Genomic DNA, 56,476 nt, shown 5'->3' on the forward strand with positions numbered 1-56,476 from the left:
CGTCAGGGCCCCACTGCTTTAACCACCACACCACACCGGCCAGCACCGGCGAGCACGGCGCCGTACCTAAGGCCGGCGACAAGGTCCGCCCCGCCGCAACTAAGGAAGCGTCGCCCGGGACGCTGCAAGGAACTGCGAGAGGGTCGCCCGGAAGGCTGCAGGAACTGAGAGAGCGTCGCCCGGAAGGCTGCAGGAACTGCGAGAGCGTCGCCGGGAAGGCTGCAGAAAACACGCCGCGCTCCAGGCGGCCCGGCGGCACCTAGAGGCGGACACGAGGTGGGACCTCGGGAAGCCCCGCAGGGTCTGCGCTTGATGCCGGGAAAGCTTCAAAACCCTCAAGAATCTGGTGATTAACCTCAAAAAGTCGCGGAAACACGGGGAATTTGCGGACCAGGACGGCCCAAGCTGGTAAGTTTTCGAACAGTGGCTTGTACGCACGCCGCGTGCAGGCTCCAGAAAATCATGACCGTCCAGGAGGACATCAATGGCTAAGAACCGTAGTGAACTTGTTTCAGAGGTAGCAGGCAAGGCCGGCACCAGCCAGGCAGCCGTCAACTCCGTCCTCGACGCACTGTTCGAGGTTTTCGAGACTTCCGTTGCCGCCGGCGAGAAGATCACCATTCCGGGCTGGCTCGCCGTCGAGCGCACTGACCGCGCAGCACGCACGGGCCGCAACCCGCAGACCGGTGAGACCATCCAGATCGCCGCCGGCCACAGCGTCAAGCTGACCGCCGGCTCCAAGCTGAAGGCTGCGGTCTCCAACAAGAAGTAGAGCTTCTTCCTCCCGGGATCACACCGGGGTGGACCAGGGGCGGCAACCACCGGTTGCCGCCCCTTTTGGGCTTCTAAGCCGATTCGCGGCCCGGGCAAGGGTAGCGGACAATGGATAAGTGCCTTCTGCCGCAAAACCCCAAACCACAGCAACCCAGACAGCTCCCGATAGGGGAGCCTCTGGGCAAGCCGGCGGCGCCCTCGGCGTCTCAAAGGCGTGGCAGCTGGCAGGACTGGCGGCACTCTTCCTCGGACTTGTCGCGGCACTCGTCTTTTCCGGCGCGGCCGCTGCCCGTGAGGTCTCAGATCCAGGCGCCCTGGTCCGCTGGGGCCTGCCCGTCAGCAAGGCCGTCCACAACGCGGCGGTGGCTACGGCCATCGGCGGCCTCATCTTCGCCGTAGGCATCCTGCCCAGGAGCCTGGGGCTCCGCAGCCGGGAGCGTGCGGCAGACGCAGGAGACGCAGAGCATCCCGCCTTCACCCGCGCCCTTGCAGTTGCAGCCGTTGCCGGCGCCGTCTGGACCTTGTCCGCCATTGCCGTCCTGGTGCTTACCTATTCCGATGTAGCCGGCCAGGGCATTTCAGGCGACGCCGAATTCACCCAGGCGCTGGTCTACTTCATGACCGACATTGAGACGGGGCGGGCCTGGCTAGCCGTCACCATCATTGCCGCCGTGGTGACTACTGCCCTGTTCGGCGTCCGGTCCCTGGGCGGGCTGGCCCTGACCCTGATCCTGGCACTCATCGGTCTGGTGCCCACGGCCCTGATCGGGCACTCCTCGAGTTCCTCCGACCACGAAGGAGCCATCAACTCCCTTGGCCTTCACCTGGTGGGTGTCAGTACCTGGGTGGGCGGCATCATCATGCTGGCGCTCCTTTCCGGAATCCTGACCGGTCCCAAAGCAGGCGCTGCGGGCGACATTACCGAGGCGGCACTCAAAAGGTTCTCCTCGCTGGCCGGCTTCGCCTTCGTGCTGGTCTTCGCCTCCGGTGTCATCAATGCAAGTATCCGGATTACCAACTGGGGTGACCTCTTCGGTTCCTCTTACGGCCAGCTGATCCTGGCCAAGTCCGCCGCGACGCTGGTACTGGGTGGAGTGGGCCTTATGCACCGTCAGTGGGTGATTCCGCAGCTGAGCCGCAAGGGCTCCACCATGTCCTCGCGGAGGGTCCTCTGGCAGCTGGTCCTGGCTGAATTCCTGGTCATGGGGGCCACCTCCGGTGTGGCCGTGGCCCTGGGCCGATCTGCCCCTCCGCAGTCCACCACGTATGCACCCGACGCCTCACCCGCTTTCATCCTCACCGGCTACGAACTTCCGCCGGAGCTGACGCCTGTCCGCTGGCTCACCGAGTGGCGGCTGGACTGGCTGTGGATAGCAGTGGCGTTGTTCGGGCTGGTTTCCTACTTCATGGGCGTAGCCAGGATCAACGGCCGGGGCGACAAGTGGCAGTGGTTCCGTTCCGTGAACTGGGTGATTGGCCTGCTGGTGCTCACCTACATCACCTCGGGCCCGCCGTCGGTCTACGGCCGTGTCCTGTTCTCCGCGCACATGGTGGACCATATGGCACTCACCATGGTGGCCCCCATCTTCCTGGTCCTCGGCGCCCCCGTGACCCTCGCCCTGCGCGCCCTGCCTCCCCGCGGAGACGGTTCGCGCGGCCCCAGGGAATGGCTGCTGGTGTTCGTGCACTCCAAGTTCTCCCAGGTGGTCACGCACCCGCTTTTCGCGGCCGCCAACTTCGCCGGTTCAATCGTGCTGTTCTACTACTCCGACCTGTTCGGGTTCGCAATGCGTGAGCACGTGGGCCACGAACTGATGATCGTGCACTTCCTGCTCACCGGGTACATCTTCGTCCTGAGCATGATTGGCTCCGACCCGCTGCCGCGCCGGGCGCCGTACCCCATGCGGCTGCTGCTGCTCCTGGCCACCATGGGCTTCCACGCCTTCTTCGGCGTGGCCATTATGGGCGGAACCAACCTGCTGGCCGCCGACTATTTCGGCAACCTCGGCCGTGCCTGGGGGCAGTCGGCGCTGCTGGATCAGCAGACCGGCGGCGCCGTGGCTTGGGGCATCGGCGAAGTGCCCACCCTTCTGGTGGCCATCGGTGTGGCCATCATGTGGTCCCGGTCCGACCAGCGGGAGACCAAACGCGTGGACCGGGCGGCGGACAGGAATAACGACGCCGATCTCACCGCTTACAACGATATGTTTGCCAAATTGGCTGAACGCGACGCCAAGCTGGCTGAACGAAACAAGCTGGAAGGACGCTCATGAGCGAAACCGTACGCACCCACCTTCGGGTCCGGGCCTCCGAACTGGTGGGCCGTAACTGGTTGAACACCGGCGGCAAGTCGCTGGACCTCGAAGCCCTTCGCGGCAAAATCGTACTGCTGGACTTCTGGACCTTCTGCTGCATCAACTGCCTTCACGTCCTGGACGAGCTGCGGCCGCTGGAGGAACAGTACTCCGACGTCCTGGTCACGGTGGGTGTCCACTCGCCCAAATTCGAGCACGAGGCGGATCCCGTGGCGCTGGCCGCCGCCGTCGAACGTTACGAGATCCACCACCCCGTCCTGGACGATCCCGAGCTGGATACCTGGAAGGCCTACACGGCGCGGGCCTGGCCCACCCTGGTGGTCATCGACCCCGAGGGCTACATCGTTGCGCACCTCTCCGGTGAAGGCCACGCCGACGGACTCGCGGTCCTGATCCCCGAGCTCATTGCCGAACACGAGGCCAAGGGGACGCTGCACCGCGGCTCCGGCCCCTACGTGGCCCCTGAGCCCACCTCCGGCACGCTCCGCTTCCCCGGCAAGGCGCTCTTCCTGCCCGCCGGGCGCGGTTCGGCTGAGTCGCGGGAAACGTCCGACGGCGGTGCCGCGGCAGGCGCCGCAGTGCAGGGTTCCTGGCTGGTCACCGACACAGGCCATCACCGCCTGGTTGAACTGGGCACCGACTTCCACACCGTTCTGGGCACCTACGGCTCCGGCACCAAAGGCTTCGCTGACGGACCCGCCGCCGGCGACACTGCCACGGCCCAGTTCAACGAGCCCCAGGGCCTGGTCCTGTTGCCTGAAGACGTGGCCGCCAAGGCAGGTTACGACGTCGTAATTGCAGACTCCGTGAACCACAGGCTCCGCGGCCTTTCGCTCGAGGACGGGAAGGTGACCACCCTCGCCGGCAACGGCATCCAGCGCCTGCTCGAAACCGGCCCTGCCCGCGTGGACGAGGATGCCGCCGGATTCACCGGCCGGCTCAGCGAACACCCGCTGGAGGTCTCCCTGAGCTCGCCATGGGACCTGGTCTGGTCCAGCAAGCTTAACGCCGTGGTGATCGCCATGGCCGGAACGCACCAGATCTTCAGCTTCGACCCGCTGACCGGTGCCGTGGCCATCGCCGCCGGCAATGGCCTGGAAGGCCTGCTGGACGGCCCGGCCCACGAGGCCTGGTTCGCCCAGCCCTCCGGCCTGGCCGAGGACGCGGCCGGCAACATCTGGGTTGCCGACTCCGAGACGTCCGCCCTCCGCAAGCTCGTTATCGACGACGACGGCGCCATCACCGTGGAGTCCGCTGTCGGCAAGGGCCTGTTCGACTTCGGCTTCCGGGACGGTGCTGCCGTTGAAGCCCGGCTCCAGCATCCGCTCGGCGTCACGGTGCTGCCGGACGGTTCAGTGGCCATCGCCGATACCTATAACGGCGCCGTCCGCCGCTACGACCTCGCTGCGGGAACGGTCACCACGCTGGCGCGCGGACTGCTCGAGCCCTCGGACGTCATTGTGGACCACACGCAGTCGGCAGGTTCCGAGCCGCTGCTGGTGGTGGTGGAGGCAAACCAGCACCAGCTGGTGTACGTCCCCATCCCTAAGGAAGCCCAGCAGGTGGATGAGGGCGCGTCCCAGACCCATCGGCCCAAGAGCCCTGTTGCACCCGGCCCGCTGGAGCTGACGGTCCGTTTCACCGCCCCCACCGGGCAGAAGCTGGATGACCGCTGGGGCGATCCCACGCAACTGAAAATTTCTTCCACTCCGCCCGAGCTTCTGGTGTCCGGCGGAGGAACGTCCGTGGGGCTGCTCCGGACCCTTGAGCTGTCCGCAGACGTGCCCGAAGGCGTCCTGCACATCACCGCCCGTGCCGCGGCCTGTGACGGTCCGGAAACGGAGGACGGCGAGATCCCTGACCATGCAGCCTGCCACCTTTACCAGCAGGACTGGGGCATCCCTGTACTGCTGCAAAGCGACGGGGACACCGAGCTGGTGCTGGACCTGCGCGGCCTGGACTGACGCGCCGCCGTCGTAGAGAAAAAGATAGGCTGCCGCCAGTGACACACCCGTCACAGGCGGCAGCCTTATGACGTCCGGCACGTAGCGGCTGGCCGCTTCAGAGCCTGGCCTAGAAGCTGAGCAGCGGCGTGACCTTGATAGTGTCCCCGGCGACGTCCAGGCGGGTAGTGAAGCTGAAGTCCACTTCCTCATCCAGCGGGTACCAGGCGCCGGTAAACAGGTTCTGCTGGAGCGCCTCCACCTTGGCCTTGCCGTCAAGGGGCGCCACAACCCAGCGCCCGTCAAAGGGCTCGATGGCCACGTTGGGATATTCGGTCACGGTCCATTTGATGCTGCCGTCCTGGACCCGGTTGTTGCTGGCGTAGTAGAAGGGGCAGTCAGGCTGGAGCTTCTGCTCCTGGACGGCCTGGGCCGCGCAGCCGTCCAGGAATTCCCGAACCTTGGCCGCCACGTCCGTCTTCAGGCCGTCAGTGGCCTGCGTCAGCAGGTTCAGTGGCGCCACCGGGACGTCGCGGGCGGTGACCGTGGCACGGGTTGGGGGCGCAGAAAAGTATTCGCCGTTCACCGTGGCCTCGTATTCGCCGGGGTAGAAAACGGCGAAGGAGTTCCGGCCGTTGGGCATGTTGACGTCCACGCCGTTCACGGTGGCCTCGCTTGAGTTGACCACCGTGACATCAACGGTGGGCAGCCGGGACGGAACAAAGGCCCAGTTGTTGAAGAAGATCCAGTCGGTTCCAGTCTTCTGCAGCGCGAACTCCGTGCGCAGCCGGCTGCCGTCGATGGTGTATTCCATCGGCACCATCACCTGGCCGCCCGGGCGCTCCTCGGCGTCTCCGATGTTGACGTTCGTAAAGCGGGACGTGGCGGTCTGCAGGGCAGTGCCGTCGAGCATGGCAGCGTTGCTGGGCGGCACTGTTGCCCGGAGGAGTCCCAGCGCCTTGCCGCCGTCGCCGCTCTGCACCGCGTCCAGATACTCCCGGACCGGCTGCTGGGGGCTGGCCACGGTGTTGTTCACGAGGTTGACGGCAACGATGGCGGCGGCCACAGCAAGCATGAGGCCCAGCAGCCATCCGGCTGCTATCCTCACCAACGCTTGACTCATCTGCACGTTCCATACGTTACCTGCCCTGCGCCCGACGGCGGCAGTTGAGTCAGCGCACTGCGGCGCCTGGTCAGCGGCGGCGCCGGGACGACGTGCCGAACACGCCGCGGAGCAGTTCGCGGCCCAGCTGGGTTCCCATGGACCGGGCCATGCTCTTCAGCCCGCCGCCCAGGGCCCCGCCGAGGATGCCCCCGAGGTCACCCATCCCTCCATCCTCCGGCTCCTGGCGGGTGGTCCGCGGTGCTTCAATGCGGGTGCGCCTTTGCCCGGTGCGAGCGGGCCTGCTGCTTGGCCGGCCCAGAATTTCCTCTTCAATCCGCCGTGCCTCGGCGTCGACGTCGTAACCGCCGGGGGTTTCGCTGCCCGGGCCGCCATTACGCTCACCGCCACCGCCGGGAACAGGCGGTTGGCCCTCGGCGGCGGGGCCGGTGGCAGCGGTAGCTTTGCCCGACAGCTTCTCGTAGGCGGAGGGGTTGTCCACCGCTGTTCCATACTTGCCCAGCAGCGCTGATCCGGCCACGGTGCTGCGGACCAGGGCCTCCTCGCTTGGCCCCATCACGGATTCCGGGGCGCGCAGCCGGGTAAGGGCCACGGGCGTGGGTGCGCCGTTCTCGTTCATCACGGTGACCACCGCCTCACCGATTCCGGCCGACGTGAGCGTCTCTTCGAGGTTGTAGTCGCTCATGGGGAACGTGGATACAGTCGCTTTAAGCGCCTTCGCATCCTCCGGAGTGAACGCGCGGAGGGCATGCTGCACCCGGTTGGCGAGCTGGCCGAGGACTTCGGCCGGCACGTCTTTGGGGGTCTGGGTGACGAAGAAAATCCCGACGCCCTTGGAACGGATGAGCCGCACAGTGGTGGTGATGGCCTCAAGAAATGCCTTGGAAGCGTCGTTGAAGAGCAGATGCGCCTCGTCAAGGAAGAACACCAGTTTGGGTTTGTCCAGGTCGCCGGCCTCGGGCAGGTCCTCGAACAGGTCGGCCAGCAGCCACATCAGGAAGGTGGAAAACAGCATGGGCTTGGTCTGCAGGGCGGGCAGTTCCAGGCATGTCACCACTCCACGACCGTCCCGGGCAGTCCGCAGCAGCTCAGCGGTATCGAACTCCGGTTCACCGAAGAACCTCTCCAGCCCCTGGGCCTCGAGGCTCACCAGCTCGCGGAGGATCACGCCCGCGGTCGCCTTGGACAACCCGCCCAGCTCCGCGAGCTGGTCCTTGCCCTCGGCGGAAGTCAGGAATTGGATGACCGCGCGGAGATCCTTCAGGTCAATGAGCTCCAGGCCGTTTTTATCGGCAAAATAGAACACGAGCTGCAGGCTGGATTCCTGCGTGTCGTTCAGCTCCATGATCCGCGAGAGCAGGATGGGGCCAAACGACGTGACAGTGGCCCTGACCGGGACGCCGTTGCCTTCCCCGCCCAATGCCAGGAACTCGACGGGGAACGTCCTGCCCTGCCACGCCTGGCCGATGCCTTCGGTCCGGGCAAGGAGTTTTTCGCTTCCGGCGGCTGCAGTGGCCAGGCCGGAGAGATCGCCCTTGATATCAGCCAGGAAGACCGGAACACCGGCGGCGGAGAGCTGTTCGGCCATCATGTGCAGCGTGACGGTTTTGCCGGTGCCGGTGGCTCCTGCCACCAGGCCGTGCCGGTTCATCATTGCCAGCGGCAGGCGTACCTGCGCCTCCTTGTGGACTTCACCGTCCACGATCGCTGCCCCCAGTTCGATGGCGGGCCCGTCCAGCGTGTACCCCTTCTGAATGGTGGCAAGCTTCTCTGCTGTGGTTTTGTTGGCCATGCCGCTAGCTTAGCGGCGGCCACGCCCGGCACGTGGGGTGCGAAACGTCAGTTCGGCGGAAGCTTTGACAGCTCTTTGGTGAACGCCAGGAACTTCAGCGTCTCCGGGTCGGCGTCCAGGTCGAACTGGGGCTGGTAGCCGGTGGTGAGGTACAGGTGCTTTGCCTCCGGCTGGCGGGGACCGGTAGTGAGGTAGAGCCTGGTGTACCCGCGGCGGACGGCCAGGGTTTCCAGCTCGGCCATCACCAGTTTTGCCAGTCCGCGGCGGCGGTGGCCCGAGTGGGTCCAGATCCGTTTGAGCTCGGCGGTGTTGGCGTCGTAGCGGCGGAAGGCGCCGCCCGCGATGGATTCGCCGTTTTCCTGGACCACCAGGAGCGCACCGCCCGGTCCCTCGAATTCATCAGCCGGGTAGCGGTTCAGTTCCTCCGCCGCCGCGCTCCTGCCGAAAAGGTCCCCATAGCGGGTGTCGTATTCGACGGCGAGTTCGTCCAGCAGTGGCCGGACGCGCGGATCGTGCATGGGGAGATTGAGGACTGTCAGCACGGCCGCGTCCAGTGGCCGGCGGACAGCACCAAGGGGCTGGCGGTCAGCATCGGCTGGCTGGGAGGCAGCACCAAGGGGCTGGCGGACGAGGCCGGTTTCTGCGGTCACGGTTCAGTTCTTTCCGACGGCGGCTGGTTCTGTGGAGATCACGGCGGAGGTCCGTGCGGCGGTGCCACGGACGGCAGTGAGAATGTTCCGGGCCAAAGCATCATTTTCGCGGAACGGCGCGGCGTTGGTGCCGGGACGGGCAAAGGCACCCGCGCCCCACCCGGAGGTGCCGGGGCCCACACCGAAAAGCGTAGGCTGCGGCGTCCCCTCAGCGCTCACCAGTTCGTGCCGGCTGGAGATGAGCAGCTTGCCTGTGGAGTGGATCCCGTCGGCGGTCAGCAGCTGCTGTTCCGCGCCGAGGCCTGTCCGGTGCAAGGAACCGAGTACCGGGTTGAGTGAGCGGGCCACGGTGGGGGAGGGGAGGCGGGCTTCGATTAATGCCTTCGCCGCCACGAAGGTCCCGGACCGTGGAGAGCCGGCATGGAACAGGCCAGTGGATTCCTCCGCTTCCACTTGGAGGTCCGGGCCGAGGAACCGCAGGAGCCCGGCGCGGTGCAGTGCCAGCATCTGGCGGAGGCGGTTGGGCGGCGGTCCGGAATCCACGAAGCTGAAGAACCCGTGCCACCAGCCGTGGACCACCTGCTGGGAGCGGGCGTTGAGCCGTTCCGGCGGAACCACCCGCCCCACTTCCATGTACACGTGCAGCAATGCCAGGAAAAGGGCGAGGGTTTCCGGGTGGTCGGGGCTGTCCCGGAGGGCGAGATCATGCTCGATGTACTCCACCACCGCGTCCTGCACGTCCTGGTGCCCGGCGAAGCGGCGGCCGGTGAAGGGCCGGTCCAGCCGCTCGAGGTCGAGGTGGAGGGCGGAGTCAGGTATGGCTGCAGCCACAAGTTCTTCACGGGCGGGGCTGTACCAGTCCAGGTCCGAGTAGCGGGCCGCGAACTCTTCCCAGGCCATGGTGGCCAGGCCGGGGTTGCCGGTCAGCAGTTCCCGGTAGTAGCCGTAGCCGGCCTCCTTGGCGATCAGGGGCCACAGGTCCCGGCGGAAATCGAGCTCCCCTCGCCGTTCCAGCAGGGCAGCCACCGCCGCAGCGGTCAGGAAGAGCAGCGGCCCGGGCGGGTCCCCCCGGAGCGTTGCGGAAATTTTGGAGTGGTACGGCACTCCCCGCCGCGAACCTGCCCACAGCTTCGGTTCCCTGCCCGACGCACGGTACTGCAGACCGCCGTCGGGAGTTTCAACGAACCGTCCACCGCGGCCCTCCATCAGAAGGACCAGGAGGTCGACGAAGGCAAGGCCCATGCCGGAAACGATGACGTCCTGCCCCGGAGCGATGGGGGAATAGTCGACGTCGGTGGTGTAACTGGGTGCCGCATGAAAGCCGCCGTGCCGCCGGGCGAAGTCGGCCCAGGCCTCGGAGGCGGCATCGGGACGGGAATCGGTGTGGCCCAGCGCGGTGACCACTATGTCGGCCTGCAGCGTCCGGCCATTCGCCAGTTCGACGAGGTGCTTGCCCGTGGCCACGGTGCCGGGGGCGGGATCGGCGGGGGAAGCTTTGTAGCCTATTCGCCTGACCGCTACAGCCGTGGTCCGGTGGACTGTGACGTCCCGGCCGAGGGACCTGGCTGCGCGGCGGAAGAACCACTCCAGGTACTGGCTTTGCAGCTGGCGGGTGGGGAACGAGGCGCCGGTGAGGGACCGGAGCTGCTCCCGCAGGGTCTGCGGAAAGTCCGGAACATCGGTGATGGACCCGTCCACCACGCCCGCCGCCCATTCGGCCAGGCTTGGTCCTGGGCCGGCCGGCCCTTCGCAGGCTACGGACGCGTCCGTGAACATGGTGATATCCGCCGCGGTGGAATTCAGCAGGAGGCCCGGATGCTGGTCGTAGCGCCAGATACGGCCGGAACCGGGCACATGCGGCTCCACGACGTGTATCTCCATCGCGTCACTGAAGAGCTCCGGACGGTTTGCGGCCAACCGTTCAAGGACGCCGGCCGTGCGGGGTCCGCCGCCCACGAAGACGACGGCCGGGATGTGCGCTGGCATGGGTGCTCCTGTGGCGGCAGTAGGGGTGGCTGGAGTGCCATGCTAGGCAGCGTTTCCGACGGCGGTCGAGCAGCCGGTCACGCCCGTTAACTGCGCGTCACATCCCGTCAAAAGAGGCAAAAAACCGACGCATGACGCTGTGCGAACTCCGGTGAAGTTATGCAACCTGCCGCCTTGCTGCCTGCTTCGGGCCAGACCTAGATTTGCAGCCAGCAACCGGGGCAACCAGCTCCGGCCCAACCATGGAAGCGGGGTGGCGCATGAGTTCAGCAGCAACGAAGGTGGCGCAGTCAGCACAGCCGGCAGAGTCAGCACAGCAGGCTGCCGGGCCGGCGCCGGATGCCATTGCTGCAGCGCCGGCTGCTTCCGGGGCGGGCGGGGTCCCGCCGGAAGCCGGGGCGCCCCGGGTGGCCACCGACTATTCGGCGTACCGGGTGGTGGCCGCCAAGCATCCGTGGCGCTGGGTGGGCACCGCCGTGGTGGCCCTGGGTGTCCTCGCGGTGGCCTGGTCCCTTGCCACCAACCCCCGCTGGGAGTGGGGTGTAGTAGCGCAGTGGTTCACCGCCCAGTCCGTCATCAGCGGGCTGATCGAGACACTGAAGCTGACCGCGATCTCCGGCGTCCTCGGCTTCGTGCTGGGCTTCATCCTGGCGCTGATGCGGCTGTCCGCCTCGCCGCTGCTGGTCTCCGTGTCCTGGACGTTCTCATGGATCTTCCGGTCCACCCCGCTTCTGGTCCAGATGCTGCTCTGGTACAACCTGGGCTACCTGTACGAAAAGATCAGCCTGGGCATCCCCTTCACCGACGTCCGGTTCTTTGAGGTGCAGACCACCACGCTGATCAGCCAGTTCGCGGCAGCAGTGCTGGGTTTGACCCTGAACCAGGCAGCGTACTCCGCCGAAATCATCCGCGGCGGCATCCTCTCCGTGGACCAGGGCCAGCTGGAAGCCGCTGCCGCCCTGGGCATCCCGGCCTGGCGAAGGTCCACGCGCATTGTCCTGCCCCAGGCCATGCGGGCTATCCTGCCTACCGCATTCAACGAGATCATCGGCCTGGTCAAGGGCACCTCCATCGTGTACGTCCTGGCCTACTCCGAGCTGTTCTACACCGTGCAGGTTATTTACAACCGCACCCAGCAGGTCCTCCCGCTGCTGTTGGTGGCAACCCTCTGGTACGTGGTGATCACGTCCGTGCTCAGCGTTTTCCAGTACTACATCGAACGGCACTACTCCAAGGGCGCTGTGCGCAACCTGCCGCTGACGCCCCTGCAGAAGGCCCGCAAATTCTTCGCCACCCACGCCGTGGCGAACAACCGGGCAAGGAGCCTTTGATGACCACCGCTGCAACCGCCGACGCCACCCGAGGCCTGGTGGAAATCACCCAAGTCCGTAAATCCTTTGGTGCCACCGAGGTCCTCAAGGGCGTCAGCCTCACCGTTGAGCCCGGCGGTGTCGCCGTGATCGTGGGTCCTTCCGGATCGGGCAAGTCCACACTGTTGCGCACCATCAACCACCTGGAAAAGGTGGACGGCGGCTTCATCTCCATCGACGGCAGGCTGGTGGGCTACGAAATCCGAGGGCAGCGGCTGCTTGAGCTGCGCGAGAAGGAGATCCTGAAACAGCGCACCGAAATTGGCATGGTGTTCCAAAACTTCAACCTGTTCCCGCACCTCACCGCACTCGAAAACGTGGCCGAAGCACCCGTCGTGGCGCAAGGACGTACAAAGGAAGAGGCGCAGCGGCGCGGTCTGGAACTGCTGGACCGGGTGGGGCTCAAGGACCGCGCCGGCGCCTACCCCCGCCAGCTCTCCGGCGGCCAGCAGCAGCGGGTGGCCATCGCCCGGGCCCTTGCCCTGGACCCCAAAATCCTGCTGTTTGACGAACCCACCTCCGCTCTGGACCCGGAGCTGGTCAACGAAGTGCTGGATGTCATCCGTGAACTCGCGAAATCCGGCACCACCCTGATCATCGTCACGCACGAAATGGGCTTTGCCCGCGACGTAGCGGACACCGTGGTGTTCATGGACGAGGGGCAGATCGTGGAACAGGGCAGCCCGGAACAAATTTTCACCAACCCGCAGGAACCGCGCACCCGCAGCTTCTTCTCCAAAGTGCTCGAACCGGCTTTCAACATCTAAAGGACTTCCCCATGTCACTTGCCACACACCCTTCCCGCCGCTTCGGCCGTGCCGGCACCCTGGCCGCACTGCCCGCCGTCGTACTTCTTGGAACTGCTGCGCTCGCCGGGTGCGCTGATCCCGGCGCATCAGCCGCAGGTTCCGCCGGCGGCGAGGCCGAAACGACGACGGCCCGCAACGGCGTGGTCTACAACACCGCTCCTGACCAACAGCGCATCCGCGCAGAGAAGGACGCGGCGCTCGCCGCCAAAGTTCCCGAACTGATCGGCAAGGACGGCAAGCTGACCATCGCCACCACTGCCGGGTCCATCCCGCTGTCCTTCCATGCAACGGATGACAAGACTCCGATCGGTTCCGAGCTGGACATCGCGCAGCTCGTGGCGGACAAGCTGGGCCTGGAACTCGATGTCCAGGTCACGTCCTGGGAAAACTGGCCGCTGAAGACGCAGTCCGGCGACTTCGAGGCCGTGTTCTCCAATGTGGGCGTCAACAAGGACCGGGTGAAGCTGTTCGATTTCGCCTCCTACCGTGCCGCCTTCATGGGCTTTGAAGCGAAAAAGTCAGCCACCTATGACATCAAGGGGGCGGACGACATCTCCGGACTGAAGGTATCGGTGGGGTCCGGAACGAACCAGGAGAAGATCCTGCTTGCCTGGAACAAGGAGCTTGAAGGCAATGGCAAGCCTCCGGCCACCTTGCAGTACTACTCCTCGGACGCCGACACCATCCTGGCGCTGTCCTCCGGACGCACCGATCTGAACATCGCGCCCTACCCGTCCACCGTGTACCGGGAAAACACCCGGGATGACCTGAAGGTGGTGGGCAAAGTCAACGCCGGCTGGCCGTCCGAAACCCTCGTGGCTGCCACCACGCTCAGGGGCAACGGCCTGGCGCCGGTGGTCACCGAGGCCCTGAACTCCGCGATCGAGGATGGGTCCTATGGCAAAGTGCTCGAGCGCTGGGGCCTTTCCGAAGAAGCGCTCCCCGAGTCCAAAACCATCAACGAAGAAAACTTTTCGGCCAGCCAGACAGGACAAGGCAAATGACCACTTCCGCCGGCACCCTTGAGTCCTTCACCACTGACTGGGCGGAGTGGCACGCCGCCCATGAACGCCACCGCGCCCACCCCCATGGCTTCCTCGCCGTCACCCACCTGCACTGGCTGGGCTCCGAGCCTGCCGACCTGGACGGTGTACCCGGAACCTGGAGCGCCGCCAACGACGTTGTTACGGTGGTCCTGGAGCCCGGCCAGCTCCTGGAACTGGAACGGCAACCCCTGCCGGCAGGGGAAACGGTCATTGGCCCCATCGCCGAGCGCGGCGGCCTGAACCTCACGTCCGGGGACTCTGTCATCGAGCTGGCCAAGCGCGGCGGTGAGTACATTGTGCGCCCCAGGAACCCGGAGAACGCTTTGCTGCGCGGGTACCAGGGCACACCCGTGTACACGCCCAACCCGGACTTCGCGGTCCCCGGGACGTTCGTTCCCTTCGAGGCTCCCCGCCCCACCACGGTGGGTGCCGCCGTCGAAGGCATCCAGCACGTTTACGAGGCGCCCGGCGAGATCCGCTTCAAGCTGGCAGGCCAGGAGCTGACACTGACGGCCTTCAACGGACACACGCCCGGTTCGCTCCTGGTGCTGTTCACTGACCAGACCTCCGGCAGGACCACCTATGCCGCCAACCGTTCACTGTCGGTGGTCCCTGCGGCAGATGGGTCAGTAGAGCTGGACTTCAACCGGGCTGTCAACCTGCCCTGCGCCTACACCGACCTCGCTACCTGCCCACTCCCGCCTGCCGAAAACCGGCTGCCGGTGGCCATCGAAGCCGGCGAAAAGACCCCCTACGAACGTCAGGACCAGCAGTGAGCACAACAGAAGGAAACGCCACCCACGTGGGACGCGCCGGGTTCCTGGCGATCGAGCTGGACAGCGCCGGCTGGAACGGCGGGGATATCGCGAGCCTCGCCGAGGCGGTGCTGGCCGCAGAATCGGCAGGCTTCCACGTGGCCACGTTCGCCGACGAACCGGCGCCGGGCCGCACCAACGCCCTGCAACGCGCCGCCTACGCCGGGCCCGTCACCCGGACCATCGCCCTGGTTCCCGAGGTGGACACCGTCTACACCGAGCCGTTCCACGTCTCCACCCAGCTCGCCACCCTTGACTACGTCTCCGGCGGACGTGCCGGGTGGATCGCCACCGCTGCCGAATCACCGGAAGCGGCCGCCGCCGTTGGACGCAGCAACGTCAGCGGTGCCGCCCTTGCCCAGGAAGCCGCCGCGTCAATTGAGGTGTCCCGCCGTTTGTGGGACTCCTGGGAAGACGACGCCGTCATCCGCGATGTTGAGACCGGCCGCTACATCGACGTGGACAAACTCCACTACGCAGATTATGAAACGCCGGCGGAGTTTGCCGGCCGTGCCTACTCGGTCAAGGGCCCGTCCATCATTCCCAGGCCGCTCCAGGGCCAGCTGCCGGTGCTCGCTGCGGCGTCGCTCGTAGGCGGGGGGCAGGTCTCGGCGGACTCCGTTGACGCCGTGCTGGTCACAGCGCCGACACCCGAACTGCTCACCGCAGAAATCCGGGACCTCCGAAGCCGGCTGGGAGCATCGGTGGCAGTGATTGCCGGGCTCGACGTCGTCCTCGAGTCCCGGGGGCAGGCAGCTGCCGGGCGCGCGCCGGTCAGTAACAGCGGCCGCGCACGCTTCGCCGGCACTGCCGCCGGCCTGACGGACCTTCTTGAGCAGCTTCTTAAGGAGGCCGACGGCGTCCGCCTCCACCCGGCGTCGCTCGCCATCGAACTGGACGAGCTTTCACGGCTGGTTCTGCCGGAACTAAGGCGCCGCGGGGCGCTGCGGCCCCCGGTTCAGGACGGCACCTTCCGCGACCTGCTGGGATTAGCGCGCCCGGACAGCCGTTTTGCAAAATCGTCCGCGGCCGCTGCCGCCGGGAACTAAGGGGAAGACCATGACACAGCACAGCAGTGCTAAATCCAAAACATTTACGCCGTCCGGCAGGATCCAGTTCGGCGTCTTCTTCCAGGGCGTCAATTCCGGCACCGTCTGGAAGGCGCCGGAATCCGGCTCGCAGACCGACTTCGAATCGTTCCGCCGGATTGCGCAAACAGCCGAGCGCGGACTGTTTGCTGCGTTCTTCCTGGGGGAGGGGCTCCGCCTGCGCGAACACCTGGGCCGGCCGCACGCCCTGGATGTTGTGGGCCGGCCGGATGCCCAGACCATGCTTGCCGCCCTGGCATCGGTCACCAGGAACATCGGCCTGGTGGCCACCCAGAACACCACGTACAACGATCCAGCGGACCTGGCGCACCGGCTCTCATCCCTGGACCTGATCTCCGGTGGCCGGGCCGCCTGGAACATCGTGACCACGGACAACGCCTGGACCGGTGCCAACTTCCGGCGCGGGGGCTACCTAAACCATTCCGACCGGTACAAACACGCGGAAGCATTCGTGGAGACGGCCAAACGGATCTGGGATTCGTGGGAAACCGCACAGGGGCCCGCCCGCCGGGTCCTTCACGAAGGCCCGCACTACACCGTGGATGTGACACCCCGGCTGCCGCGAAGCGCACAGTACCGGCCCGTGCTGTTCCAGGCCGGTGATTCGCCGGAAGGCCGCGATTTCGCTGCCCGCCAGGCGGACGTCATCTTTTCGGCCCATCCGAAGTTCGAAGCCGCGGTCGAGTTCCGCAAGGACCTCGTGGCGCGTTCACTGAAGGCGGGCCGCGGTGCCAACGCCGTGCAGATTATGCCGGCCAGTGAATTCATCCTGGCACCCACGGCTGAAGAGGCTTTGGAGAAGAAGGAATGGGTGCGCAGCCTGCAGATCGGCCCTCAGCAGGCAGTGGCCTACCTGGAACAGTTCTGGGGCCGCGAGCTGTCCGAATATGATCCTGACGGGCCGCTTCCGGAGATCGATCCGGTGGTGGAGGAAACCTCCGAAACCCGCGGCAGCGGTTTCCACGGTGCCAAGGCCCGCCAGCTGGCGGACCAGTGGCGGGCAGAGGCTAAGGACAAGGGCCTCTCCATCCGGCAGTTCGTCACGTCCAGGACGGCGCGGGTCGACGCCACCTTCACGGGTTCGTACTCCGCGGTGGCGGACCAGTTGGCCGAGTACGCGCGGGTGGGCGCGGTGGACGGCTTCAACATTTCGCCGTGGCTGATTCCCACCGGCCTCGACGACGTCGTGAACCACCTGGTGCCGGAACTGCAGGCACGCGGCGTCTACCCCACGGAGTACAAAGGCAGCACCCTGCGGGAGAACCTGGGGCTCGAGGCCCCGGTCCGTTCGGCCACTCAAAATGCTGCCGCGGTGGGCGTCTGATGCACCCGGCTGGTTTTATGGGAAGGGCCGGCGAAGACGCTGGGGAGAGCGCCGTCGTCGACCCTTCGCCGGGGAGTATCAGGTTGCAGCTGACGGTTTGGGAACAGCGGCTCTAGGATACTTAGGCCTCCGCCGCATGAGTTCAGGCGGAGCCTCCTGGCGGGGCGAAGGCGACCCCTGCTCCGCGCGGCACAGCCTTCAGGCTCACATCGGAAATACCGTGGTCCCGCCGGCCCCGGCCTCCAACTGGTCTTGCCCGCCGTCGGCAGGAGTCCATCCCAGGGCGGGACCCAATTTGCCGGCGATGTCGGTGAGGATCTGGACGTAATCTTCCTGGTCAAAGCTAAAGGGCAGTGCGAATGCCACCTCGTCGACTTCCTGGAACCCGGCGTGCGCGTACAGTTGCTCGGCAATTTCTTCGCTGGTGCCGATGAGGTCCGGTGCAAACAGCATGCCTTTTGGCCCCTGCGGTGTCCGGGTGCGGGGAGTGCGTTCATCGACGTACCTCTGGTACTTTGCCCGCTGGCCGGCTGATGCCGAATCGGTGGGGATCACCACCAGGCCCTGCGACACACGGGCCGGTCCATGGGCTTGCGCAGACGCTGCGGCCTCCCGGTAGGCACGGATCTGCAATTGCTGAATGTTGGCAAAGTCCGGTTCCTGGTCCGGTTCGGGGAAGATCACGCTGCTGGAGAGCAGGTTAAAGCCGTTTGCCCCCGCCCAGACGGCCGACTTCCTGCTGCCCGCCCCATACCAAAGCCGGTCCCGGAGTCCGGGAGAGTGGGGCTCGACGCGGTTGGAAAATTCCTCCACCACGCCCTGCCGGCCGGAAAAATCCCGCACGGGCTGCCCTGCCACCAAGCGTGCAAGCCGCTCCACGCGCGAGTAGCTGAAGTCCTCCAGCTCCGAGGAATGCGGGTACAACTCGTGCTTCACGGTGGCGTAGTGCATCGGTTCACCTACACTCAGCCCCGGATTGATTCGTCCCCCGGAAAGCAGATCCACGGTGGCCAGATCCTCGGCAAGCCGCAATGGGTTTTCCCAGCCCAGCGGCGTAACAGCGGTTCCAAGCTCAATGCGGGAAGTGCGCTGGCTGGCGGCTGCCATCACCGCAATCGGGGAGGAAATTCCGAACTGCAGGTGGCGGTGGCGCAGCCAGGCGCTGTCGAATCCAAGCCGCTCACCCAGTTCGATAATCTCCAGCGTGGACTGGTGGCCGGGTGCGGGATCAGCCGGATCGAACAGGCCAATCGTGAGGAATCCAAGCTTGCGCAGGGGACGTGTGGGCTGGGGCATGGGACTCCTTCAGCGTTGGGGTGTGGCTGCTTCCCAGAATAGGCGCCCGGACCTGCCGGTCCTCCTGACGAATGGCGGGAAAGCAAAAGTGAAGAGTCCCCGCCTCGCTGAAGCAAGGCGGGGACTCACTCATCGGCAGGGTGTTACGTCTTGGGCAGCCCTGCCGGGTTCAGTTCGGACTTCTGGATGGCTTCCGAAGACAATCCCCAGCGCTCCAGGATCCTGGCGTAGGTGCCGTTCTCAATCAACTCGTTCAGGGCAGTCTGGGCAGCGACAGCCAGGCCGTTGTCCTTTTTGGTGGTGAAGGCAATCTCGGCCGTCAACGGCCAGCCGCCGTTGAGCGTGCCCACCTGCTTGCTCTTGCCGTCCTGGGCGGCCTTGTAGGCAGCACCGGCGTTGGGGCCGAACGTGAGGTCTGCGCGGCCGGACTGAAGGGCCAGCGTGGAGGCGGAGTCGTCGTCGTAATACTGGAACTCCACCGGCTTCAGGCCGTTCTTTTTGTTCTCCTCGTCCCAGCGCACCAGGATGGCTTCCTGGTTGGTGCCGGAGCCCACGATGATGCGCTTGCCGGCCACGTCCTTGGCTTCCTTGATCTCGCCGATGTCCGAATCGCTCTTGGCGTAGAAGCCCAGAAGATCGTTGCGGTAGGTGGCGAAGTCGAACTTCTCTTTACGGGCTTCGGTGACGGTCACGTTGGAGAGCACGGCCTCGTACTTGCCGGATTCGACGCCCAGCGGCCAGTCGGCCCACGCCACCGGAAGGGCCTCGACCTCCAGCCCCAGTGTCTCGCCCACTGCGTAGGCGATGTCCACTTCACTGCCGATGAGCGTTTTGTTGTCAGTGGCAAAAAGGCTCAACGGTGCCGTGCCGCCGGTGCTCACCACAGTGAGCTTGCCGTCGGCCTTGATGGCCTCGGGGACCAGCGCGGCGGCAGCGGGGTCAACCTCCACCTTGAAACGGTCCTGCTCGGGGGACAGGTTGAAAGACTTCCCCGCCGCCGTGGCGGAGGACGACGACGGTGCTGTCGCCGCCGTCGCGCCGGGATCTGCGCAGGCAGCGAGCCCCAGCAACGCGGTGATGGTGACGGCTGCAACGGTAGCGGGTTTCGCCTTTTTGATGGCCATTTTTCCTCCTTGGAGGTACGTGGTGGATGCAACGGACTGTGCTTGTTGCAGCCACTATCCGGCAGCCCGCGCAGGGGAATCAAAGGGCTTCGCAACCCGGAGATACAGGAAGTAACGGCCGTTCACCGGAGGACTGCGGCGGTCATATTCGGGGCTGCGTCTGCACCAAAACCAAGTGGTGCCAAATGATGTGCGCAGCAAAGAAGTGGCCCGGTCATCAGACCGGGCCACTTTGCTGTTTCAGCACCCTGGGATCAGCCCAGCGCGTTGATGACTTCCTTGGCCACGTCCTCGCTGGACTGCGGGTTCTGGCCGGTGACGAGGTTTCCGTCGCGGACTACGTTGGACGTCCAGGCTGCAGCGTTCTCGATAACCGCGCCCTTCTCCTTCAGAGCATCCTCCACCATCCACGGGGTGTTTTCGCCCGTGCCGCCGCCCAGTTCCTCCTCGTTGCTGAACACCGTGAGGCGACGCCCTGCGAAAACGAACGCGCCGTCGTCGTCCATGGCGCTCAGCAGTCCGGCGGGGCCGTGGCAGAAGGGCGCGATGATCTTGCCGTCCTTATCGGCCGCGGCCAGGAGCCTGCCGAGGTCCGCGTCCTTGTACAGGTCTGCCATGGGACCGTGGCCGCCGGGCATCACGACGGAGTCGTAGGGGGAAAGGTCGACGTCGGCCAGCACCAGCGGGTGCCCGAGCTCGGCATCGATGGACGCGAGGTAGTCCCGGAAGCCCTTCGCCCTGTCCTCGCCGCCCGCAGATTCGGCAGCCAGGCTCACCTGGTCAACGGTGGGCCGGGCACCACCGGGGGTTGCCAGGTGGACGGTATGTCCTGCATCAATCAACGTTTGGTGCGCAACCACCAGCTCCTCGGCCCAGTAGCCGGTAGGGTGCTCGCTGCCGTCCTTCATGGTGAGCGAGTCTGCTGCTGAAACAACCATCAAAATGTTGGCCACGGTGTTGCTCCTCTTTTGTGCGGGCTGATCACTAAGGTCGGCAACCTCGTAAGTGTGCTGAGTATTCCGTCACAGCCGAAATAAGACGGCCACCGCAGTGGTTATGCACGAAGTGCCCGCCCTGACCTGGCCGGCAAACTTCACGCAACGCTCTGAAAGGCCGGCACTCACCGTGACTCTTCCCCTCTCCATCCTTGACCTGGCAACCATCGGCAAAGGCCAGACGGCGGCGGAGAGTTTCGCGGGCAGCGTGGCCATGGCGCAAAGCGCCGAAAAGCTGGGATACCGGCGCGTCTGGTACGCCGAGCACCACAACATGTCCTCCATCGCCTCCTCCGCCACGAGCGTGCTGATCGCCCACGTCGCGGCGCACACGGAAAGCATCCGGCTTGGCGCCGGCGGCGTGATGCTGCCCAACCACTCCCCCCTGACCATCGCCGAGCAGTTCGGCACCCTGGAAACCCTGCACCCGGGCAGGATCGACCTTGGCCTCGGCCGCGCCCCCGGCAGCGACCAGAACACCATGCGCGCCCTGCGCCGGGACCCTATGTCGGCGGACAGCTTCCCCCAGGACGTGCTGGAACTCCAGGGGTACCTCACCGGACCCACCCGCATCCAAGGCGTCGAAGCCACCCCGGGCAAGGGCACAAACGTTCCGCTGTACATCCTGGGCTCCTCGCTGTTCGGCGCGCGCCTGGCCGCCCAGCTTGGCCTGCCGTACGCGTTTGCCTCCCATTTCGCCCCGAACGCGCTGCAGGATGCCGTGGCCATCTACCGCAGCGAATTCAAGCCTTCAGCCCAGCTGGATGCACCGCACGTCATCGCCGGCGTCAACGTAATTGCCGCCGATTCCGCCTCCGAGGCGCAGGCCATGTTGCGCGCCACCATGCGCGCGCGGGTTTCCCTGTTCTTCGGCGGCGGCCGCGAGTTCACCGACGACGAAGCTGACATGATCCTCGACTCCCCGCAGGGCCAGCACCTCTCGCAGATGATGACCTACTCAGCTGTGGGCACGCCCGACGTGGTGATGGATTACCTGGAAGGCTTTGGCAGGCACGCCGACGCCGACGAGCTCATCGTGGCGCACCAAAGCATGGGCACGGAGACCCGGCTGCGCTCGGTCGAGCTCCTGGCCGAAGCCGCCGGCCTGGCGAGGGTCTGACATGGCACCCGCCGCCGACGGCGTAGGGTTCCGCTCCAAACGCGGTCCCATTCTCATCGCCCTGATGCTGTCCACCGGACTGGTGGCCATCGACTCCACGATCGTGGCCACCGCGGTACCCTCAATCGTCCGTGACATCGGCGGATTCGAATCGTTCCCGTGGCTTTTCTCGGCATACCTGCTGGCCCAGGCAGTCTCCGTCCCCATTTACGGCAAGCTCTCGGACATAGTGGGGCGCAAGCCCATCATCTTGGCCGGAATCGGGCTCTTCCTGCTCGGCTCCATCCTCTGCGGAATCGCCTGGAGCATGCCCGCCCTGATCGCCTTCCGGGCGCTCCAGGGACTCGGTGCCGGAGCCGTGCTGCCGGTGTCCATCACCATCGCCGGGGACATCTACTCGGTCGAGGAACGGGCCAAGGTCCAGGGTTACCTGGCCAGTGTGTGGGCAGTTTCCTCAGTGGTAGGGCCCAGCCTCGGCGGCGTCTTCTCTTCCCTGGGGATCTGGCGAGGAATCTTCCTGGTCAACGTTCCGCTGTGCCTGCTGGCAGGGTGGATGCTGCTCCGGACCCTGCACGAGAACGTCGAACGTGCCAGGCACAAAGTGGATTACGCCGGCGCCGGCCTGTTGGCCGTGTCGCTTGGCCTGTTGATCCTTGGGGCACTTGAGAGCGGGCAGGGGTGGGATTGGACTTCCCCCATCAGCATCGGCATCTTTGCGGTAGGCGGAGTGCTGCTGGTCCTCTTTGTCCTGGTGGAGCGGCGTGCAGCCGAGCCGGTCCTGCCGTCCTGGGTGGTGTCGCGGCGCCTGCTGGGCACGACAGCGCTGGTGTCCTTCGGCGTCGGGGCGGTCATGATCGGACTGACCTCGTACGTGCCCACGTTCCTCGAAGGGGCACTGTCCTCCTCGCCCCTGATCGCCGGCCTGGCGCTCGCAGCGCTCACCCTCGGCTGGCCCATCAGCGCCTCGCAAGCCGGGCGTTTCTACCTCCGGCTTGGCTTCAAGCCCACTGCCTTGATCGGAATCGCCATCACCGTGCTGGGACTCCTGGTCCTGGCACTCACGGCTTCCACCCCCAACGTGGTGCTGGTCGCCGTCAGCTGCTTCATCGTCGGACTCGGCCTCGGGCTGGTCGCCACTCCCACCCTCATTTCCGCCCAATCCAGTGTGGAATGGAATGAACGGGGCGTGGTGACCAGCACCAACATGTTCGCCCGGTCCATCGGCAGCGCCCTCGGCGTGGCCGTGTTTGGTGCCATCGCGAATTCGGCCTACGCCAATACGGCAGGCGGTTCTGGTGACGCGCCTGCCGTCGTCGCCGCCTCAGGAGCCGTCTTCCTGGCCGCGCTGGCAGCGGGGATCCTGACCGTGGCGGCAGTGCTGGCAATGCCCGCGGTAAAGGCAGGCGAAGCCGGCCGGGCCGACACCGGATCCGTTGCCAGCGAGGCGGAGGGCAGCCCCCGGCGCTGAGGGCCGGCGTGAGGCTACCGGGAGGCGCGAAAAATCTCCGGGGCCGGCCGGGTGCCGGTGGCGAGGTCTGCAAGCATGCGGCCGACAACGGGAGTGAACTTGAACCCGTGCCCGGAGAACCCGGCGCCGATCACCAGGGGGCCGATCCGGTCCAGGATGAAGTCCTCGTCCGGAGTGGTGGTGTAGGTGCAGCTGATCGCCTCGAATGAGTCCGCGTCCACTCCGGGCAGCCACGTCCGGGCATAGTCCTGCAGGGCGGCGAGCTGGGCGGGCTCCGGCTGGAAAGAGCGCCGGTCAGGGTTCACCACCGGCCCAACGCCGTGCCAGCCGGCCTTGATGCCCTCGCCCGGCGTCTGCATTCCGTACACCGGCGAGTACCAGTTCCTGTATTGCGCACCAGTGCCGGGTGTGTGGTTGAAACCGGGCCAGACGGCCCCTTCGTCCAGCACCCGGAAGTGGGCCGGCTGCTCCTGTGTGACCCGCAGCTTCGGAATCCGCAGCCCCGCGCTTCCACGGGCGCCGGCCAGGAGCTTGTCGGTCCAGCCGCCGGCAGTAAGAACAACCTGGGCGGCGGTGGCCGCCTCGGTTCCGGACGGAGACTCGAAGACCAGACGGACGGCGTCGTCCATGATCTTCAGTTCCACCACTTTGGTGTGGTGGCGGATTTGGGCGCCCCGGGCTGCGGCGAGCCGCTGGAAGGCCGGCAGAGCAGCCTCCGGGTTGAGCTGGCCGCCGTCGGGCATATGGAGTGCCTGCCCGTCGAAGCGGATGCCGCGCCAGCGCTCGCCTGCTTCCTCCGGGGACAGGAACTCGGCCCGGATGCCCGCCTGATTCAATGCTTCGGCAACTTCCGGCAGCCGCGGGTCCGGGCCGTGGTTGACTATTCCCGTCCTGGCCAGCAGCTGTTGTCCGCTCTCCTGCTCCAGCTCGTCCCACAGGCTCAGGCCCTCGGCCAGCATGGCCACGTATTCCGGGCGGTGGTAGCCGGGGTTGAGGTTGCGGGTGCTGCCGTGCGAGGCCCCTATGCGGTGCCCTGGCCCGAACTGCTCCACCAGGGTTACCTGGCGGCCGCGGCGGGACAATGCCCAGGCGGCAGCCGAACCCATGGCTCCGCCACCGACCACTACGGTGTCCAGCATTGTTCCCATCAGTCTCCCATCACGTCAGCAGCAGCGCGACGGCGATCATCGCCGGGACGGCCACCACAGTTGTAATCAGCACGGTGTCCTTGGCTACGGTGAGGCCGGTTTTGTAACGGCTGGCAGCCACAAAAACATTCTGCGCGGTGGGCAGCGCGGACGTGACCACCACGGCGAACAGGATATGGCCTTCCAGCCCCAGCGCGAACCTGGCGAAGAGATACGCGAGGGCAGGCTGGACCGCCAGTTTGAAGGCGGAGGCCAGCAGGGTGTCCACCCGGCGGGCAGCGGAGGCCTGCAGCGGGCGGGTCCCGTTGAGGCTCATCCCAAAAGCGATGAGCATAGCCGGAATTGCGGCGCCGCCGATCAGGTGGATGGGCTCCATGACCAGCGGCGGAACCTGCCAGCCGGTGCCGGCCACCAGCAGGCCCAGCGCGGAGCCGACGATCATCGGGTTCTTGAGGATCATCACCAGGAAGCTCAGTGGCGTGGTGCGGTGGGAACTGGTGCTGGAATCCAGGATCATCAGGAACAGCGGCGTGAAGAAGGCGAGCTGGAAGATCAGCAGCGGTGCCACGTAGCTCGCGTCACCCAGGACGTAGACCGAGATGGGGATGCCCAGGTTGGCGGAGTTGACCAGCGAGGCCGCCATCGAGGACATCAGGGACTCGGAGAGCGGGCGTTTAAGCCAGAACCTGGCAATGGCGAAGAAAATGGCGGCGGTGGCGATGGCGGACACCGCCGCCACCAGCAGCGGAGCTGCGAAGACTTCGGCGAGGCGGGCCTTGCTCAGGGTTTCGAAGAGGAGCGCCGGGCTGGCCACAAAAAAGGTGAGGGAGCTCAGGACCTGCCGTGCATTGTCGCCCAGGATTTTCTGCCGGCCCACGAACCAGCCCACCAGGATGATGCACCAGACCACAAAGAAGCCGGCCAGGACACCTAGCAAGGGAGGACCCGCAGCGAATCAACCCACGGGGCGCAGCGGAGGCAGGTACCGGGACGCACGCTCCGGGTTAGAGCGCAGCGTTGTTAAGGGCAAACGGGGGGCGCAGCAGTCCGGGCGTCAGGCCCTCGGCGGGATCGTTGCCGAGCTGGACCACTTTGTTGTTGGCGTCCACGTGGACCACTTTGGGCTCGTAGGACTTCGCTTCCTCGGTGGTCATCTGGGCGTAGGTAATCAGGATGACAAGATCGTTTTCGTGCATCAGGTGCGCGGCGGCACCATTGATGCCGATGACGCCCGAACCGCGCTCGCCGGCGATGGTGTATGTCTCCAGCCGCGCGCCGTTGGTGATGTCCACAATCGAGACAAGTTCCCCGGGCAGGATGTCGGCAGCCTCGAGCAGGTCCAGGTCAACGGTGACCGAACCCACGTAGTGCAGGTCGGCATGCGTGACAGTGGCCCGGTGGATTTTGGACTTGAACATGGTTCGATTCATAACGGCTTCAGTCTAGCGCCGGGCGGCATTCCCGCGCAGTGACGCAGGGAACACCGGTCCTTCACTCCGCAACAGAAGAGTACGACGGCGGCTGGTTACCCGGCGTCGTGCCTTGCCACTGCAGCCGCAGCGGCAGCAAGGGTCTCCCGTGCGGCCAGGATCGCCGGACGCTGGGCGCTGGAGCGGCGGACGGAGGTGAAGATGGTGCGGTGCGGCTTTCCCGGAAGTTCCAGGAGCTCGGCGGTGGTGCCGCGGCCGGTCCACACCAGGTCCGGCATCAGGGCTACGGCGTTGCCGGATTCAATCAGGCGGATCTGCGCCTGCAGGTCCGCTGTTTCGTAACGGACGTCGGGCTCGAACCCGGCGCTGCGGCATGCCTGCTCCGCCCAGTGCCGTGACGCCGCGCCGCGCGGCTCCATAACCCAGGCAAGATCCGCGGTGTCGGCCAGTGAACGGATGGCCGGTCCGCCGTCGGAGTCCGCCGGAACTGCCAGCCTGATGGCGTCCGTGGTCAGCTTGATTCGGTCCAGCTCCGGATAGCGCGGTGCCGCGTGCCCCGGATACTGCTCTGCGATCACAAGGTCGAAGTCCCGCGCCCACGTTTCGTGCAGCGCGGTTTCCGGCTCGCGCTGGATCATCTCGATGCGGACCTCCGGGTACTCTTTGGCCATCCGGGTCAGCGTGTCGGGCATCAGGGCTAGGGCCGCCGACTGGAAAACCGCGATCCGCACCGTTCCGGTGACGGTGGTCAGGGAGGCGGCCAGGTCCGCCTCGGCCTGTTCCATGGTCTCCAGCAGGCTCGCCGTGTGCGCCACCAGCACTTCCGCCTGCGGCGTGAGCTGCACCCGCCGGCCGGTCTTCCGGAGCAGCTCCACGCCCACCTCCTTCTCCAGCAAGGCAAGCTGCTGCGATACCGACGACGGGCTGTACTGCAGTGCCTCCGCCACCTCCGCGAGCGTCCCCCGGATGCTTAGCTCGCGGAGCAGCCGGAGTCGGCGAACGTCGAGCATGGGGAATTCCTAACTGAAACTAACGAATATAGGTTAGAAGTAGCCACTTTATCTAATGCAAGCAGGCTTGCATACTGTTGGAACCGAGTTACCCCCGTCACAGCGCCTAAAGGCGTGCCGCGGCGGGGTCGCACCCCAAGCAGGAGTTCCTGATGAGCACTAGAGATATGAGCCAGTCGATCATGAGGCGCAAGCCCATTGACGACATTGAGGAAGAAAACAAACACAGTGGCCTCTTCAAGTCACTCGGGCTGTGGCAGCTTACGGCGATCGGCGTAGGCGGCATCATCGGCGTCGGCATCTTCTCCCTTGCGGGACTGGTGGCAGCAGGAAGCGAAAGCTCACCCGGGGTGGGGCCCGCCGTGTTGATTTCCTTCCTGGTGGCCGGCCTCGCTTCGGCGGCCGCCGCGCTGTCCTACGCAGAGTTCGCCGGCATGATCCCCCGGGCCGGCTCTGCCTACACCTACGGCTATGTTGCGCTGGGGGAGATCGTCGGCTGGTTCATCGGCTGGGACCTGCTGCTGGAATACATCGCCATCGTGGCCGTGGTGGCCATCGGTATCTCCGGCTACTTCGACGCCTTCCTCTCCGGAATCGGCATCAACATGCCCCTTTGGATGACGTCCACGGCTGATGAGGGCAGGGGCGGCGTTGTGAACATCCCCGCCATCGTGGTCTGCCTGCTGGTGACCTGGATCCTTTCCCGCGGCACCAAGGCGTTCGGCCGGTTCGAACTCGTGGCCGTTGCCATCAAGGTCCTCCTGATCCTTTTCATCATCGGACTGGGTGTCTTCTACATCGACACCAACAACTACAACCCGTTCATGCCCAGCGGCTTCGGTCCCGTCCTTGCCGGCGCGGCCACCGTTTTCTTCGCCGTGTTCGGCTACGACGCCATGAGCACCGCGGCGGAGGAAGCCACCGACGGCAAAAAGCACATGCCCAAGGCCATCATCCTCTCGCTGATCATTGCCATGCTGCTGTACGTGGCCGCCACTCTGGTGCTCACCGGAATGCAGAACTACAAGGACATCGACCCCACGGCCGGCTTCGCTTCAGCCTTCACCGGCGTTGGCCTGCCGGTCATTGCCACCATCATCTCGGTGTTCGCGGTCCTGTCCATCCTTACCGTGATGCTGACGTTCCTCCTGGGCGTTACCCGCGTCTGGTTCTCAATGAGCCGTGATGGCCTGCTGCCCGGCTGGTTCGCCAAGACGGACCGCCACGGCACCCCGCAGCGCGTCACCTGGATAGCCGGCGTCGCCTCTGCCCTGCTGGCCGGCGTATTCCCCATCAAGGCCGTCGCGGACCTCACCAACATCGGCATCCTCGCCGCGTTCGTCGTCGTCTGCTTCTCGGTGATCATATTCCGCTACAAGAAGCCGGACGCACCCCGGACCTTCCGCCTGCCACTCATGCCGGTTATCCCCGCGTTCGGTGTGTTGGCGTCGGCATTCCTGATGTTCCAACTGCACTGGGAAACCTGGGCGCGCTTCGGCGTCTGGCTCATCGTAGGCCTGGCCATCTACTTCTTCTACGGCCGCCGGAACTCGCTGATGAACCCCAACAGCCCGCGGCACGAGGAGATCGTGGAGATGCACCGCCCCCTGCGCTGACACCCTCTCTCACGTATCACCCGTTTTCCAGGGACGCTCTCTCACTTTTGACGCGTCCCGCGCGGACCCTCCCGCACTGTAGGTGCGGGAGGGTTCGGTGTTTTAAGTCAGTGGTAAGAGGGCATCTGATGAAGCTCCTCGCGCCGTTCATAACCATCATCTTTTCTAACCTGTAATGCTCAGGAAAGATCGCTTTATCTTATGTGAACCGAGGCTCATACTGGTGGGTAAGACCTCCTCGAACCACAGGAAAGAATGAGGAAAAAGCCATGACCCACGTAGCAATGGAGTCCGCAGTCGCCGCCGGAACAGTGCCGGCCGTCGACGTCGATGTGCCGCAGGCGAAGGCGCTTGCGAATGAAACCGTAGCGCTGGTCCGCCACTGGCTGACCGAGGCATCCAAAGTTCCCGTCGACGCTTCCGCACAGCAGCTCGCAGGCGTGCTGAAGGATCCCAACGGGCTTGAGTTCACCGTGGGGTTCGTGGACGGCGTGGTGCGCCCGGAAGACCTGAACGTGGCCGCACGCAACCTTGCAGCCCTGGCCCCGAAGGTTCCGGCCTTCCTGCCCTGGTACATGCGCCGCGCGGTCCAGTTGGGCGGAACCATGGCCCCGGTTATGCCGCAGGTTGTTATTCCCATTGCCCGCAAGGTCCTCCGCGAAATGGTGGGCCACCTCATTGTGGACGCCACGGACGCCAAGCTGGGCCCGGCCATCACCAAGATCCGCAAGGACGGCATCAAGCTCAACGTCAACCTCCTCGGTGAGGCCGTCCTCGGCGAGCACGAAGCGTCCCGCCGGCTCGAAGGCACGCACACCCTGCTGGCACGCCCCGACGTCGACTACGTCTCCATCAAGGTGTCCTCCACCGTCGCCCCGCACTCCGCCTGGGCCTTCGACGAGGCCGTGGAGCACGTCGTCGAGAAGCTTACGCCGCTGTTCCAGCGCGCCGCCTCCTTCGCCGGAAACGGAAAGAAAGCCAAGTTCATCAACCTGGACATGGAGGAGTACAAGGACCTGGATATGACCATCGCGGTCTTCACCAGGATTCTAGACAAGCCCGAGTTCAAGGACCTCGAAGCCGGAATCGTGCTTCAGGCCTACCTTCCCGACGCCCTCTCGGCCATGATCCGGCTCCAGGACTGGGCCGCCGAGCGCCGTGCCGCCGGTGGCGCCGCCATCAAGGTCCGCGTGGTCAAGGGCGCCAACCTGCCCATGGAGCAGGTGGAGGCCTCCCTGCACGACTGGCCGCTGGCCACGTGGGGCAGCAAGCAGGACTCCGACACCAGCTACAAGAGCGTCATCAACTACTCCCTGCACCCGGACCGCATCCAGAACATCCGGATCGGCGTGGCGGGCCATAACCTCTTCGACATCGCCTTCGCCTGGCTCCTGGCCAAGCAGCGCGGCGTTGAATCCGGCATCGAGTTCGAGATGCTGCTGGGCATGGCCCAAGGCCAGGCTGAAGCCGTCAAAAAGGATGTCGGTTCGCTGCTGCTCTACACACCCGTGGTGCACCCGGCCGAGTTCGACGTCGCCATCGCCTACCTGATCCGCCGCCTCGAAGAGGGCGCGAGCCAGGACAACTTCATGTCGGCCGTCTTTGAGCTGAGCGAAAACGAGGTCCTGTTCGAGCGGGAGAAACAGCGCTTCCTCGCCTCACTCTCGGCACTGGACAACACGGTTCCCCCGGCGAACCGGCAGCAGAACCGCAGCCTGCCGCCGGTCCCGATGCCCCACCAGGGTTTCGAGAACACCCCGGACACTGATCCCTCGCTCCCCGCCAACCGCAGCTGGGGCCGTGCCATCCTGGAACGCGTTCCGTCCTCCACCCTGGGCAACGCTTCCGTCGCGGCCGCTTCAGTCAAGGACGAGGCAACCCTGAACTCGGTAATTGCAACTGCCGTGGAGAAGGGCAAAGCCTGGGGTGCACTCTCCGGGGACGAGCGGGCCGAGATTCTGCACCGCGCCGGCGACGTCCTGGAGGCCCGCCGCGCCGACCTGCTCGAGGTTATGGCCAGCGAGACCGGCAAGACCATCGACCAGGGTGACCCCGAGGTCAGCGAAGCTGTGGATTTTGCCCACTACTACGCCGAGTCCGCCCGCAAGCTGGACAAGGTCGACGGCGCCACGTTCATCCCGGCGAAGCTCACCGTGGTCACGCCGCCGTGGAATTTCCCGGTCGCCATTCCGGCCGGGTCCACCCTCGCGGCACTTGCCGCCGGCTCCGCCGTCGTCATCAAGCCCGCGAAGCAGGCCGCACGCAGCGGCGCCGTGATGGTCGAGGCACTGTGGGAAGCAGGCGTGCCGAAGGACGTCCTCACCATGGTGCAGCTGGGTGAGCGGGAACTCGGCAAGCAGCTGATCTCACACCCGGCGGTTGACCGCGTGATCCTCACCGGCGGCTACGAGACCGCGGAGCTGTTCCGCTCCTTCCGCCAGGACCTGCCCCTCCTGGCCGAAACCAGCGGCAAAAACGCCATCATCGTCACCCCGAGTGCGGACTTGGACCTTGCCGCCAAGGACGTTGCCTACTCTGCGTTCGGCCACGCCGGCCAGAAGTGCTCCGCCGCCTCACTGGTGATCCTCGTTGGTTCGGTTGCCAAGTCGAAGAGGTTCCACAACCAGCTGATCGACGCCGTCACCTCCCTGAAGGTGGGCTACCCCGAGGATCCCACCAGCCAGATGGGCCCCATCATCGAGCCCGCCAACGGAAAGCTCCTCAATGCCCTCACCACCCTCGGCGAAGGCGAAAACTGGGCAGTGGAACCCCAGAAGCTGGATGACACCGGCCGGCTCTGGAGCCCCGGCGTGCGGTACGGCGTCAAGCGCGGTTCCTACTTCCACCTGACCGAGTTCTTCGGCCCGGTACTGGGCGTGATGACCGCCGAGACGCTGGAAGAGGCCATCGCGATCCAAAACCAGATCGAGTACGGCCTCACCGCCGGCCTGCACTCCCTGAACTCCGAGGAGCTGGGCATCTGGCTGGAGAACATCCAGGCCGGTAACCTCTACGTCAACCGTGGCATCACCGGCGCCATCGTGCAACGCCAGCCGTTCGGCGGCTGGAAGAAGTCCGCCGTTGGTGCAGGAACCAAAGCAGGCGGGCCCAATTACCTGGCCGGCCTGGGCGACTGGACGTCCGCCCGCAGTACCGCGGATGCCACGACCAGCCACCCCGGTGTCCGGCGGATCGTCAACGCCGCCGGTTCCGACCTGCAACCTGCCGAGCTTGAATCCGTCCAGCGGGCCCTGGCCTCGGACGCGCAGGCCTGGGCGGAGGAGTTCGGTACGGCGAAGGACGTTTCCGGCCTCAGCGCCGAGCGCAACATCTTCCGGTACCGCAGCCTGCCCGTGACGGTCCGGCTGTCCGAAGGAGCGCCGCTCGCGCACCTTGTCCGGACCGTAGCAGCAGGCGTGCTGGCCGGTTCGGAGCTGACGGTGTCCACCGCCGTCGAGCTTCCCGCCCAGCTGCGTCCGGTCCTCACTGCGCTGGACGTTGACGTCAAGGTTGAGTCCGACGGCGAATGGCTGGCTACAGCTGGCCGGCTCGCTTCTGCCGGGAAGCTCTCGGGGGCACGCATCCGCCTGATTGGCGGAGACTCTGCGGCCATGGCAAAGGCTACGGGTGGACGTCCTGACCTCGCTGTCTACGCACACCCGGTCACCGAGGCGGGCCGCGTTGAACTGCTGCCGTTCCTGCACGAGCAGGCTGTCAGCATCACTGCGCACCGCTTTGGCACGCCGAACCACCTTTCGGACACCCTGATCTAGCACCGCTCGTTGCAGGGGAAAACAGAAGGCCGGGTGGCCACCTTCACGGTGGCCACCCGGCCTTCTGTTGTTGCTTACTTGGTTGGCGGTCCGTCAGCCCAGGTACCAACCTGGCGGCGACCAGCTCACCGGGACGCTGTGGGCGGAGAACTCCTCACACCGGGTGCAGGTGTAGGCGGCTTCACCCAGGGTGGCGACGGAACCGTCGCGCCGGTATGTCGGCGGAATGTAAGACTCGAGGTAAACGAATTCGTCGGTGCGGCAGTTGTCGCAAGTGGGCTTGCCCACGTATCCGGAGTCAGTGGTGGCCAGACCGGAACCGAGGTTGGAACGGCGGGTAGCTGGCGGCCGCGCAGTGTTATGCGGGCGGACATGTGCTGAGCTGTAATGGGTGTTCTTGGCTGTCGTCATTGGCTGCCTGTCCCGGGTGCGGACCCTGGTGTGCGGGACGCACTCGTGTTGAAGAACTGGCCAGCTGCTTGACCATGGGAAAACCAGCATAGGTTATGCAACGTTCCGGCATCAATGGAGAACGGGCTGTCTTCCCCCCTCCGGCGCGCGGGTGTTGTCCGTGGTTTTCAGGCCGGCCGATTGATGGTCCGCCCCACTATGGACTGCGTCAGCGCGTCGATCACTTCGGAGTTGGCCAAGGGGTTGCGGATCAGGGTGAAGTCCACATCGCCCACTGCGGGCAGGTCAAAGCGCCGGGTGATGATCTTCAGGTCCTCGGGGACGAGGGAGGACGGCATAACCGCGACCCCGATGCCGGCCCGGACGGCAGCCAGGACGCCGCTGATCTGGCGCGTAGTGCACGTAATCCGCCACGTCCTGCCGTGGGATTCCAGCGCATCGATGGCGAGCTTCCGGCTCAGGCTCGGTGAGGGGTAGGCGATCAGCGGGACGGGCGCGCCGGGTTCCAGCACTGTCTGTTCCTGGCCCACCCAGGAGAAGGAGTCATGCTGGACAACTGTGCCATCCTTGGCGCCGGCCACCCACTTTACGAACACCAGGTCCAACTGCCCTGCGTTGAGCTTCCGGTAGAGCTGGTCACTCTGACCGACCGTAAGCTCCAGGTTGATCTGCGGATAGATCTGGCGGAATTCACGGAGGATGCGCGGCAGCCCGGTGATGGCCAGGTCGTCAGCGGTGCCGAACCGCAGCCGTCCACGCATGGCCGAGCCGGAGAAGTAACGTGCTGCGGCGTCATGGGCGGAGAGGATGTTCCGTGCGAACCCGGCCATCGCATCACCGTTGTCTGTCAGCCGCACGTCCCGGGTGTCCCTGGTGATCAGCACCCGCTTTGCGGCGGTTTCAAGCTTGCGCACGTGCTGGCTGATGGTGGGCTGGGCCAGCCCCAGCCGTTCCGCCGCCTTGGTGAAGCTGAGGGTTTCGGCCACCGCCAGGAAGGAGCGCAACTGGGCTGGTTCGAACACTTTAAACTCCCGGCGGCGAGAAGCGGACAACTCTGTCATTGCGTTTTGCAATACGAGTTATAGGGACGATACGTCCCCATAATCGGGTGCCCCAAGCCTAGCGTTAAGCGCATCCCGGACCCACCGCAATTTGAGGACACTCCTGTGGCACCCCCACCGCCGTCATCGGCAACCGTCACCCAGCCCGTTATCGACTCCGCCGGCTCCGCCCCGCCGGGCCACCAGACCCAGCCCCTCGCCGTCGTCCCTGAACGCCTTCCGTGGAAGCACACCTTCATCTCCCTGCGTGTTCCCAACTTCCGTATCTTTGCCATCGGGCACTTCATCGCGGTCATCGCCATCTGGATGCAGCGCATCGCCCAGGACTGGATGGTCCTGCAGCTTTCCGGCTCCGTGACGGCCGTGGGAATCACCGTGGCGCTGCAGTTCCTGCCCTCCCTGCTGCTGGGACCCTGGGGCGGCATGGTGGCGGACCGGTTTTCGAAACGGAAGATCCTGATCCTGTGCCAGAGCATGGCCGCGCTGCTCGCAGGGGCGCTCGCGGTTCTCGCGCTGACCGGTGCTGTCGAGGTCTGGCACGTATACGTCATCGCCCTGGTCCTCGGCCTGGTCACCGTGCTGGACCAGCCGGCCCGGCAGGTGTTCGTCAACGAACTGGTTGGTCCGAAGTACCTGCGCAATGCGATCAGCGTCAACTCCACCACCTTCCAGCTGGGCGGCCTTATTGGTCCTGCCCTCGCCGGATGGCTGCTGACGGCAGTTGGGGCAGGGTGGGCATTCGCCGGCAACGCCGTAGCTTGCTGTACAACAGTTGTGATGCTCCTGATCCTGCGGAAGGACCGCCTGTTCGTCAGTGCCCCTGCCCCTAAGAGCAAAGGCATGCTCCGTGAGGGGCTCCGCTATGCACTCAGTAAACCGACTATCTACTGGCCGTGGCTGATGGCCGGGTTCATTGCGGTTTTTGCCATGAGCCTGCCGGTAGTGCTGGCGGCTTTTGCCGATCACGTGTTCGACGTCGGCGCGGGAGGCTATGGGCTGCTGAACGCCCTCGTGGCGCTCGGGGCGCTGACAGGAGCAGTGGCGTCCACCCGGCGCCGGCAGCTGAGGCTGCGTTCGGTAGTGTTCTGCGCCGGCATGTACGGCGTCATGCTTTGCCTAGCGGCCTTCGCGCCGTCGATGCCCGTGTTCGGAGCAGTGATGGTGCTCTCCGGATTCTGGTGCCTGATGTTCCTCACCGGGTCCAACCAGCTCGTCCAGGTAAGCTCAAACATGGGCATCAGGGGCCGGGTCATGAGCCTGTACATCATGGTGCTGATCGGCGGACAGGCGATCGGCGGCCCGATGCTCGGCTGGCTCTCGGAGCACGCCAGCCCGCACCTGGCCCTGCTCGTGGCCGGAGGAGTTCCGGCCCTCGCCGCCCTGACAGTAGCCGTCGTCCTGGCCCGAAAGGGCTCGCTGATGCTGAGGGTTGATTTGAAGGACCGGCGCCGGCCTGTGCATATCACCCGGCGGGCTGCAGCCGGAGACTGATTGGAGCGGCTGACGGGAATCGAACCCGCGTATCAAGCTTGGGAAGCTAGCGCTCTACCATTGAGCTACAGCCGCATCGCCCCGTTTCAGGGGCAGAACATAGCTTAGCGCAGAAGTAGCGGGCAGCCGCCCAAGCCGCGGGGAGGGGCCGGCCGTGTCCGGTCACTGGCCGTCATCCAGTAACTCTTCAGTAACGTACCGTGTCCTGGCTAGGCGGGGGCGGGGGAGCGCGGGCTAACCTGTTCCGGGTAGCTGCGGTGCCGGGGGGTGCAGCTGCCGCAGGCAGACGTCAACCATGAAAGATCCCGATGGCATTCGCAGAGCATGAGGTCCTCATCCAGCGCGACGCCATGGCTGTGTACCAGTACCTGCTCGACGCGACAAACCTTCCCGCATGGCGCGAGTCGGTCCGCAGCGTCAAGCTGCACAAGGGTTCCGCCGGAACCAAAGGCGCTGTGTACCGGAAGATGGTGGCAGGACGGTCCGGGCTGAGCATTCCGGCGGACCTGGAAATTACCGAAGCCAGGCCAGGGGCCGAAATCCAGTTCCGGGTAACCTCAGGCCTGGGACAGCGCGTGGGCGGTTACTACCTCAGCACCGAGGCATCGGGGACCCGCGTCCGTTTCGCCCTCGAATTCTGGCCCGAGGGCCGGTTCGGTTTCCTGCACAGGCTTGGGTTCCTGAGCCGCATGGCCCAGCGGAATCTCAGCTCGGAGGTGGCCCAGCTGGAGCGCCTCGAGGACGTCATGGAGCTCCAGCCGGCCCTTTAGGCTCCTACTGCGCCAGCCGCTGCCCCGCCCAGGGGCCAGCGATGTTCGACGGCGACAGGAGACTTCCTGAGCTCAGGTCCCAGAACTGCACTACGTCCGAGGCCCTGCGCAGGGACAGGCCGGTGGAGTTCAGGCCGGTGACCTCCCGCAGCGCCCGGATGCCCGTGACATCGCCCCAGCCCGTGGCCACGGTGGCCCTCGCCTCGGCACGCAGGGCGGTGGTGCCCCAGCCGCGGTGGAGCTGCACTGATCCATCAGTCCGCAGCGCCAGGACATCCTGGAACCCGTCGGCGTCGTAATCCACCATGGACAGCTTCCTCGCTGCGCCGATGTTGCCGATCGGCGCACGTTGCGAAAGGTCCCCCAGCCCCTTATTCGGATACAGGTAGAGGCCGCCGCCGGAGTCCAGGGCAAGGAGTTGGGGCATCCGGTTGTTGGCGCACCAGCCACCCACTGCCAGGGTGAGGGTTTCCCAGCCGCCACTTCCAAGGGTCACGGACGGCTGGAAGCCACCGCTCTGTATACCGCGATGAAGGGTAAGAGTGCCGCTGTTCCATTGCGTCAGGAGGTCGTAAGCGCCGTCGCGGTCCCAGTCGGTGGTGAAAACTTCCTTGGCACCGGCGAAGCCCGACCCAACCACCTTCGGCGCGGAATAGGTGCGTACACCGGTGACAGTACGGGCGAGCAGCTGGCCTGCTGAGTCCACAGTCACCAAATCGCCGGGCCCCTTGATGGCTGCGGCAGAGAGGTCAAGGGTTGGCGGCATGTGCCTGACCGGAGCGTCGCACACGGTTGGCGCCGGTGGCGGGAAAGCCCCGCCGGGCCCTGTGCCGCCCGACCCCGTCCCGCCGGGCGAGTTGACGGTGCCTGCCGGCAGTGTGGTGTAACCAAAAAAGTTCACCACGCCCCAAATCTGATACGTGCGGTCCGTGTAGCTGATCCCGGCACCCATGACGTTGAAGCGCGGATCAATCAGCATGGCGTTGTGGCCGGGGGAACCCTTCCACCACTCCACCAGCTGGGCGGCGTCACGGTCGGTGCGGATGGCAATGACTTCACCGGCGCCGTTGTTGGGATTCATCGCCCGGGGGTCGGTCCAAAAATTAGCCCGGTGCTCGATAACTTCACGCGAGGCAATGTTGTCGGACCAGTCCTGCGCCAACCCTGCCACCGTGGGGTGGTACTTCACCGGGTTCAAGCCCTTGGATGCACGGTATTCATTGATTCTGTTGAACACGGTCAAAACAGCTGCCGCGTTGCTGTCCGGGACCAGGGCCTCCGTAGAGGGCAGGGCGGAGGCGGCAGCAGATTCAGGGGCTGCCTGGCGCTGGGACGGCGCAGCCAATTCCTCGTCCGGAGCCCAAAGCGGCGGGATGGACGGGACTTCGGGGGCCGGTGCCACCGGAGCAGGGGTGGCGGCCGGTGCAGGTGCCGGCATGGCTTCTACGGGGGGAACCTCAGCAGCCGGCTCCGGCACCGTGCCCGCCACTGCGGCCGGTGATGTCGAACGAACGTCCGGTTCCACGGCGGGGGTGAGTGTGGACGCGGCCGTGCTGTCATTCGGGGAAGTTCCACCGCCGTCGTGCAGGCCGGCGGGACCCAGGATGACACTGCGGGGACCGGCGGTTGCCGCCTGGCTTGCCGCAAGCGGCAAGGGGGTTGTACCCGCAGACGAGGAAACCAGCGCCAACGCGCAAACCACGCCAATGAAGGAGGGCGCGACAAATCTATTCACAAACATCCCCAGCTCTGTTGGGCCATCCGGGAGACCATCCGGCGCCTGAATCACTGAGGCAACACTAGCCCCATAGGACTACTTGAACAACGAAAGAATGCAGGTGGGGATAACCAGTACGGTAATTTGGGACGGTGCTGATCTCTGACCGCGATATTCGTGCCGAAATAGACTCCCAGCGGATCGTGCTGGAACCCTACGATCCTGCGATGGTGCAGCCGTCGTCGGTGGATGTCCGGATCGACAAATTCTTCCGTCTGTTCGACAACCACAAGTACGCGCACATTGACCCGGCAGAGGAGCAGCCCGAGCTCACGCGCCTCGTGGAAGTGGAGCAGGACGAACCCTTCATCCTGCACCCGGGCGAGTTCGTCCTTGGCTCCACCTATGAAACCGTTACGCTCCCTGACGACATCGCTGCCCGGCTGGAAGGCAAGTCCTCCCTGGGCCGGCTGGGGCTGCTGACGCACTCCACCGCAGGCTTTATCGACCCCGGCTTCTCAGGCCATGTCACCCTGGAACTTTCGAACATGGCAACGCTGCCCATCAAGCTGTGGCCGGGCATGAAGATCGGCCAGTTGTGCTTCTTCCGGCTCACGTCCGCGGCCGCCTACCCCTACGGGCAGGGCGACTACGGCAACCGCTACCAGGGCCAGCGCGGGCCTACAGCCAGCCGCAGCCACCTGAACTTCCACCGCACGTCAATTTAGGCGGCCACGCCAACTGCTGTCACGCCTTCGCGGCAACGCCCGCGGACGGCAGCACGGACTTCACCAGGGGTTCCACGAACCGTGCCGCCAGCGGCCCCACCACGGCCATAATCAGCACATAGGCGGTGGCCAGTGCGGCAAGTTCCTCCGGGATCGCACCTGACGCGAGGGCCAGACCGGCGATGACGATCGAGAACTCGCCGCGGGCTATCAGGGTGGCCCCGGCGCGGAAGCGGCCGGGGCGTGCGATGCCCATGCGCTTGGCCGCCCAGATTCCCGTTGCCATTTTTGTTGCTGCCGTGACCAGGGCGAGCACGAGTGCCCAGCCGAGCACCGGGGGAATGGACGAAGGGTCCGTGTTGAGACCGAACGCCACAAAGAAGATGGCGGCAAACAGATCCCGCAACGGTTCAAGGATTCGGGTGGCGTTGTGGGCGGTGGCGCCGGAGATGGCGATGCCGAGCATAAAAGCCCCCACAGCCGCGGACACCTGCATGGCCGAAGCGAGACCGGCCACCAGCAGTGCAGCGCCCAGGACGTTGAGCAGGAACACCTCGGAGTTTTCGCTGTGCACAGCCTTGGACACGTGGTGCCCGTGGCGGAGGGCCACCATCAGCACCAGGCTGACGACGGCCAGCGCGATGCCCACCGTGGTGAGGCCGCCGAGAAAGCTGACTCCGGCAAGGATGGTGGTGAGGACGGGAAGATAGACCGCCATGGCCAGGTCCTCAAAGACAAGGATGGACAACACCACCGGAGTTTCGCGGTTACCCAGCCGGCCCAGGTCCGTGATGACCTTCGCAGCGATGCCCGATGAGGAGATGTAGGTGACCCCGCCCATCACCATTGCGCCCACCCCGCCCCAGCCCAGCAGCAGGGCGAGCGCAGCGCCCGGCGCGAAATTAAGGACCAGGTCCAGCACGCCGGCCTGCCAGGAGCGGCGGAGTCCCGTGAAAAGCTCGGCGGCGGTATATTCCAGTCCGAGCATAAGCAGGAGCAAGATGACGCCGATTTCCCCGGAGAGGTGTGCGAACTCGTGCATACCTTCAAGCTTGATGATCCCGCCGGCGCCGAATGCGAGCCCGCCCAGGAGATACAGCGGGATGGGTGACATTCCGATCCGTCCGGCCAGCCTGGCCAACAGGCCCAGGCAGAACACAACGGCCCCCAGTTCGATGAGGGTCAGGGCCAGCGGGTCCATCACGTTTATCCGTGACGCAGGATATCGGCCGCCGTATCGAGGCCTTCCTGGGTGCCGACTGCTACCAGCAGATCACCGGTGTGCAGGACGACGTCGGGTCCCGGCGAAGGGAGCACCTCGCCTTCGCGCATGATGGCCACGATGGAAACCCCGCAACGGGTGCGGATGCAGGCCTTCCCCATGGGCTGGTTCTGGAACGGGGAGTCGGGGGCGATCGAGAACTGCCGGGTGACAATGCCGGGCACGTCCTTATGTTCTTCGGTGAGCTTCATGGCAAGGTGCTGCCCGCCCAGGAGGTTCCCGAGGGTCGCAGCTTCGTCCCCGGTCAGGGGAATCGATGCCTGGCAGGTATCGGGGTCGTCCCAGGTGGAAACGATAAGTTCCGTCTGGCCTTCCCGCAGCTCCACAACGCCAATCCGGCGGCCGGATGCTGTCATGAAGTCCTTCCGACGGCCGAGGCCCGGAAGGTCCGTCTCATCCACGTTCATGGGTTAAGCCTAGTCTGCCGTGACCTTCTTGTGGCGGACCTGAGGATTCCCGCAGGACCAGCCGCATGCCTGTCGGGCCAGGTTCCGGGGGAGCCGGTGCATCAGGGGTAAGTGCGGCGAGCAGCTGGTCTATTGTGCTGCTTCCCTGGGCTTCCAGCTCCATCTGCACCGTGGTCAGCGAGGGCACCAGGAAGGCGGACTCCGGCTGGTTGTCCCACCCCACCACGCTCACATCTGAGGGCACGCGGAGGCCAAGGTCGTGGAGCGCCCGCATGGCGCCGATGGCCAGTTGGTCGTTCGCGGCGAAAAGGGCGGTGATGGAGGTATCGGCCATGAGCGTCCTGGCTGCCGAATAACCGGAGGCGGAGCTCCAGTCAGCGTGGGCAACGCCCCCGTCCTCGATGCCTTCGTCACTGACGGCTTGCCGGTACACGGCCAGGCGGTTGCGCGCAGCCGGCCACTCCTGGGGTCCGGCGATGTGGGCAATGCGGCGGTGCCCCAAACCGGCCAGGTGCGCCACGACCGCCCGCGCCGCGGAGCCGTCGGCTATCCTGCCCTGTCCCCGCATCTTGTCGTCGTACTCCCCGGCGATTACCACGGGGATGAGTCCCTGGGCCTGCAGGAGGTCGCTGCCCGGAATCGGCACGAATGACAGGATCCCGGCGTAGGGACCGCCGTCGAGGATTCCGCGGAGCCGCGCCGTGCGCTCGGGCCCGGTACTTTCAAGGGCCACGACGTCGAGCTGGTAGCCGGCCGCGCGGGCGGTGGCGGCCGCGCCGTTAAGCATCCGGGACGGGAAGTAGGGGGAGCCGCCGGGCACGAGGGCCAGGAGCCGGTACGTGGCCTTGGTCCGCAGGGAACGGGCGGTGAGGTTAGGCGAGTATTTCAGTTCCGCCATAGCCTGCTCCACCTTCTGCGCGGTGGCCGCCTTGAGCTTGGAAGGGTCCGCCATGTAACGGGAAACCGTTTGATGCGAGACCCCCGCGAGCCGGGCCACTTCGTAGATAGTGGCGGCGCGGACGGGCTGCTGCGGCCCGGCTGGGGAGTTCGTCACAGCCTGGAATCATCCCACGTGGTCAGGTGCCCGCACATGCCGTAGCCTTCACCGGTCCGCTGCCGGGCCCGGGCCACTGCCGCCCCTGCCATGGAGGCCGCCGAGCCGTCCTGGAGTTCCTGCAGGGCCTGCCCGGTGGCGTCCGCCTGGCTGCGGACGTTTGCCGCCCAGAGCTCCTTCCAGTGTTCAACTTTCGGGCGGACCAGTGCGGCGGCGAGGCGATGGAACCCGGCCAGGGCCTCCGGTCCGTCCTGCCGGACAGACCTTCGAAGTTCCTCGTATCCTTCCAGGGCCAGGTCCCGCCGCCGGCGTGCAGCCGCAGCAACCATCTGCTGGTCAGCGGCGGCGGGAAGTACGGCGTACTCGGCATAAAGGTCCGGGTTCAGCAGGACGGGCCGCGGGAAGGTCAGCACGGCATCTCCGGCTTCAGGCAGGCCGGCGTTGGACATGATCACGTTGAGCGTGAGCGCATCCGTGTTGACCAGGCGGTGCACAGTGCCGGGACTGAACCATAACAGCGACCCGGCGGCCAGGCTGTGCTCGGCCACACCATCCATGGTGATGGTGTGGACCTGGCCGGCTCCGCCCGTTACCAGATAGGCCTCCGAGGAAACGGTGTGCAGGTGCGGGGAGCCGCCGCACAAACCGTCCGCGGCCTCCCAGTCATAGACCCGCAGGCCGGTCACGGCGGTACCTCCGGGAAAGCCGGGAACTGCAGGAGGTGTGTCCTGTGCGCCGTTCACCGGCCCGCCCGGGGTGCAGAGGCACCAGCAAGGACGTCGCGTGCTGCAGTGGCCAGCGCTTCCGCCCGGGCTGCGTCCGCCCCGCCGTCGGCGATGACTACGCCGTACCGGTAGCGCGCAGTGGAACCGGCCTCAAACAAAACTTCCCGGCTGAAAAATGGAGCCGGCCCCATACAGGCAAAGGGCTCAGACCGGGCAAACCATTCGGGCTGGGGGTGGGCGCTGTGGGGGTCGTCAACCATGACCACGGTGGAGAAGCGGCAGGTTTCATCGTGTTGGCCAACGAAGGAAAGCCAGGGTGCGCGCTGGCCGCGCAACTCTTCACCCGCCGCCCCGCCCGGCCCAATGATGGTTCCGCCGGCAAAGGACCGGGGACCGCGCCAGAACAACCCGCCGTACCCGGCGTTGTCCCGCCCCTCTGTGGTGGGCGACCCGACATGGATGTCCCTGCCGGAGACGTTGGTCATGACCGAGTCGAAGACCAGGGTGTAGCTGGCGTCTCCGCCGGGCACTACCTGGAAAGACCTTTCCTCCTCAACGACGGACACCCCCGCCTGCGTGATCCACTGCAGCGTATGGGCAAAAATGAACCTTCCGCCGTCGTCCGCTGCCTGGCGGATCTCACCGTGCCGCATGGCACCGTTGTTCGGCAACCACTGGTAATCCTGGCCCCGGCGGTAGCTCGGCCCGCCCCAGAAGTTGTCCGCCCCCAGGTGCGGCAGCGACCATGCAATGCCCTTGTGCCACACGTGGTCATGCGGGCGGTAGGCGCTCACGAGGTCGCCCGCCGCGGTACGGACCGGATGGAAATACGGCCGCGGCGACTCCACCTGGGGATCGTCGGCGGCATAGGTGTACGTCAGGACGGGCACGCCGTCGAGTGAGACTGCGACGGCGGCACCGTCATCAGACCAGCTGAGGTGGCTTGCGGAGGGCCCGGCGCTCATGCATTGCTCTTTTCAAGTTTCCAGGGTTCGAACCGGCCGTCAGCACGGTCGAAGAAGGGGTTTCCTTCAGTGATTTCCCCGCGGCGCACGGTTTTGCCGGTGATGGCGGAAGCGTAGATTGCGGCTGCGAGTTCCATCGTGGGGTAGGCCTCGGCAAGCGTGACGGGCGGCACCCGGCCCGAGCCGATGGCGTCGACGATGTGCGCGTACTGCGCGGGATGACCGCTGGGTATGACGGCCTGCCCGTCCGTCCAGAGATCGGAGAGATGTTCCTGCCCCGGGGCCGGGGTGAAGCGCCAGTGGGCGTCGTCATAGCCGTAGAGGTGCTCGAGTTCCACGGTGGCATTTTCGTAGTCGAACCGTAGCTGGGAGGTTTCCCGCGGTGATATGACAGAGTTGATCACGGTGCTAAGGGCGCCGGATTCGAAACGAACGATGGCGGTGGAAACGTCCTCGGTTTCCGTGCGGCGTGCGAGCCTGCCGGCGAAGGCGCTAACTTCCTGCCACGGGCCCCAGAGGTGGAGCAGCAGATCGAACTGGTGGATGCCGTGACCCATCGTTGGACCGCCGCCTTCGACATCCCAAAGGCCACGCCACGGAACATCGAAATACTCCTGGTCTCGGAACCACAAGGTGTTGCAGAAGCCGGTGAGCGGATTGCCGAGGACTCCGGAATCCTGCAGCAGGGCAAGTTTCCGCGCGCTGCTGCCAAAGCGGTGCTGGAAAATGCAGCTGACGTGCTTGCCTGATGCGCGTTCGGCCTCCTGCAATTCGCGCATCTGCCGCAGTGAGAGCGCCGGGGGCTTCTCGAGCACCACGTTCAGGCCAAGGGACAGGGCCTCCAGGGCCAGGGAGGCGTGTGACGACGGGGGTGTGCACACGGCCACGACGTCCAGTCCCGCTTCTGCGGCAGCAGTGAGGCTGGGAGCCGTCTGTGCGAACCCCAACTTCGCCGCAAATGCTGTTGCCCGGTCTGCGTCGATATCGACAGCGACAGCAAGCTCCGCGCCCGCGAGTTCCAATGCTTCTGCATGGGCGTGGGCTATGCCGCCCGTTCCGATGATTCCCGCGCGGGGGCGTTGCGGCGCCTGCTCCATGGTGGTGCTCCTGGTCATTGAAAGGATTCAGATGGTCAATCACCACCAGTATGTGATCGATAACAGTCGGGGTCAATACCTATTACTGAACCAAGGGCGCGCGGGAAGGAGTGCCGGAGGATTAGGCCGCCGGGACTACCGCAATGGGCGCCTTGCCCGGCGACTTAACTGGCAGCAGCACCAGGAGCCCGGCAAGGAGTACCACCATGATTCCCAAAATGCCCCAGCGCTGTGCTTCGCCCGGCGCCACCAGCGGGGTGGCCAGGGTGATGCAGAGGGTGAAGAGCGCCGGCGCCAGGAAGCTGACGGCGCGGCCTGTCGTCGCGTAGAGCCCGAAGAGTTCACCGGATTCGCCGTGCGGTGCAAGGCGGGCAAGGTACGCCCGCGAGGAGGACTGGGCGGGCCCCACAAACAGGCAGAGGAAAAGCCCGAACACCCAGAAGGTGGTAGCGCCGGGCCACTCAATGCCGAAGAAGTTGTAGCTGTCGTTTCCCAGGACCAGGATGGCGGTGCCGGCGGTCAGCAGCCCTGCCAGGGCGCCTACGATCACGGCCTTGGGGCCGATCCTGTCATCGAGGAATCCTCCGATGATGGCGCCCACAGCGGCGACCACATTCCCGAAGATCGCGAAGAAGATGACCTGCGACAGTTCAAAACCGAAAGTGCCCGCGGCGATGATGCCGCCGAAGGTGAAGACCGCTGCAAGCCCGTCACGAAAGACTGCGCTCGCCAGCAGGAAGTAGATGGTGTGCGGACTCGTGGCATAAATCGCCTTGATCCTCCGGATCAGCAGCCCGTAGCTGGCCACGATTCCCAGCCGCCGTGCCTGCGGCGCCTTCGGCAGCTCAGGCACGGCAAACAACACCGGCAGGGCGAAGACGAAGAACCACAGGGCCGAGAAGACGGCAACGAGCCTAATGTTCAGGCTTTCCTCGGTGGAGGCCCCGAACCAGTCAAAGCTGGGTTGGACGAACAGCTGCAGGACGATCAACAGCGCGACGATGCCACCCAGATAGCCCGCGCCCCAGCCAAATCCGCTGACCTTCCCGATGTTCTTCGGTGTGGAGACCTGGGCCAACATGGCGTTGTAGTTAACGCCTGCAAATTCGAAGAACACGTTGCCCAGGGCGATGAGTGACACTCCCAGCAGGAGGAATTCGGGCCGCGGGAATACAAAAAAACACAGCGCGGTAAGGATGGCGACGGCGGCGGTGTTCACTCCCAGCCACAGCTTGCGCCGCCCGCCGGCGTCCGAGCGCTGCCCGGTAACCGGAGCCAGCAGCGCAATCGCCAAGCCGGCAACGGCCAGTGCCCCGCCCAGGACCGCTGAGGCCTGGTCCTCCCCGCCGAAGGCATTGGAGGTGAGGTACACGGTGAACACGAACGTGGTCATCACAGCGTTGAAGGCCGCCGACCCCCAGTCCCAGGATGCCCAAGCCAGGACCCGGCCTTTGCTGGTTGCCTGATTCCCGGATTCGAGTTCCGAGGACGGGTGCGTGGCCCCTGGAGCGCTGGCGCTGTTCATACGATGCATCGTATCCGCCCGTGGCGAACAGGCAGGGGACTTCAGGCTTGTGAGGCCGGGGAATGCGGGCACAGGATACATCACAGGCTGAGGAAGCGGCGGCAGAGCCTTGATAAACTGGGCCCTCCCGAACCTTACGAATGACCGCCAGCTCCAACTTTTGATAATCGACACCCTGACGTTGCGGAGATATCAGTGATCACAGTCCTTGCCGTGCACTTTACGGTGGCTGTGGTGGCGCCGTTCCTTTTCAAAATTTGGGGCCGCAACGCTTTTTACGCACTGGCGGCGGTTCCCGGGGTCTCCTTCATCTGGCTGCTGTTACAGCACGGACCTGTCTATTCGGGCCGGGGAGCCATCGCCGAGGTGGTTCCCTGGATTCCAGGCCTTCAGCTTGAGTTCGCCTTCCGGATGGATGCCCTGGCGTGGGTCATGTCCCTGCTGGTGCTGGGTGTCGGCTCGCTGGTCCTTGTCTACTGCGCGCGGTACTTCAAACCGACGGACCAGGATCTCGGTGCTTTTGGAGCCCAGCTCCTTGCCTTCGCCGGGGCGATGTTCGGCCTGGTGGCGGCCGACGACCTCCTGCTGCTGTTCATTTTCTGGGAACTCACTACCATCCTGTCCTACCTCCTGATCGGATTCGCCCGCACCCGTCTGGCGGCCCGCCGCTCGGCGCTGCAGGCGCTGATGGTCACCACCGCCGGTGGCCTGGCCATGCTGGTGGGCCTGATCATGCTCGGCTACGCAGCCGGTACCTACCGCGTCTCGGACATCCTGCAGGAGGCGCCTGCGCTGGTGGCCGGACCTTCGGGCACCATGGTGAGCGCCGCCGTCGTACTCATCCTGGCAGGCGCCATCACCAAGTCGGCCCTTGTGCCGTTCCATTTCTGGCTCCCGGGGGCCATGGCCGCTCCTACACCGGTCAGTGCCTACCTGCACGCCGCGGCGATGGTCAAAGCGGGCATCTACCTTGTTGCGCGGCTGGCCCCGGGCTTCGCCGGGACGCCCTACTGGCAGCCGGTGGTTCTTGGCCTCGGGCTGGCGACCATGCTGGTGGGCGGGTACCGGGCGCTGCGGCAGACCGATATCAAACTCATCCTCGCCTATGGCACGGTGAGCCAGCTCGGCTTCCTCACCATGGTGGTGGGCCTGGGTACACCGGACGCAGCCCTGGCCGGCCTTGCGATGCTGTTGGCCCATGGCCTGTTCAAGGCCACGCTGTTCCTGGTGGTGGGCATCATCGACCACCAGTCAGGTACCCGCGACGTCCGCAGGCTTTCCGGCGTTTTCCGGTCCTCCCGGGCCCTGGGCATTGTGGCGGGCATAGGCGCCGCGTCCATGGCAGGGGTACCCTTCCTGGGAGGTTTCGTGGCGAAGGAATCGGTGCTGGAAGCGTTCGTCCATCACGCCGGTGCCCCCGCCGCCGGGCCGTGGGGGATGGTGGTCCTGGCCGGGCTGGTCCTGGGATCCGTCCTTACCTTTGCGTACAGCGCCCGTTTTATGTGGGGCGCATTCGCGGTCAAGCCGGGAGTGGAGCGCACGCCCTTCAAGGCCGTCAGGCCCTCCTTCCTGGCCGCGCCGGCCATCCTCAGTCTCCTGACCATCGTCTACGGTTTTTGGCCCGTCCCGGTGGACTCGTGGATCCAGCCGTATGCGGCCCTGTTTGCTTCTTCCGCTCCCGACGCCGGCACCCCCGGTGAGCAGGCGGGGCACCTGGCGCTGTGGCACGGCTTCACGCCCGCGCTTGGCCTGACCGCCCTGACCTTCGCACTTGGCCTGGCGATGTACTTCGGCCGGAACGCTGTCTCGCGGGCCCAGTCCCTGGTCCCCGGGTGGGTGGACGGGGACAAGGCCTACCAGTACACCATCGGCGCACTGGACGACGTGGCGGTCTGGGTCACGGGACGCACCCAGCGCGGTTCGCTGTATTACTACCTTGCCGTCATCCTCAGCGTGGCCTTTGTGCTGCCTCTCTCGGCCATCCTGCTGGCGGGCAAGCCCCTTCCGCCGGGCATCTACCTTGTGGACCCCGGCTCCCCGCTGCAGCTTGTGGTCGGCGCGGGAATCGTGATCGGCGCCCTGGCGGCGGTCAAAGCGAACAAACGGTTCCTCGCGGTACTGATGGTCTCCGTGACCGGGTATGGCATCGCCCTGATGTTTGCGCTCCAGGGCGCTCCTGACCTTGCCCTGACGCAGATGCTGGTGGAAACCATCGTCCTGGTGGCCTTCGTTTTGGCGCTGCGCAGCCTGCCGCCGGAGCTCCGGGACCGGACCGGCGGCAAATACCGCGTAGTGCGGGTCATCATCGGTTTATGCTTCGGCGTCACCATGGTCTTCGCCGCCATCTACGCCATGGGTGCCAGGACAGCCGTCCCCGTCTCGCTGGAATTTCCGCGCCTTGCCTACGAGGGCGGCGGGGGGCTAAACATTGTCAACGTCACCCTGGTGGACATCCGGGCCTGGGATACCTTCGGTGAAATCACCGTCCTTGCCCTGGCCGCCACCGGCGTGGCAAGCCTCATCTTCATCCGGGGCCGTGGCGACCGGATCAGGAACTCCGCCACCGTTGCCGCCGGCACCGTGGGCCGCTACCGCCCCGTCAACCCGAGCACCAGGGACGCCGCAGCGCTCGCGGTCAGCCGGAAATTCGCAGCGGCAGCACGGGACGCGTGGATCGTGGCGGGCCGGACGCTGGCACCGGAACGGCGCTCCATCATCTTCGAGGTGGTTACCCGGCTGATCTTCCACTCCATGATCATCTTCTCGCTGTACCTCCTGCTGGCCGGGCACAACCTCCCGGGCGGAGGCTTCGCCGGCGGCCTCACCGCAGGCCTTGCCCTTGCCATCCGCTACCTTGCCGGCGGGCGCTTCGAGCTGAGAGAGGCCACACCGGTCAGCGCCGGTGCCCTGCTGGGGGTCGGCCTGGCGGTTGCCGCTGCCTCCGGGGTGGCGCCGCTGCTGCTGGGCGGCCAGGTGTTCCAGACGGCCATCATCGAACTCTGGCTGCCGGTATTCGGCGACATCAAGTTCGTCACCTCCACCATTTTCGATATCGGCGTGTACATCGTCGTGGTGGGCCTGGTGCTGGATGTCCTGCGGAGCCTGGGCGCCGAAATCGACGAGCACCTTGAAGAACGGTCCGCCGCCCCGGCCGGCGCTGTCACCGAGGACGGTCCGGATTCCGAGGCAGAAAGCCCGGACGCCGATACCACCCGCAGTGCCGCGACCGTACCCAGCCGGGAGCCCGAAGGCTTCCCCGCCGAGACCACCACAAAGGGCCAAGCATGAGCGTAAACCTGACCCTGCTGATTGTCATGGGCGCCCTGTACGCCTGCGGTATATATCTGCTCCTGGAACGCAGCCTCACACGCGTGCTGCTGGGGCTGATGCTCCTGGCGAACGCCACCAACCTGCTGATTTTGGCAACCGGGGGATATGCCGGGCTGGCCCCGCTGTACGCGAAGGACACCGCCGCCCGGGACTACAGCGATCCGCTTCCCCAGGCGCTGATCCTGACGTCCATCGTGATCTCCTTCGCCGTCACAGCCTTTATGCTCGGCATCATCTACCGCACATGGGTGCTGGCCCGCCAGGATGAAATCCAGGACGACGTGGAAGACCTCCGTGTGGCGGTTACGCCCAGCTTCGATGCCGAGGATGACGCGGAGATCCCCGCCGAAACTTCCGAGTTCCCAGTGGCGACAGTGCTGGTGGGCGGCCTTGAATTGCCGGCCGAACGCGCGGCCGCAGAAGAAAGACCAGGCTCCACAAACGTGGCCACCGGCCCGGAAGGAGCCGGACAATGAATCTTGCAAGCCTTGCCCCGCTCGCCGTCGTCCTTCCCATCCTGGGCGCTGCCCTGACATTCCTGCTGATCCGGCACGCACGGGCGCAGCAGGCGGTCAGCATTGCGCTGCTGTCCCTCACCCTCCTCCTGGAATGCTTCCTGCTGGCCTCGGTCTGGGACGGCGGAACTGCCTCCGTGACCATCGGCGGCTGGCTGCCCCCGTGGGGCATCGTGATGGTGGTGGACCAGTTCTCCTCCCTGATGCTGGTGGTCTCCTCGGCAGTGAGCCTGGCCGTCCTGGTCTATGCCACCGGGCAGGGCATGGCCGACGGCGACCAGGACGCGCCGGTCTCGATCTTCCACCCCACCTATCTGATCCTGGTGGCGGGCGTTTCCAACGCGTTCCTCTCAGGTGACCTCTTCAACCTTTACGTGGGCTTCGAGATCCTGCTGACCGCAAGCTACGTCCTGATGACCCTCGGCGGCACCGGGCCGAGGATCCGGGCAGGGGTGACCTACGTGGTGGTGTCAGTAGTGTCGTCCGTGCTGTTCCTGATCGCCATCGCCATGGTCTACGGCGCCACGGGAACCGTCAACATGGCGGACCTCGCCATCAAGCTCGGGGAACTGGACCAGGGCACCAGAACGCTCCTGCACGTCATGCTGCTGGTGGCCTTCGGCATCAAGGCGGCAGTCTTCCCGCTGTCCTTCTGGCTGCCGGACTCGTACCCCACCGCCCCCGCGCCGGTCACCGCCGTGTTCGCAGGCCTGCTCACCAAGGTGGGCGTCTACGCCATGGTGCGCACTGAAACCCTGCTCTTTCCGGGCGATACCCTCAATACGCCGCTGATGGTGGCGGCCCTGCTGACCATGGTGGTGGGAATACTCGGTGCCCTGGCCCAAAATGACATCAAACGTCTGCTTTCATTCACACTGGTCAGCCACATCGGCTACATGGTGTTCGGCCTGGCCATGTCCTCCACGGCAGGACTGGGCGCGGCCGTCTTTTACGTGGCGCACCACATCACCATCCAGACCAGCCTCTTCCTGGTGACCGGCCTGATCGAGCGCCGCGGCGGAAGTTCATCGGTGGACCGCCTGGGCGGCCTCGCCAAACTGTCGCCGCTGCTGGCGCTGCTGTTCTTCGTGCCCGCCATGAACCTGGCCGGCATACCGCCGTTCTCCGGGTTCCTGGGGAAGGTGGGACTGATGCAGGCCGGCATTGAGCTGGGCACGCCGCTGGCATATGCCCTGGTCATCGGCGGCGTCCTCACCAGCCTCCTCACGCTGCTTGCCATCGCCCGGGTCTGGAACCGTGCCTTCTGGCGCAGCCCGGCCGATGCCGAGCATCCGGACCCCGTACTGCTGGCGCCGCCCCTGGCGCGGGTTGCCGGCCCGGGAGCCAAGCGGAACACCGTAACCCTCCTGCCGCGCACCATGGTGGGATCCACCCTGGGACTCGTGGTCCTTGGTGTCGCGCTGACAGTTTTCGCGGGTCCGCTGTTCACGGTCTCTGACCACGCGGCGGAGGACATGCTGGACAGGTCCTCCTACATCCAGGCGGTCCTGGGAGAGGACACCGTTGTTCCAATGGTCCTGACGTCCGGAGGAGGCAAATGAGCCGCCGGCGGATTTCCCTGCGCCAGGAACTTCCCCTCCTGGTGTGGCTTGTCATCGTCTGGGGTGCGCTGTGGCAGGACTTCAGCCCCGGGAACCTCCTGTTCGGTGCGCTGCTGGCCGTTGCCGTGGCCAGGTTGTTCTACCTGCCGCCAGTGGAACTCAGCGGCCGGTTCAACGTCCTCTACGCCGTTCCCTTCGCGCTTGTGTTCCTGGCCAAGGTGGTGGTTGCCAGTGCGCAGGTCCTGTACTTGTCAGTGGCCCGCGGTCCGAAGGTGAAAAACGCCGTGGTGGCCGTGACGCTGCGGAGCCACCAAGACCTGATGGTCACCGCCACCGGGCATGTGATTTCCCTGATCCCGGGGTCGCTGGTGGTAGAAGTGGACAGGTCCACGTCCACCCTTTATCTGCACGGCCTGAACATCAGCTCCGCAGCGGATGTTGAAAACCTGAGGAATGAGGTGCGTTCCATCGAAGCCGGGCTGATCAGGATCATGGGCACGAAGGAAGAACTCGATGCAGTCCGAATGGAGGCAGCCGCATGATGCAGACTGTGCTGGTCCTCACCGCCGTGATCTTTTCGCTCGCCGCGGGCGGTGCCATCATCAGGATCGCACGCGGACCCTCGCTGCTGGACCGTGTGCTCGCAGCGGACGTCCTGCTGGCAATCCTCGGCGGCGCCCTGTGCGTGGACATGGCCGTGAACCGTCACCTGAACAACCTGATGCTGGTGGTGGCCACCTCCATCATCGGTTTCCTGGGGTCTGTGACTGTCGCCCGTTTCGTGGCCGACCGAAGGGAGGTGCCGGGTGAATCCTGAAGCCACCTCCATGGATTTCTGGACTGACCTGGTGTCCGCCGTTTTTATGGTGGCGGGGGCTGTTCTGTCGCTGGGGGCCGCAGTCGGCCTGCTGCGCTTCCCGGACCTCCTAAGCCGCATGCATGCCGCCACCAAGCCCCAGGTTCTGGGGCTGTTCCTGCTGCTGGGAGCCATTGGCCTGCAGATGCGCACCTGGTGGGTGTGGCCCGTGCTGGCCGTGGCCTGGATTTTCCAGCTTCTGACGGTACCGGTATCCGCCCACATGGTGGGCCGGTCGGGTTACCGCACCAAGCACCTGCACCGGGAACTGCTGACGTCCGACGAGCTGGAGGCAGTAGTGCAAAAAGCCGCCGCTAAAACCGCCCGTGAGGACGATTCCGGCGACGGCTCCAGGAAATAACTGCCGGGCAGCCCCGTCAGCTCAGACGATGTCCTTGGACTTGGCGAACCGGGTGATGGCCCGCTGGGTACCGCGGTTTGCCAGGACCTGGATGACGGTACTGACCAGCGCCGAGATCAGCGCGAACGTCAGCGCGGACTGCAGGCTCGTGGGGATGTCCTCGTCCTTGCCGGTGGGCGGTTTACGTCCTGTGGTCTTTTCCCAGATGGTGTTGACCAGCTTGGTTCCGGCGAAGCCGGCGCCCAGGCTCACACCGGTGCCGAGCAGCTTGATGAAAAGGTTCATTCTTAGTACTCCTTGCGGGCGGAAAACGGGTTGACTTCAGCCTAGCGGCATCGCGGCCGGGAGCCGGAGCGGCAAGGGCGCGGTTCGCTCTAGGCGTTGGTGGACGCAGAGTGCGCCTCAGCTGCCGGGCGGTTCCGTCCGGAACTTGATCATTTTGTGCGTACCGTCGCAGTAGGGTTTGATGGCCGACGCGCCGCAGCGGCACAGGGCGACTGTCTGGCGTTGGCGGGGAACCGGGTCCCCTGAGGGCGTCACTATTTCGAAGTCACCGCGGACAATCAACGGCCCGTCGGGGCATACCACGATCGAGCTGTCGGCGGATTCCTGGTTCATGGCTGCTCCTGGTCGGGGGTGGGGGCGGTCGTTTGGTTTTCCTGGTGGCGGAAGCCGGCAAGTCTTCCCGAGTGCCGGCGGCGAAGCTCGGCCTCCGAGTGCGCCGCGGTCTTGAGCCGCGACCCCGCGTAAGGCACACCCCCGCTGAGGCGGAAGGCGAGTGCGATCCAGATGCAGACAGCCCTCTCCGCAACCCAGAGCGGGGCGCACCAGACTGCACGGAAGGGAAAAACGGTTGTCCCCCTGTGCCGCCGCCGCCCGATTTCGGCAATAATGACAGGCGCCGCAGCCAATCCCATCAGTACGCGCCCGCGGTGTTTTCCTGGAAGGCAGGCTGCGGCGGCAATGGCTGGAAGCAGGGACAGTTCGGCGGCGAGACGGCGGGGCTGGGCGAAGTCGTCGTAGGCCTGCCGGGTGCGCTGCTTGAGGAAGTGCCGCGGCTCGGGCGGCGTGCGGGCAACGAACAGGTCCGGAACGATTTTCTCCCTGCCCCCCGCTGCCTTGACGGTCCTGATCAGCTCCAGGTTTTCGAAAAGCACCGGATCGTAGCCGCCGGTTGCCAGCAGCGCGCTCCGGCGCACGGCCAGCGTACCCGGGAAGTCTGCCGACCATGCCCGGTTGATCAGGGACCTGGACGTGTCCCACCACCCGTGCCAGGGCAGGGGATCGAAGTAGTTCTGCGGCCTCACAACGTCCGCAGACGCGAGGTGACTAACGGCGGCGGTGAGTGATTCGCGCGTGTAGCGCACGTCGTCGTCGGCTATCACCAGCAGTTCCGCCCGGGCGGCCCGGACGCCCGTCATCACGCCGGCCACCTTGCCGTTTCCGTTACCGGCACCCTCCGGGCGGATATGGCGGACAACAGGCGGGAAAGCGTCCCGGTGCCGCTCGAACAGCTCCGGACCGGACCCGTCCACGATGGTCACCGGGATCCACCCGCCGAGTCGCTCGAGATAGGCAACCAGCTCCGGCAGGCCCGAATCATCGGTCCAGCGCAGCGGCAGGATGTACTCCGCAGGCTGCCCCAGGGCTGTGGTACTCACGCTGCTGCCGGCACTGCCGCCCTCAGCGAGGTCTGCCCGTTCTCCCAGCACGCTAAAAGGTGTGACGAGAGCCTGCCGTCAACGGCCATCACGGCTGTCGCCCCGAACAGGACGTCCCCGAGCAGCTCGGGTTCGGCCTCCACGAGTCCTCCTGCGAGGTCGCGGCCGGCGATCTGCTCGTGGACCGCGTCGGCTTCCACATGTTCGTCGAAGTAGTGGGTCACCTCGGCGTCGAAGCCGTGACGGCGGAAACCGCTGCCATACAGCCGGTTGGGCTGGGAAGAGGTCATCTCATAGATGGCCAGATGCCCGGTGATTGCGCCGCGCAGCCGCCGGTTGAGCCCGAACAGGGACATCATGTTGACCGCCGCGAGGGAGACGGCGGGGACGGCGTTCACGTAGGCGCCGTAGTGATCGTCCATCCCCAGGCCCCGCATGGTGCGGGCAAAAAGCGCGCTGTGCATGCGGTCCGGGCGCCCTCCGCCGTACTCGTCCGCCTGGATCTCCACCAGTGCAGCCTTCGCCCTGCCGGTAAGCCGGGGAATGGCCCAGGTGTGCGGGTCCGCTTCCTTGAGCTGGTAGACCGACTTGTGGACCAGGAACTCCTTGAGCTGGTCCAGGGTTGCCTTCTTGGCCACATACCGGGACACGCTGGGACCGGTGTCCGTGGCGGCCAGGCCGAAGAGGACGTCGGCCACGGCGTCGCTGGTCATTTCCGCGGCAGGGGGGAGGTCCAGCTCCCCGGCTGCCGACTGGGCGGCTGCCCGGAGCGCCTCTTCGAAAGGCCTTTCGAGCAGGCGGCGGACCTGGATGAGGCCCGGCTCCCACTCCCACTCATCACTGACACCTTCAAGGCCGGAGTAGTGCAGCTCGTAGAGGGAGAAAAGTGCCAGCTGGACGTCGTCGTCGCCGATGATGTCGGTGGCCGTGCCCAGCTGTGTCACCACCAGCCGGCGCAGTTCCTCAACGGCGGGGGAGCTGTCACCGGCCCCGGCTGTTGCTGCCAGGACCCGGAACAGGGCGGTGCTGATGGGACCTCGGGGTTCAGGGATCTTCATGATTGCTCCTTCGGGCGGCAGCGGTGCTGCCGGGTGCTTGGCCGTCGACGGTGGCGGTTTCGGTCAGGGCGGTCGTTCAGGTTGCGCCGCGGCTGCGCCGCGGGGTGGTCCGGGGGGCCAGCAGGATGGCGAGAATGATCATGGTCGAACCCAGGGCCAGGTGGAGCCAGTTGTCGGCGCCGTTGAGTGGGATAAAGTTGGCGGGAGTTTCGTCCCCCACCAGGAAGCCGTAAAGCCAGAGAACCAGGTACACGACGCCCCCGTAGATCAGGAAGCTTCGTGCCTTCTGGTGGGTCCGGGCCAGCAGCAGTCCGGCCGCCCCGAAGGCAAGGTGCACGATATTGTGAAGGACCGACACCTGGAAGAGGTTCAACAGCAGGGCTCCGGAGCCGTGTCCGGCCATGCCCAGGGAGTCGTAGTTGCTGGTGATCCCGGGGACAAACCCCAGGACACCCACCAGCAGGAAGAGGGCGCCGGTTACGAAGGCAGCCTTCTGCAGGCCCGTCCTCGCGCCGGTGGCCCGGGTGCTGACTGTCATGACCTGTCTCCTCAAAAGCCTGGAGACAACATAGTAAGCATGGTTACTAATAAAAGCTAAGTGCGCCTGCCGGTGCTGCTGCCCGCCGGCCACTGCCGGCAGCGTCCGCGCAGCCGGCGGGCTCACCCTTCCGGGACGATCCACACGTAGGGGTTTGGCTGGTGCCCGCCGCGGCGGCCGTGCTCATACCCCTGCTGCCAGGCCTTTCCGACGGCGGATACCAGTTCAGCCAGCAAAGGATAGTAGGGGTGGTCGGGGCCGATGTAAATCATTTCTTCCTCGGCCTTGTCCACCGCTGCCCGCACCTGGTTTTCGGCTGTATTACCGAGCATGGCGCCCCCTCCTGTTTGGAACTTCCGCCACCCGTCTCGAATGTACTCCCGGCATCCAAGGGGAGTCCATCGCCCTGGTTGGGAACCCGCGTCAGTCCGTTCGCATGGAGCTGAGGATCTCGCGCAGCGCCTGTACCACCAGGTCATGGTCCTGCACCTGGGGAAGCCCTGAAACAGTGACCGTAGCCACCGCTCCCACTCCGGCGACATATACCGGGAACGAGCCGCCATGTGCCGCATACCGGCGCTGATCAAACCAGCCCTGGTCTTCGATCCGTCCGCCGCGGGTCCGGGCGCGCAGCCCCACCAGCAGGGAGGGCACCTCGTACCGGGCCGCCGTTCTCTGTTTGGCGCGGATCCAGTGCTCGTTGTCCGGGGTGGCCCCCGCCAGGGCGACATGGAACAGGACCTGCTCACCCTTGGTGATGTCTATCGCGATGGGGAACTGGCCCTCCTTCCCCAACTCCACAAGCAGCAGCCCCAGGTTCAGTGCGTCGTCCATGGAAAAGCCTGGAAACTGGAGCTCCCGGATTTCGCCCTCTATCCGGGCGATAAGAGCCTGCAGCGATCCCTCCGGCTGGACGGCATCCGAATCCGGATCGAACTCAGTCACATGCGGTGAATTGGCGGTCATGGCCCACAATCTACCCTTCCTCAGGTGTAAACTGGACCCCGCCCACAAGGGCAATTATTTACTCACAGAATCATTCAACGACAGGGGAGCGCCGCCGTCGGGCATCACTGGCCAAGCCAGGAGCCGCAGGTGGGCGCTGAGAGTGCGGACAGCCGCAGACCCTCGAACCTGATCCGGTTAGTACCGGCGCAAGGGAGTCGAGTTCTCGAAGCTCCGCAGTGGTTTGCCGCTGCGGTTCTTTCCCCTCCTGTTCCTCAGGAGGATCGCATGGCAACTACAGCAATCAAGAAGACCACCAGCAGGTCCTGGCGCGTTGTGGACATCGTGGTGGCGGCGTTGATCGCCATCGCAGGCGGCGTC

At 65.6% G+C, this 56,476-nt stretch carries 51 protein-coding genes, 1 tRNA gene and 1 riboswitch (1 of these 53 cut by a window edge); of the genes, 23 read left to right on the forward strand and 29 right to left on the reverse strand.

All coding sequences use genetic code 11. The features are described from left to right. Positions 1-484 precede the first annotated feature (484 nt). The 3 genes from AC5RTE_RS16205 to AC5RTE_RS16215 all read left to right on the forward strand — a co-directional run bounded on the left by AC5RTE_RS16205 (position 485) and on the right by AC5RTE_RS16215 (position 5,053). Positions 485-772, forward strand: coding sequence for an HU family DNA-binding protein (locus AC5RTE_RS16205; protein WP_104045996.1), 288 nt, complete (start codon positions 485-487; stop codon positions 770-772). Positions 773-890: 118 nt separating this feature from the next. Continuing rightward, positions 891-3,047, forward strand: a complete 2,157-nt coding sequence (locus tag AC5RTE_RS16210; protein WP_494042404.1) for a bifunctional copper resistance protein CopD/cytochrome c oxidase assembly protein — start codon at positions 891-893, stop codon at positions 3,045-3,047. Beyond that, entirely contained in the window at positions 3,044-5,053 is a 2,010-nt protein-coding gene (locus AC5RTE_RS16215) for an NHL domain-containing thioredoxin family protein (protein ID WP_494042405.1), read from the forward strand. Before AC5RTE_RS16210 ends, AC5RTE_RS16215 begins: the two co-directional genes overlap by 4 nt. A 109-nt stretch (positions 5,054-5,162) precedes the next feature. Here AC5RTE_RS16215 and AC5RTE_RS16220 read toward each other — a convergent pair whose 3' ends face one another. The 4 genes from AC5RTE_RS16220 to AC5RTE_RS16235 all read right to left on the reverse strand — a co-directional run bounded on the left by AC5RTE_RS16220 (position 5,163) and on the right by AC5RTE_RS16235 (position 10,583). After that, positions 5,163-6,155, reverse strand: coding sequence for a hypothetical protein (locus AC5RTE_RS16220; RefSeq protein WP_494042406.1), 993 nt, complete (start codon positions 6,153-6,155; stop codon positions 5,163-5,165). Between the two features lie 70 nt (positions 6,156-6,225). Beyond that, positions 6,226-7,947, reverse strand: a complete 1,722-nt coding sequence (locus AC5RTE_RS16225) for a helicase HerA-like domain-containing protein (RefSeq protein WP_494042407.1) — start codon at positions 7,945-7,947, stop codon at positions 6,226-6,228. A gap of 47 nt (positions 7,948-7,994) precedes the next feature. After that, the gene (locus AC5RTE_RS16230; protein ID WP_494042477.1) at positions 7,995-8,465 is read right to left on the reverse strand and encodes a GNAT family N-acetyltransferase; all 471 of its coding nucleotides are present in this window, start codon (positions 8,463-8,465) and stop codon (positions 7,995-7,997) included. A gap of 135 nt (positions 8,466-8,600) precedes the next feature. Then, on the reverse strand, positions 8,601-10,583 hold the full coding sequence (locus tag AC5RTE_RS16235) for an FAD/NAD(P)-binding protein (protein ID WP_494042408.1): 1,983 nt from the start codon (positions 10,581-10,583) through the stop codon (positions 8,601-8,603). A 260-nt stretch (positions 10,584-10,843) separates the two neighbouring features. On the opposite strand from AC5RTE_RS16235, the gene AC5RTE_RS16240 reads away from it, so the two are divergent. The 6 genes from AC5RTE_RS16240 to AC5RTE_RS16265 are packed head-to-tail and all read left to right on the forward strand — an operon-like array spanning position 10,844 to position 17,056. Further along, entirely contained in the window at positions 10,844-11,914 is a 1,071-nt protein-coding gene (locus AC5RTE_RS16240; protein WP_494042409.1) for an amino acid ABC transporter permease, read from the forward strand. After that, positions 11,914-12,720 (forward strand): amino acid ABC transporter ATP-binding protein, encoded by an 807-nt coding sequence (locus AC5RTE_RS16245; protein WP_494042410.1) that lies wholly within the window; start codon positions 11,914-11,916, stop codon positions 12,718-12,720. Before AC5RTE_RS16240 ends, AC5RTE_RS16245 begins: the two co-directional genes overlap by 1 nt. An 11-nt stretch (positions 12,721-12,731) precedes the next feature. Continuing rightward, positions 12,732-13,766, forward strand: coding sequence for a transporter substrate-binding domain-containing protein (locus AC5RTE_RS16250; protein WP_494042411.1), 1,035 nt, complete (start codon positions 12,732-12,734; stop codon positions 13,764-13,766). After that, positions 13,763-14,584: a DUF1684 domain-containing protein gene (locus AC5RTE_RS16255; RefSeq protein WP_494042412.1), complete on the forward strand. Its 822-nt coding sequence runs from the start codon at positions 13,763-13,765 to the stop codon at positions 14,582-14,584. Before AC5RTE_RS16250 ends, AC5RTE_RS16255 begins: the two co-directional genes overlap by 4 nt. Next, positions 14,581-15,672: an LLM class flavin-dependent oxidoreductase gene (locus AC5RTE_RS16260; RefSeq protein WP_494042413.1), complete on the forward strand. Its 1,092-nt coding sequence runs from the start codon at positions 14,581-14,583 to the stop codon at positions 15,670-15,672. Before AC5RTE_RS16255 ends, AC5RTE_RS16260 begins: the two co-directional genes overlap by 4 nt. A 10-nt stretch (positions 15,673-15,682) precedes the next feature. After that, positions 15,683-17,056: an NtaA/DmoA family FMN-dependent monooxygenase gene (locus tag AC5RTE_RS16265; protein WP_494042414.1), complete on the forward strand. Its 1,374-nt coding sequence runs from the start codon at positions 15,683-15,685 to the stop codon at positions 17,054-17,056. A 204-nt stretch (positions 17,057-17,260) separates the two neighbouring features. Here AC5RTE_RS16265 and AC5RTE_RS16270 read toward each other — a convergent pair whose 3' ends face one another. The 3 genes from AC5RTE_RS16270 to AC5RTE_RS16280 all read right to left on the reverse strand — a co-directional run bounded on the left by AC5RTE_RS16270 (position 17,261) and on the right by AC5RTE_RS16280 (position 20,429). Beyond that, positions 17,261-18,352 (reverse strand): LLM class flavin-dependent oxidoreductase, encoded by a 1,092-nt coding sequence (locus tag AC5RTE_RS16270; RefSeq protein ID WP_494042415.1) that lies wholly within the window; start codon positions 18,350-18,352, stop codon positions 17,261-17,263. Between the two features lie 143 nt (positions 18,353-18,495). Then, entirely contained in the window at positions 18,496-19,476 is a 981-nt protein-coding gene (locus AC5RTE_RS16275) for an ABC transporter substrate-binding protein (protein WP_494042416.1), read from the reverse strand. A 254-nt stretch (positions 19,477-19,730) separates the two neighbouring features. Next, positions 19,731-20,429, reverse strand: a complete 699-nt coding sequence (locus tag AC5RTE_RS16280; RefSeq protein ID WP_494042417.1) for a type 1 glutamine amidotransferase domain-containing protein — start codon at positions 20,427-20,429, stop codon at positions 19,731-19,733. Positions 20,430-20,601: 172 nt separating this feature from the next. On the opposite strand from AC5RTE_RS16280, the gene AC5RTE_RS16285 reads away from it, so the two are divergent. Beyond that, positions 20,602-21,591, forward strand: coding sequence for an LLM class flavin-dependent oxidoreductase (locus AC5RTE_RS16285; protein ID WP_494042418.1), 990 nt, complete (start codon positions 20,602-20,604; stop codon positions 21,589-21,591). A 1-nt stretch (position 21,592) separates the two neighbouring features. Continuing rightward, the gene (locus AC5RTE_RS16290; protein WP_494042419.1) at positions 21,593-23,059 is read left to right on the forward strand and encodes an MFS transporter; all 1,467 of its coding nucleotides are present in this window, start codon (positions 21,593-21,595) and stop codon (positions 23,057-23,059) included. Between the two features lie 14 nt (positions 23,060-23,073). Here AC5RTE_RS16290 and AC5RTE_RS16295 read toward each other — a convergent pair whose 3' ends face one another. From AC5RTE_RS16295 to AC5RTE_RS16310, 4 genes are all read right to left on the reverse strand, one after another. After that, entirely contained in the window at positions 23,074-24,207 is a 1,134-nt protein-coding gene (locus AC5RTE_RS16295; protein WP_494042420.1) for an FAD-dependent oxidoreductase, read from the reverse strand. A 10-nt stretch (positions 24,208-24,217) separates the two neighbouring features. Continuing rightward, positions 24,218-25,144, reverse strand: a complete 927-nt coding sequence (locus tag AC5RTE_RS16300) for an AEC family transporter (RefSeq protein WP_494042421.1) — start codon at positions 25,142-25,144, stop codon at positions 24,218-24,220. Between the two features lie 67 nt (positions 25,145-25,211). After that, positions 25,212-25,637: an aspartate 1-decarboxylase gene (gene panD, locus AC5RTE_RS16305; RefSeq protein WP_494042422.1), complete on the reverse strand. Its 426-nt coding sequence runs from the start codon at positions 25,635-25,637 to the stop codon at positions 25,212-25,214. Positions 25,638-25,732: 95 nt separating this feature from the next. After that, entirely contained in the window at positions 25,733-26,647 is a 915-nt protein-coding gene (locus tag AC5RTE_RS16310) for a LysR family transcriptional regulator (protein ID WP_494042423.1), read from the reverse strand. A gap of 152 nt (positions 26,648-26,799) precedes the next feature. Here AC5RTE_RS16310 and AC5RTE_RS16315 point away from each other — a divergent pair, with 152 nt between their 5' ends. Together AC5RTE_RS16315 and AC5RTE_RS16320 are read left to right on the forward strand one after the other, a co-directional pair. Continuing rightward, positions 26,800-28,263, forward strand: coding sequence for an amino acid permease (locus tag AC5RTE_RS16315; protein ID WP_494042424.1), 1,464 nt, complete (start codon positions 26,800-26,802; stop codon positions 28,261-28,263). Between the two features lie 269 nt (positions 28,264-28,532). Beyond that, positions 28,533-32,036 (forward strand): proline dehydrogenase family protein, encoded by a 3,504-nt coding sequence (locus AC5RTE_RS16320; RefSeq protein WP_494042425.1) that lies wholly within the window; start codon positions 28,533-28,535, stop codon positions 32,034-32,036. A 93-nt stretch (positions 32,037-32,129) separates the two neighbouring features. Here the strand turns inward: AC5RTE_RS16320 and AC5RTE_RS16325 are convergent, their stop codons facing one another. Further along, positions 32,130-32,447: a hypothetical protein gene (locus AC5RTE_RS16325; protein ID WP_494042426.1), complete on the reverse strand. Its 318-nt coding sequence runs from the start codon at positions 32,445-32,447 to the stop codon at positions 32,130-32,132. Between the two features lie 167 nt (positions 32,448-32,614). Then, positions 32,615-33,469, reverse strand: coding sequence for a LysR family transcriptional regulator (locus AC5RTE_RS16330; protein ID WP_494042427.1), 855 nt, complete (start codon positions 33,467-33,469; stop codon positions 32,615-32,617). Between the two features lie 144 nt (positions 33,470-33,613). On the opposite strand from AC5RTE_RS16330, the gene AC5RTE_RS16335 reads away from it, so the two are divergent. Beyond that, entirely contained in the window at positions 33,614-34,999 is a 1,386-nt protein-coding gene (locus AC5RTE_RS16335; RefSeq protein ID WP_494042428.1) for an MFS transporter, read from the forward strand. A 1-nt stretch (position 35,000) separates the two neighbouring features. On the opposite strand, the gene AC5RTE_RS16340 is transcribed toward AC5RTE_RS16335, so the two are convergent. After that, a tRNA-Gly gene (locus AC5RTE_RS16340) sits at positions 35,001-35,074 on the reverse strand. Between the two features lie 233 nt (positions 35,075-35,307). Here AC5RTE_RS16340 and AC5RTE_RS16345 point away from each other — a divergent pair. After that, a complete protein-coding gene (locus AC5RTE_RS16345) occupies positions 35,308-35,769 on the forward strand; it encodes an SRPBCC family protein (RefSeq protein WP_494042429.1) in 462 nt (153 codons plus the stop codon). Between the two features lie 4 nt (positions 35,770-35,773). On the opposite strand, the gene AC5RTE_RS16350 is transcribed toward AC5RTE_RS16345, so the two are convergent. Next, on the reverse strand, positions 35,774-37,510 hold the full coding sequence (locus AC5RTE_RS16350; RefSeq protein WP_494042430.1) for a CAP domain-containing protein: 1,737 nt from the start codon (positions 37,508-37,510) through the stop codon (positions 35,774-35,776). A gap of 128 nt (positions 37,511-37,638) precedes the next feature. Between AC5RTE_RS16350 and dcd the strand changes: the two genes are divergently transcribed. Beyond that, positions 37,639-38,214, forward strand: a complete 576-nt coding sequence (dcd, locus tag AC5RTE_RS16355; RefSeq protein ID WP_387547836.1) for a dCTP deaminase — start codon at positions 37,639-37,641, stop codon at positions 38,212-38,214. Between the two features lie 19 nt (positions 38,215-38,233). Here dcd and AC5RTE_RS16360 read toward each other — a convergent pair whose 3' ends face one another. The 7 genes from AC5RTE_RS16360 to AC5RTE_RS16390 form a co-directional block, all read right to left on the reverse strand. Further along, a complete protein-coding gene (locus tag AC5RTE_RS16360; protein ID WP_494042431.1) occupies positions 38,234-39,415 on the reverse strand; it encodes a cation:proton antiporter in 1,182 nt (393 codons plus the stop codon). 5 nt (positions 39,416-39,420) lie between these two features. Further along, positions 39,421-39,903, reverse strand: a complete 483-nt coding sequence (locus AC5RTE_RS16365; protein ID WP_494042432.1) for a cation:proton antiporter regulatory subunit — start codon at positions 39,901-39,903, stop codon at positions 39,421-39,423. Next, a complete protein-coding gene (locus AC5RTE_RS16370; protein ID WP_494042433.1) occupies positions 39,890-40,957 on the reverse strand; it encodes a LacI family DNA-binding transcriptional regulator in 1,068 nt (355 codons plus the stop codon). The genes AC5RTE_RS16365 and AC5RTE_RS16370 overlap by 14 nt, the downstream gene beginning before the upstream one ends. Then, positions 40,954-41,643, reverse strand: a complete 690-nt coding sequence (locus AC5RTE_RS16375; RefSeq protein WP_494042434.1) for a cupin domain-containing protein — start codon at positions 41,641-41,643, stop codon at positions 40,954-40,956. Before AC5RTE_RS16375 ends, AC5RTE_RS16370 begins: the two co-directional genes overlap by 4 nt. Before the next feature lie 53 nt (positions 41,644-41,696). Next, positions 41,697-42,647: a DUF6807 domain-containing protein gene (locus AC5RTE_RS16380; RefSeq protein WP_494042435.1), complete on the reverse strand. Its 951-nt coding sequence runs from the start codon at positions 42,645-42,647 to the stop codon at positions 41,697-41,699. Continuing rightward, on the reverse strand, positions 42,644-43,762 hold the full coding sequence (locus AC5RTE_RS16385; RefSeq protein ID WP_494042436.1) for a Gfo/Idh/MocA family protein: 1,119 nt from the start codon (positions 43,760-43,762) through the stop codon (positions 42,644-42,646). The genes AC5RTE_RS16380 and AC5RTE_RS16385 overlap by 4 nt, the downstream gene beginning before the upstream one ends. A gap of 103 nt (positions 43,763-43,865) precedes the next feature. After that, positions 43,866-45,269: an MFS transporter gene (locus AC5RTE_RS16390; RefSeq protein ID WP_494042437.1), complete on the reverse strand. Its 1,404-nt coding sequence runs from the start codon at positions 45,267-45,269 to the stop codon at positions 43,866-43,868. Positions 45,270-45,464: 195 nt separating this feature from the next. Here AC5RTE_RS16390 and AC5RTE_RS16395 point away from each other — a divergent pair, with 195 nt between their 5' ends. From AC5RTE_RS16395 to mnhG, 6 genes are read left to right on the forward strand one after another with little or no spacing between them, the layout of a single operon-like run. Next, positions 45,465-48,557: a Na+/H+ antiporter subunit A gene (locus AC5RTE_RS16395; protein WP_494042438.1), complete on the forward strand. Its 3,093-nt coding sequence runs from the start codon at positions 45,465-45,467 to the stop codon at positions 48,555-48,557. Beyond that, positions 48,554-49,075: a Na(+)/H(+) antiporter subunit C gene (locus AC5RTE_RS16400; RefSeq protein ID WP_494042439.1), complete on the forward strand. Its 522-nt coding sequence runs from the start codon at positions 48,554-48,556 to the stop codon at positions 49,073-49,075. The genes AC5RTE_RS16395 and AC5RTE_RS16400 overlap by 4 nt, the downstream gene beginning before the upstream one ends. Further along, positions 49,072-50,676: a Na+/H+ antiporter subunit D gene (locus tag AC5RTE_RS16405; RefSeq protein WP_494042440.1), complete on the forward strand. Its 1,605-nt coding sequence runs from the start codon at positions 49,072-49,074 to the stop codon at positions 50,674-50,676. Before AC5RTE_RS16400 ends, AC5RTE_RS16405 begins: the two co-directional genes overlap by 4 nt. Next, positions 50,673-51,218, forward strand: a complete 546-nt coding sequence (locus AC5RTE_RS16410; RefSeq protein WP_494042441.1) for a Na+/H+ antiporter subunit E — start codon at positions 50,673-50,675, stop codon at positions 51,216-51,218. The genes AC5RTE_RS16405 and AC5RTE_RS16410 overlap by 4 nt, the downstream gene beginning before the upstream one ends. Then, complete coding sequence (locus AC5RTE_RS16415) at positions 51,215-51,493, forward strand: MrpF/PhaF family protein (protein ID WP_494042442.1); 279 nt, start codon at positions 51,215-51,217, stop codon at positions 51,491-51,493. The genes AC5RTE_RS16410 and AC5RTE_RS16415 overlap by 4 nt, the downstream gene beginning before the upstream one ends. Continuing rightward, on the forward strand, positions 51,483-51,893 hold the full coding sequence (gene mnhG / locus AC5RTE_RS16420) for a monovalent cation/H(+) antiporter subunit G (protein WP_494042443.1): 411 nt from the start codon (positions 51,483-51,485) through the stop codon (positions 51,891-51,893). The genes AC5RTE_RS16415 and mnhG overlap by 11 nt, the downstream gene beginning before the upstream one ends. A gap of 21 nt (positions 51,894-51,914) precedes the next feature. Here the strand turns inward: mnhG and AC5RTE_RS16425 are convergent, their stop codons facing one another. The 7 genes from AC5RTE_RS16425 to AC5RTE_RS16455 form a co-directional block, all read right to left on the reverse strand. Next, a complete protein-coding gene (locus tag AC5RTE_RS16425; RefSeq protein WP_494042444.1) occupies positions 51,915-52,178 on the reverse strand; it encodes a DUF4235 domain-containing protein in 264 nt (87 codons plus the stop codon). Positions 52,179-52,295: 117 nt separating this feature from the next. Beyond that, a complete protein-coding gene (locus AC5RTE_RS16430; RefSeq protein ID WP_494042445.1) occupies positions 52,296-52,511 on the reverse strand; it encodes a CDGSH iron-sulfur domain-containing protein in 216 nt (71 codons plus the stop codon). Next, a complete protein-coding gene (locus AC5RTE_RS16435; protein ID WP_494042446.1) occupies positions 52,508-53,554 on the reverse strand; it encodes a glycosyltransferase family 2 protein in 1,047 nt (348 codons plus the stop codon). The genes AC5RTE_RS16430 and AC5RTE_RS16435 overlap by 4 nt, the downstream gene beginning before the upstream one ends. After that, complete coding sequence (locus tag AC5RTE_RS16440) at positions 53,551-54,612, reverse strand: iron-containing redox enzyme family protein (RefSeq protein ID WP_494042447.1); 1,062 nt, start codon at positions 54,610-54,612, stop codon at positions 53,551-53,553. Before AC5RTE_RS16440 ends, AC5RTE_RS16435 begins: the two co-directional genes overlap by 4 nt. Positions 54,613-54,688: 76 nt before the next feature. Then, positions 54,689-55,150, reverse strand: coding sequence for a DUF4383 domain-containing protein (locus AC5RTE_RS16445; protein ID WP_494042448.1), 462 nt, complete (start codon positions 55,148-55,150; stop codon positions 54,689-54,691). Between the two features lie 122 nt (positions 55,151-55,272). Further along, positions 55,273-55,482: a hypothetical protein gene (locus AC5RTE_RS16450; RefSeq protein WP_494042449.1), complete on the reverse strand. Its 210-nt coding sequence runs from the start codon at positions 55,480-55,482 to the stop codon at positions 55,273-55,275. A gap of 91 nt (positions 55,483-55,573) precedes the next feature. Continuing rightward, on the reverse strand, positions 55,574-56,116 hold the full coding sequence (locus AC5RTE_RS16455; RefSeq protein WP_494042450.1) for a heme-degrading domain-containing protein: 543 nt from the start codon (positions 56,114-56,116) through the stop codon (positions 55,574-55,576). Between the two features lie 72 nt (positions 56,117-56,188). Further along, positions 56,189-56,329, forward strand: a riboswitch (TPP riboswitch). Positions 56,330-56,383: 54 nt separating this feature from the next. Between AC5RTE_RS16455 and AC5RTE_RS16460 the strand changes: the two genes are divergently transcribed. Next, a protein-coding gene (locus tag AC5RTE_RS16460; protein ID WP_494042451.1) for an ECF transporter S component crosses the window boundary here: on the forward strand, positions 56,384-56,476 show its 5' portion. The gene runs 531 nt beyond the window's last position; 93 of the gene's 624 nt are visible here — the first part of the coding sequence; it begins with the start codon at positions 56,384-56,386; the stop codon falls past the right edge of the window.

The sequence above is a fragment of the Arthrobacter sp. K41 genome (assembly GCF_059089645.1).

Excerpts from the sequence above, each read along its gene's own strand:
- AC5RTE_RS16310 (WP_494042423.1), bottom strand. The coding sequence starts at position 26,647 with ATGCTCGACGTTCGCCGACTCCGGCTGCTCCGCGAGCTAAGCATCCGG.
- AC5RTE_RS16440 (WP_494042447.1), bottom strand. The coding sequence starts at position 54,612 with ATGAAGATCCCTGAACCCCGAGGTCCCATCAGCACCGCCCTGTTCCGG.
- AC5RTE_RS16295 (WP_494042420.1), bottom strand. The coding sequence starts at position 24,207 with ATGGGAACAATGCTGGACACCGTAGTGGTCGGTGGCGGAGCCATGGGT.
- AC5RTE_RS16255 (WP_494042412.1), top strand. The coding sequence starts at position 13,763 with ATGACCACTTCCGCCGGCACCCTTGAGTCCTTCACCACTGACTGGGCG.
- AC5RTE_RS16400 (WP_494042439.1), top strand. The coding sequence starts at position 48,554 with ATGAGCGTAAACCTGACCCTGCTGATTGTCATGGGCGCCCTGTACGCC.
- AC5RTE_RS16345 (WP_494042429.1), top strand. The coding sequence starts at position 35,308 with ATGGCATTCGCAGAGCATGAGGTCCTCATCCAGCGCGACGCCATGGCT.
- AC5RTE_RS16215 (WP_494042405.1), top strand. The coding sequence starts at position 3,044 with ATGAGCGAAACCGTACGCACCCACCTTCGGGTCCGGGCCTCCGAACTG.
- AC5RTE_RS16390 (WP_494042437.1), bottom strand. The coding sequence starts at position 45,269 with ATGAACAGCGCCAGCGCTCCAGGGGCCACGCACCCGTCCTCGGAACTC.
- AC5RTE_RS16415 (WP_494042442.1), top strand. The coding sequence starts at position 51,215 with ATGATGCAGACTGTGCTGGTCCTCACCGCCGTGATCTTTTCGCTCGCC.
- AC5RTE_RS16365 (WP_494042432.1), bottom strand. The coding sequence starts at position 39,903 with ATGAACGTGGATGAGACGGACCTTCCGGGCCTCGGCCGTCGGAAGGAC.
- AC5RTE_RS16380 (WP_494042435.1), bottom strand. The coding sequence starts at position 42,647 with ATGAGCGCCGGGCCCTCCGCAAGCCACCTCAGCTGGTCTGATGACGGT.
- AC5RTE_RS16250 (WP_494042411.1), top strand. The coding sequence starts at position 12,732 with ATGTCACTTGCCACACACCCTTCCCGCCGCTTCGGCCGTGCCGGCACC.
- AC5RTE_RS16325 (WP_494042426.1), bottom strand. The coding sequence starts at position 32,447 with ATGACGACAGCCAAGAACACCCATTACAGCTCAGCACATGTCCGCCCG.
- AC5RTE_RS16270 (WP_494042415.1), bottom strand. The coding sequence starts at position 18,352 with ATGCCCCAGCCCACACGTCCCCTGCGCAAGCTTGGATTCCTCACGATT.
- AC5RTE_RS16265 (WP_494042414.1), top strand. The coding sequence starts at position 15,683 with ATGACACAGCACAGCAGTGCTAAATCCAAAACATTTACGCCGTCCGGC.
- AC5RTE_RS16360 (WP_494042431.1), bottom strand. The coding sequence starts at position 39,415 with ATGGACCCGCTGGCCCTGACCCTCATCGAACTGGGGGCCGTTGTGTTC.
- AC5RTE_RS16405 (WP_494042440.1), top strand. The coding sequence starts at position 49,072 with ATGAATCTTGCAAGCCTTGCCCCGCTCGCCGTCGTCCTTCCCATCCTG.
- AC5RTE_RS16385 (WP_494042436.1), bottom strand. The coding sequence starts at position 43,762 with ATGACCAGGAGCACCACCATGGAGCAGGCGCCGCAACGCCCCCGCGCG.
- AC5RTE_RS16245 (WP_494042410.1), top strand. The coding sequence starts at position 11,914 with ATGACCACCGCTGCAACCGCCGACGCCACCCGAGGCCTGGTGGAAATC.
- AC5RTE_RS16410 (WP_494042441.1), top strand. The coding sequence starts at position 50,673 with ATGAGCCGCCGGCGGATTTCCCTGCGCCAGGAACTTCCCCTCCTGGTG.
- AC5RTE_RS16445 (WP_494042448.1), bottom strand. The coding sequence starts at position 55,150 with ATGACAGTCAGCACCCGGGCCACCGGCGCGAGGACGGGCCTGCAGAAG.
- AC5RTE_RS16320 (WP_494042425.1), top strand. The coding sequence starts at position 28,533 with ATGACCCACGTAGCAATGGAGTCCGCAGTCGCCGCCGGAACAGTGCCG.
- AC5RTE_RS16240 (WP_494042409.1), top strand. The coding sequence starts at position 10,844 with ATGAGTTCAGCAGCAACGAAGGTGGCGCAGTCAGCACAGCCGGCAGAG.
- AC5RTE_RS16230 (WP_494042477.1), bottom strand. The coding sequence starts at position 8,465 with ATGCACGATCCGCGCGTCCGGCCACTGCTGGACGAACTCGCCGTCGAA.
- AC5RTE_RS16450 (WP_494042449.1), bottom strand. The coding sequence starts at position 55,482 with ATGCTCGGTAATACAGCCGAAAACCAGGTGCGGGCAGCGGTGGACAAG.
- AC5RTE_RS16430 (WP_494042445.1), bottom strand. The coding sequence starts at position 52,511 with ATGAACCAGGAATCCGCCGACAGCTCGATCGTGGTATGCCCCGACGGG.
- panD (WP_494042422.1), bottom strand. The coding sequence starts at position 25,637 with ATGAATCGAACCATGTTCAAGTCCAAAATCCACCGGGCCACTGTCACG.
- AC5RTE_RS16225 (WP_494042407.1), bottom strand. The coding sequence starts at position 7,947 with ATGGCCAACAAAACCACAGCAGAGAAGCTTGCCACCATTCAGAAGGGG.
- AC5RTE_RS16275 (WP_494042416.1), bottom strand. The coding sequence starts at position 19,476 with ATGGCCATCAAAAAGGCGAAACCCGCTACCGTTGCAGCCGTCACCATC.
- AC5RTE_RS16455 (WP_494042450.1), bottom strand. The coding sequence starts at position 56,116 with ATGACCGCCAATTCACCGCATGTGACTGAGTTCGATCCGGATTCGGAT.
- AC5RTE_RS16220 (WP_494042406.1), bottom strand. The coding sequence starts at position 6,155 with ATGAGTCAAGCGTTGGTGAGGATAGCAGCCGGATGGCTGCTGGGCCTC.
- AC5RTE_RS16235 (WP_494042408.1), bottom strand. The coding sequence starts at position 10,583 with ATGCCAGCGCACATCCCGGCCGTCGTCTTCGTGGGCGGCGGACCCCGC.
- AC5RTE_RS16425 (WP_494042444.1), bottom strand. The coding sequence starts at position 52,178 with ATGAACCTTTTCATCAAGCTGCTCGGCACCGGTGTGAGCCTGGGCGCC.
- AC5RTE_RS16205 (WP_104045996.1), top strand. The coding sequence starts at position 485 with ATGGCTAAGAACCGTAGTGAACTTGTTTCAGAGGTAGCAGGCAAGGCC.
- AC5RTE_RS16315 (WP_494042424.1), top strand. The coding sequence starts at position 26,800 with ATGAGCACTAGAGATATGAGCCAGTCGATCATGAGGCGCAAGCCCATT.
- AC5RTE_RS16290 (WP_494042419.1), top strand. The coding sequence starts at position 21,593 with ATGGCACCCGCCGCCGACGGCGTAGGGTTCCGCTCCAAACGCGGTCCC.
- AC5RTE_RS16350 (WP_494042430.1), bottom strand. The coding sequence starts at position 37,510 with ATGTTTGTGAATAGATTTGTCGCGCCCTCCTTCATTGGCGTGGTTTGC.